Raw genomic sequence first — 57,671 nt, 5'->3', positions numbered from 1 at the left:
AGCGCGACGGCGGCCCGGAACCGGGCGCGTCCGACCGGCTGGTCGCGGATCTGGTCGACCGCCCCGCTCACGATCGCGTACAGCGTCCCGGCGCCGCACGCGACGAGCGCCCCCAGCAGGAACAGCACCATCCCGGTCTCGCCCGAGGCGCCGCGCGTCCCCCCCGCGGCCGCGAGGCCGCTTCCCACCACGAGCGTGCCGTACCCGGCGATGCGCCAGGCGCGCCGTGCCTTGCGGTCGATGTTTTGGTCGCCGTTCACCGCGTGTCTGCCCCGGCACCTGGTGCGTCAGGGCGGGCTTCGGGCGTGGGAGAGAACAGGATCCGTCGCGGCACGTACCCACGCGCCTCGAGGAAGGCGCGTCCCTCGTCGTTGTCGACCGCGACCGAAACCTCCACCACGGGGATGCGGGTGCGTGCGGCCCAGCGCTGGACTTCACGGAGCAGTTGCACACCGATCCCCCGTCGGCGGGCGGCCGGCCGGACGTAGACAGGGCCGATCGTCAGCCCGCCCGGACGGAGCGTCCCACCGGCGTATCCGAGTGGTTCGCCGCCGTCCGCCTCCTCGGCGATCCAGAAGATCCCCCCGGCAGGTTGCGGGGGGTCCGACGGGGCGGTGTTCTGCGACGACTCGTCGCGATACGCCTCGGCCAGCGGACGGATCTCCTCGATCCGGGCCCGCCGCACCTGCACGGACGCCTCCCGGTCGGGCGGTCCGATCACCCTCCCACCTCGACGATGCCGCGGTCGAGTCGGTTCAGCCGCTCCGCCCCGGACTCGGTGACGACCACGATGTCCTCGATGCGCGCCCCGTACCGGCCGGGGACGTAGATCCCCGGCTCCACCGAGAAGGCCATCCCCGACTCGAGCGGCTCGTCGTTCCCGGCGACCAGGTAGGGATCCTCGTGCTCCTCGACGCCGATGCCGTGGCCGGTGCGGTGGGTGAACAGCTCCCCGTACCCGCCCGCCGCGATGATCGAACGGCACGTGTGGTCGATCTCCTCCGCCGCCACGCCCGCTCGGATCGCGTCGACCCCGGCACGTTGGGCCTCCTCCAAGACGCCATGCAGCTCCGCGTACCCGTCGGGGATGCGTCCCAGCACGTAGTCGCGGGTCATGTCCGAGCAGTAGCCGGCGCGGGTTCCGCCGATGTCGACCACGATCGCGTCACCGTCCTGCAGCACCCGGTCTCCGGCCTCGTGGTGGGGGCTCGCGCCGTTGGGCCCCGACGCGACGATCACGAAGTTGACCTGGTCGTGGTCCTCGAGGATCGCTTCGGCGATGTCACGCCCGACCTGCGCCTCGGTTCGGCCGGGACGGACGAAGTGGGGCACACGCGCGTGGACCCGGTCGATCGCGGCCGCTGCGGCGCGGAGTAGGTTCACCTCTGCGGGAGTCTTGCGCAGGCGGAGGTCGCGGCTGACGTCCCTGCCTGTCCGCCACCGTGCCGCGGGGAGCGCGTCCTGCAGCTGTAGCAGGAACATGCTCCACAACCGGTCCTGCACGGCCAGCACCGCGTCGCCGGGGACCTCGGCGCGCACCAGCGACGAGCGGACCTCGCCGACCGGGTCGCCCGACTCGGGCCACGTGACCACGTCGGCGACATCGGGCGCCGGGCTGGCTGCCGCGCGGGGCGCTTCCAGTTCGGGGACGACCAGGGTCGCGTCACCCTCGGCCGGGACCACCAGCATGGTCAGCCGCTCCAGCGCCGGGGCGCGGTAGCCGACCAGCCAGAACAGGTCCGCGGATGGCCCTGCCAGGAAGGCGTCGAGGCCACGGGCGCGCAGGACCGCACGGGCGCGGGCCAGGCGCTCGGCGTGGTCGCTGATCTGATTACCTCCCATGCGTGGGGCCTTCCCCGGGGAACGCTTGCGCCGCTCCTGTGGAGCGTCGCTCACGGGGTCTCTCCGGACTTCGATCCGCCGGCATCGTACGGAAGCGGTGACCCCCGGCTGCTAGGCTCGCGAGCGGGTGCGGCTGCGACCGAGGAGGCACGCCGATGCCCCCCTCAGGCCGCCCCGCCGGCCCTGTTCCCCCGGTCGAGCCGCTGGTCGATCGCGAGGATGCGCTCGACCGCGCGGCCGGCAGTCCCCTGGACGTGCTGATCATCGGGGGCGGCATCACCGGTGCGGGGATCGCGTTGGACGCCGCCTCACGGGGGCTGACCGTGGCGTTGGTGGAGCGCGCCGACCTGGCGTCGGGAACCTCGTCGAAATCCTCGAAGCTGGTCCACGGCGGCTTGCGCTACCTCGAGCAACGCGAGTTCGGCCTGGTGCACGAAGCCGTCCGCGAACGCAACCTCCTGCGCCAGATCGCCCCGCACCTGGTCCGTCCGCTCGGGTTCGCCGTCCCCGTCGCCGACCGCACCGATCGGTGGCTGATGCGCGCGGGCCTGACCATCTACGACGCGATGGCCTTCGGCCGCAACGTCCGCAGCCACCGGGCACTGGACATCGCCGATCTGTTGACGTCCGTCCCCGGCCTTGTCAACGGCATCGGTCTGGGCGGGTTCCGCTACTACGACTGCCAGACCGACGACGCCCGCCTGACCCTGGCGGTCGTCCAGACCGCCCGGCGGCTCGGTGCGCTGGTCGTCAACCACGCCGAGGCGGTCGGGTTCCTGCGTTTCGGTGATCGCGTCGTCGGGGCGACCATCCGCGACCGGCTCACCGGCGACGAGCTCGACGTCACCGCCCGCTGGGTCGTCTCCGCGACCGGCGTGTGGGCCGATCGGGTCCGTGACATGACCCGGGAGGAGGAGCGGCCGCTGCTGACCCCGTCGGTGGGGATCCACGTCACGTTCCCTCGGCAGGTGGTGCGGGTCCGCGACGCGGCACTGATCCCGTCGGGCGCGGACGACGGTCGCCGGATCTTCGTGATCCCGTGGGGCGAGCAGGTCATCGTGGGGACCACCGACGAGCGCTACGACGGCGCCCTCGACGCGCCCACGGTGAGCGCCCCGCACGCCGGGTACCTGCTGCACGCGGTGAACTGGTCGTTCGGGACCAACCTCACGCTCGCGGACACGCTGGGGGCGTGGGCGGGCCTGCGGCCACTGCTCCGCGGCCGGGGCGAGACGGCCGCGTCGGCGGACCTGTCGCGGCGGCACGCGATCTTCGAGGAACCGCCGGGGCTGATCACGGTCACGGGAGGGAAGCTGACCACGTTCCGCAAGATGGCCGAGGACGTCGTCGATCGGATCGTCGCGGCCGAAGGATCCAAGGCTGAATGCGTCACCGACCGGCTCCCCATCGGTCTGCGCGAGCGCGTCGATGACGCCCTCGCGGGCCTGCAGGAGGTGTGCAGGATCCTCGACGTCGACCCCTTCTTGGCGGGATCCTTGCTGCACCGTCACGGCAACGAAGCCGCCGCGGTCGCGGTGTTCTGCGTCGAACACGGCGAGAGCGACCGGCTGCTCCCGCACCTGCCCTACCTGAGGGGCGAGGTGCGCTGGGCGGCGCAGCGCGAGCTCGCGCGCACCCTCGACGACGTCCTGCAGCGCCGACTGCGGGTATCCCTGCGCGATCGCGCCGCTGGCGGTGATGCGGCCCGGTGGGCGGCACAGGCGTTCGGCGAGGAGCGCGGCTGGAACGGCGAGCAGTGCGACGCGGAGCTGCGCTCGTACATCGCAGAGGTCGATCGCGAACGCGGGATCGTCCCGGTCGACAAGGACTGGCTCGATGCGCCCGCGGAGGCGGGTCGGACCGCCTGAGGGGTCGGTCTTCGCGGTCGTCGGCCCCCCCCGACGGCCCCGTCGGCACCCGTTGGACCACCCGACGGTGGCGAGTAGCGTGGAGAGCATCCCCGCGTGAGGAGCCGTCATGCGACGCTTCCTGATCGTCGCCAACCAGACTCTCGGCGGAGACCACATCATCGACGAGATGCAGCGCCGCATCGCCGAGGGGCCCTGTGCGTTCTACGTGGTGGTACCGGCCACGCTCCCCCAAGACCACCTGGTGGCCACCGACGGACAGGCCCGGGCACTCGCACGTGCCCGTCTCGACCGGGCGTTGGAGCGCTTCTCTCGGCTCGACGCCGACGTCACCGGGGAGGTCGGGGACGAGCGACCCCTTGACGCCATCGTCGACGCGCTCCTCGGCGACCACTACGACGGCATCATCCTGTCGACGCTCCCGGCCGGGCTGTCGCGTTGGCTGTGGATGGATCTGCCCTCCCGGGTCGAGCGCCAGTTCGACCTGCCGGTCACCCACATCATCGCCGAACCGGAGCCGGTGACCGCAGCGGCGCGGCGCTGAGGCCGACCGACGCTCAGATCTTCAGCGCCAGCGCCCTCGGGAGCAGATCGAACACGGCGTCGGTCGTGCCCAGGACCTCGCCGTCGGCCTCGACCAGGAGGGGCGTGGCGCTGTGCACCTGCACGCGTGAGGACTGGTACTCCTGGATCTGCGGGTGCGGGAGGTGCTCGCCTTTGCGGATCCGCGGCGTGAGCAGGAACACGTCACGTGGGGTTCCGCGGAACAGCTGGACGTTGAACCGCCCGTCGTCGGGCAGGGCCCGCGGGGCGACCTTGAGGTTCCCGCCGAAGAACTGGCAGTTGGCCACCACCACGTTGGAGTAGCGACCGGTCACCTCCGTGTGGTCGAGCACCACGCGGATGTCCTGGAGGTCGAACCGGCGGATCGCCGCGAAGATCCCCACCAGGTAGCGGCCCCGGCCCAGGAACCGCGGCAGACGGTTGGCCCGGTCAACGACCACGCCGCCGTACCCGGCCTCGGCGATGTTGGCGAAGCACACGGCACGTTCGTGCCCCTGGCGGCTCGCCAGGCGCGCCCGGCCGACGTCGATGGGGTACACCTGGTCACCATCCAGGTGACGGGCGAGACGCTCGGGGCTGCGGTCCAGGCCGAAGGTCCGCACGAAGTCGCTCCCCGACCCGGCCGGGACCACCCCGAACACCACATCGGGGGCTCGCGGGCCGGTCTGGGGGTCGACGAGCCCGTTCACGACCTCGTGCACGGTGCCGTCGCCGCCGACGGCCACCACGAACCGCAGCCCGTCTTCCTCGACCGCCTGACGGGCCAGGGCCGCGGCGTGGCCGGGACCCTCGGTCGTCACCACACGGTGGTCCAGACCCCGTTCCGCCAGCGCTTGCCGCAGGCGTGGCACGACCGCGTCGCGGCCACGTCCCGCGACCGGGTTGGCGATCAGCAGCATCTGCCCGTAGGGACTGCTCACCGCCCCCGCTCCGCATCGACGTGGTCGGCGAGGACGACGAACAGGTCACGGACGGCGAGCCCGGCTGCGGCCAACAGGCGCCGCGCCCGGGCGCAGGCGGTCACCACCGGGCGGTCGTCGCTGAGCTGGGCCGTGCGGCGGCGGGCCACCGCCCCAGCCGCATCCGGGGCGACCAGCTCGAGGGCCAGACCTGCGCCGCTGCACGCGGTGGCCCGGCCGGCACCGGGCGGCTCGATCACGTCGGCCCCGGCAGCGGCCAGGAGCGTGCGCGGCGCCTGGATGACGCCTTCGTCGCGGGCCAGGACGCAGGGGTCGTGGTAGGTCACCGCACCCAGCCCACGCAGCCGTAGGCGGTGGGCATGGTCAGCCAGCTCCGAGGACACGTCGCGCACAGTGCGCTCCCCCGCGACGGCGCGGAGCGCCGGCAGGCAGTGCGGATCGGTGGCCACCACGGTGGGTGGCGCGTCGCGGAGGTGCGCGGCCAGCTGCTCGCCGCACGCGCCGGCGGTGGCGGCGTCGCCGAGATCCGCCGGCGTCGCGCCGCAGCACCCCGACGGACGCACCCAGCTGGCGGCCACACCCGCGGCGGCCAGGAGCTGGTCGATGGCCTGCAGCGTGGCCGGTTCGTCGCGGCAACCGGCGATCACCGCGACGTCCGCGTCGGCCCGGCTGACAGGGAGGGCGGCAGGGGCGTCGCCGTACGGTGACCGTCCCGCACGGACGTGTCGCGCCGCGGCTGCGACGGCCGGCGGGTCGGCTCCGGCGGCGATGGCCACGGCGCGGGCGGCACGCACCTCGGCGGGGACATCGAGGTCGTACAGGCACGCGGCCCGGCAGGCATGGCATCCGGTGCACCCGTACAGGTCGTTGTACGCGGCGGCGTCGGCGGTGCGATCCCCGGTCGCGAGCCCGGCGACGACCGTGTGCAGCGCCCACGGCGCGGCCCGCTCGTCTCCGGTCGCGGTCAGCACCGGGCACGAGAAGTTGCACATCTTCGGGCAGTAGCTGCCGTGGATGGCTTCGTCGGCGACGGCATCGAGCGGTTCGATCACCGCCGCTCCTCGGTCAGCCCCAGCGTGCCCGGGTTCAAGATCCCGATCGGATCCAGCGCACGCTTGACGCGCTGGAGGACGTCCAGTCCGCCGGGACCGAGTTCTTCAGCCAACCACGGAACCCGCAGCCGCCCCACGCCATGATGGTGGGTGATCGTCGCCCCGGTGCGAAGAGCGGCCGTCTGTCCTGCGTCCCAGGCGGCGTCGTAGCGGGCGGCGACCGCCTCCTCGTCGCCCTGGCCTGCGGCACCGAACGTGAAGTAGATCGATGCGCCCTCGGGGTAGATGTGGCTAACGTGGGCCAGGACAAGGTCGGCGTGGACGGATAGTGCGGCCCGGATCTGGTCGTACGCCTCGGCGAGCCGTGACCACAGCGCCGCGACCTCCATCGTGTCGAGCATGACCGCGTCGCCGAACGCACCGCCGGGGCGCATGTACTCGGCGAACCGGTATGAGATGTCGTAGCGGTGAGCGCGCCAGTGTTCGCCGGGGTCCGGCCCCAGGTCGCGGGCTCCCCTTGCCGTCAGCAGCTGCAGGAAGTGCCGCGACGTGAACTCCACGACGTCCGCGTCGCCCTCCACACCCACCACGATCAGGCAACCAGGCGGGACCTCCAACCCTTGAGCCCCGAAGACCATGGCGGTGTCGGTCTCGTCGTAGAGGCGGAACACGGTCGGTCGCAGGCCCGTGCGCAGCAGGGCACGCGCGGCGTCGAGACCGGCCACGACGTCGTTGACGAGGACACCGCGGTAGCGGGCCGTGGCGGGGCGGGGCCAGATCCGCAGCGTGGCCTCGGTGATCACCCCGGTGGTGCCCTCACCGCCGAGAAACAGCCGGGCGAGGTCGGGCCCGGCCGCCGATGACGGCACGGGGCGTGACCGCACGACCGTCCCGTCGGCCAGGACCACCTCCAGACCAACGACCATGTCCTCGAGCTTGCCGTAGAACGACGATGCCTGACCGGCGCTGCGGACCGCGAGGAACCCGCCGATCGTGGAGCAGTGGTTCGACGATGGGTAGTGGCCCAGCGTCCAGCCGCGGTCGGCGAGGTGGTCCTCCAGGGCCTGGCCGATGATCCCCGGCTGGACGGTGACCGTGCCCGAGACCTCATCGACGTCGGTCACGGCGTTCATCCTTTTGAGGTCGAGCGTGATCGCACCCGCGACCGCGGCCGCGCCACCGCAGACGCCGGTGCCCGCCCCGTAGGGGACGACCGCGACCCCCTGCTGGTGGCACCAGCGCAGCACGGCCACGACCTCGTCGCGGGACGCCGGTGAGACCACCGCGGCCGGGAGCGGCAGGTCCTCGCCGCGGCGGCGGGCCATCACCAGCCGGGGCCAGAAGTCCTGGGCGTGCAACCACAGGGTGTGGCGGTCGGTGCTGACCCGTTCGGCGGGGAGCACCGCCGCCAACGCGTCGACGAGCGCAGCTTCCATCGGCGGCCGAGCGTAGCCCCACCGTCGGCAGATGCTTCGTCCGGCCAACGCCGTGGGCTGGGGTGCAGATGGCCACCGGGGCTGCGCGACGCCCCGTGCGACCGCTCGCGACAACCGGCCCTACGCCTCCACCACGCCGCGGCGCAGCACGTCGACGGCTCCTGACGCGGCGCCACGCAGGTCCCCCGAACTCACGTCGCGGACCTGGCCGGCCAGGTCGGCGACCTGCTTGACGTTGCGCACGAAGTCCCCGCCGGTCAGCTGCAGCTGGCCGATCGCCGTATCCAGATCCGCCAGCGTGGCCCACCGGTAGGCCGCACCCACGAACCCGGGGTCCAGGTCGCGGGTCGGTTGCAGGCCGGCGTCCACCTCCCGTTCGGCGATGCGCGCGAACACAGCCTGGGCCGCATCCACGGCGGTGGCGAGCGCGGCGCTGGGCCAGCGTCGGACGACGGTCGGTTCGTCGGTCCGCGACTCGTACACGAACAGTGCGCACATCCCCGCGATCTCAGCGGGGGCGAGTCCGTCGAAGATCCGCTGGCGCAGGCACTCGGCGACCACCAGGTCCGCGTCGGCGTAGATCCCCGCCAACCGCATCCCCTCCGGGGTCGGCGCCGGTGTCTCGTCGACGTAGCCGAGATCGGTCAGGACCCGCAGGATCCGGTGCAGCTGGCGGACCAGCGACCCCGACTCACGTTCCAGACGGCGGTGCAGGCGGTGGTGTTCGTCGGCGAGTTCGTCGTAGCGCAGCTGCCAGCGCTCGTGCTCGGCCCGGTCAGGACAGTGGTGGACGGGGTCGTCACGCAGCCGACGGCCGAGGCGGCGGACGTCGTCGCCGATCGCGCCGCCATCGTCGCTGGGGGCGGCGGAGGAGGTCGGTGGGGCCAGCTCGTCGAGGAGTGCCGCGACCTTGGCGCGGAAGGCCGGCTGGCGGGGGTTGCCGGCGGCTGGCAGTTCGATGGCGGCGACGCGCTCCGGCGGGGCGTCGACGTCTCGTGGGCCCAGGCGCACCAGTTGGCGGTCCTCGGTGACCACGCGTGCCAGGACCGTGCCCCGTCCGGTGATGGAGGCGCCCACGACCGCGGCCAGCCCCCTGCCGGGCGCGGCCGGCCAGTGCACCACGTCGCCGGGGTTGAGCCGGGCGATCCGGGCCTCGACCGCTTCGCGTCGGGCGGCTCGCCGGCGCCGTGCCTCGCGCTTGTCACGCTCGGTCAGCTCCTGCCGCAGGGACCAGTACGTCGCCCAGTCGCCCTGGGAGCAGTGCAGGTGCTGGCGGTACCCGGCCATGCCGTCCTCGAGTTCGGCGACCCGTCGGGCGGTCCCGGCCAGCGAATGGTCCGTCTGGAACTGCGCGAACGATGCGGTCAGCAGCCGCTCGGCACGTTTGAGATCGTGGCGGCGCAGGAGGTTGACCGCCATGTTGTACGACGGGGCGAACGATGACGTCAGCGGGTAGGCCCGGGTCCCCACCAGGCCGGCGACGGTGCGGAAATCGATGTCGCGCTGATGCAGCACGATCGCGTGGCCGACCGGGTCGATGCCGCGGCGCCCGGCGCGGCCGGTCAGCTGGGTGTACTCGCCGGGGGTCAGCAGCACGTGGCGCTCGCCGTTCCACTTCTCCAGTCGCTCGATCACGACGCTCTTGGCCGGCATGTTGATGCCCAGGGCGAGGGTCTCGGTGGCGACGACGACGTCGAGCAGGCCCTGCTGGAAGGCGGTCTCCACCGCTTCCTTGAAGGCGGGCACCAGGCCAGCGTGGTGCGCCGCGACGCCGTGCATCAGAGCGTCGAGCCAGGTCGGGTAGCCCAGGACCTGCAGGTCCTCGTCGGGGATCCCCGCGACCGCTTCCTCGACGATGTCCGCGATCCGTCGACGTGCGTGCGGGGTGGTCAGCGAGATGCCGCTGCGCAGCAGCTCGTCGACCGCCTTCTCGCACCCCGTCCGGCTGAACACGAACACGATGGCGGGGAGCCACCCACGATCGGCCAGCTCCGTGACCACGGTGGCGCGGCTCGGCCAACGCAGCCGGACCGGCGGACCCATGCGGCGTCCGCGGCTTTGGCGTGCCTGCCGTTCGAGCATCAACAGCTTGGGGTTGGGGACCCCGGCCAGCGCCTGGGCGGCACGTTCCCGGGCCTCCTTGCCCTGCTTTCCCTTCCTGGTCGAGACGAACGTCGGGTGGATGCGGTCGTTGACGTAGTAGTGGTGGCGCAGCGGGACGGGACGACGCTCCTCGATCACGACCTCGCAGTCGCCCTCGCGGACCTCGGACAGCCACTCACCGAACTCCTCTGCGTTGCTGACGGTGGCCGACAGCGCCGCCAGCTGCACGGTGGCGGGGACCTGGGTGATGACCTCCTCCCACACCGCCCCGCGCGCACGGTCGGCCAGGTAGTGGACCTCGTCGAGGACGACGTAGCGCAGCGTGCGCAGCGACACGGAATCCTCGTAGATCATGTTGCGCAGCACCTCCGTGGTCATCACGACCACCGGTGCGTCGCCGTTGACGGAACGGTCCCCGGTCAGCAGCCCCACCTGGTCCTCGCCGTGGCGGCCGGCGAGGTCCCGGTACTTCTGGTTGGACAGCGCCTTGATCGGGGTGGTGTAGAAGCATCGCCCGCCGGCGGCCAACGCGTGGAAGCAGGCGAACTCGCCGACGACCGTCTTCCCGGCCCCGGTCGGGGCGGCGACCAGGGCGGAGCGCCCCGCCAGGAGCGCGTCGACGGCACGCTGCTGGAAGGGATCGAGCGGGAAGCCGTACCCCTCGGCGAAACGCTGCGGCATGCTGGCGCGATCGGCGGTGCTCACGAGCTGGCGGTGGTCGGCTCCGGTTCGGCGCCGTCCTCCTCGGTGACCGCCGCGGGGCGGGGCAACTCGGGGGCCGTGGCCGGCGACGGCTCGGACCCGACGTCTTCGCCCTGCAGGCGTTGCAGCACGCGCTCGCCAGCGTCGGCGTAGGTCACCGCCCGCGCACGGATGCGTTCGGCCTCGATCAGGAGGACTTCACGGGCGCCCGCCTCGACCGCGGCTGCCGCCCCGACCGTCTCGGTCGCGTCTCGCGACAGCTCCGCGGCGGCGACGAACAGCTGGCGGGTGCCGTCCGCGGCGGGTGACACCTCGGCGGCCTCCAGCGCCGCGATCACCTGCCCGTAGGCACGCAACCACGTGTCCAGGTGCTCGGTGACGACCGACGGGTCGCCATCGCGGAGCGTCGTGAGACCGCTCTGGACGGACGGTTCGCCGGTCGGCAACCCCGAGTCCCAGATCATCGCTGACTGGTCGACCGCCAACGCCAGCGATCCGAGCTCCTCCGCGGCGGCGGCGAGCGGGTCGGGCGCGGTGACCCGACCGACCGCGATCCCGGCAGCCAGACCAACGAGTGCAGCCACGACACCAACGAACGGGGCCCGGCGGTACCACGGTCCGAGCAGCTCGCGGCGTTCGGCGCGGGCGCGCTTGGCCGCCAGGCGATCCTGGATGTGTGGCGGGATCCTCCCGGTCCGAGGCCCGCGGGTGCCGGTGCTCATCTGGTCGTCCCCTCCGCCACAGCCGTCGCACGCCGTCGCCGGCTGCGTTCGATCAGCCAGGCGGCCAGGATAGAGCCCTCGTACAACGCTGCCATGGGCGCCACCATGAACAGCATCGTGACCGCGTCGGCCGTCGGTGTGACCAGCGCGGCGACGACGGCGTTCAACACCAGGGCGTACGGGCGGAAACGACGCAGTTGTGTGCTCGACACGATCCCGACCGCGGCCAGGAAGACCAGGACCAGCGGGACCTCGAACACGAGGCCGAACGCCACCGCCGTGGTCAGGATGAACGACACGTACTCGGCGACAGACAGCAGGGTGGTGACCTGCTCCCCACCCAGCCCGATCAGGAAGCCCAGACCGCGCGGGATGACCACGTACGCGAAGGCGGCCCCGAGCGTGAACATCAGCTGGCTCAACACCACGAACGGGAGGGTGTACCGCCGTTCCCGTTCGGTCAGACCCGGAACCACGAAGCGCCACACCTGGTGGAACAGCACCGGAGCGGTGAGGAACAGCCCGACGATCAGCGCGATCTTGGCCCGGACCCCGAACGGTTCCAGGACGCGGAGGAAGACCAGCGAGCAGTCGCCTTGGGCGTCGCGGTAGGCGCTGGGCAGGTTGCAGTAGGGCTGCTTGACGAACGCCAGGACGGGCTCGTACACGAACCAGCCGACCACCGCCCCGGCAGCCACAGCGATCACCACGCGTAGCAGCCGCGTCCGCAGCTCGGCCAGGTGCTCGCCGAGCGTCAGCTCGGCCGGGCGAACCTCGTTCGTCGCGGCGGAGTCGGCGGTGGTCACGCGGTGGGCGCGTCGCGCTCCGTGGCGTCCGAGTCCTCGACATCAGGCTCGTTGGAGGCCTTGCGGAACTCCTTGATGCTCTTGCCAACGGAGCCGGCCAGATCTGGGAGCCTCTTCGCGCCGAACAGGAGCAAGATGATCACGAGGACGATGATGAGCTCTGGCGCACCGGGGTTCATGGGCTGATCCTGACGTGGACGCGGGTGCGGGCGGCGGTGCCCGCAACGAGTGTACGTCCTCGGGTCAGCGAAGACGTGTCTCGGGTCAGCGAAGACCTGGAGTACGCGGGTCCGGTCGGGGGCGGCTGGTCGATGCGACGTGTCCGTCGGCCGGCGTTGGCCCGGCGCGCGGCTGTGTCAGCGCCGACTGTGCGGCCCGTGCCTCATGGCCGATCAGGACCATCCCCGGCTCAAGCGCTGATCGCTGCGCCCTCAGCGTGGCCGCGAGACCCTTGACGCGTCGGACCAGCAGCAACGTGGCGGCGGCGAGGACGGCCAGCGCCACGACGACGATCGCGGCGGCAACGACCAGCACGGTGAGCCCATCGGTAGGACCTTCGAGTCTAGGCCCTGCCGGTCGTGGTGGCGCTCAGGAGGTGCTCGAACCAGTCGTCGAGGAGCAGCAGCAGGTGCAGATCCAACACGTCGTCGTGGCCGAACGGCGCGCCGCCGGGCGGATCCTCGGGGTGGGGGGGCAGCACCGGGGCTGCCTGGATCACGTTGACGGTGACGCCACCGGTGGTGAGCAGGCGCGTGACGCGCTCGTCGGCGGGCTTGTTGACCACGGACCGGCAGATCGGGCAGGTGAAGGTGTAGTGGCTATCGGGGCCGACCGGGGAGTCGGCGCCGCGCACGACCGTCAGACGGATGTCGTCTGGAGTGAGGCCGACCTCACCGCATTCGGGGCACGTCGCCCGGATCGTGGTCATCGCCGCTCCCCTTCCGTGTTGGCGTTGGTCAGGTGGTCGGCTTTCGGCGGGGGCGGCTTGAGGCCTCGTCCGGATGCGTGTAGCGCTCGAGCGCGGCGGAAGCGGCTCGGCGCACGGCGTCGCGGAGTTCACGGGGCCGCAGCACCGTCACGCCCGGTCCTGCGCTGAGCACGATCCGCTGCATCCACCGCAGCGCGTCGGTGTGCAACAGGACCCGCCGGCCGCCGTCTGCGAGTTCCTCGACGATGTCGGGACGCACGTTGTCGGCCACCCAGCGCACGTCAGGGGCGAGAACCAGCTCAACCGCGATGTCGCCAGGTCCCGGTTCGTACCGTGGCGGGGCAGGGTCGAGGTCGGCAGGGCGGGGCGTCGCCGGGGTGTCCAGCACGTCGAGGCCGGCGATGCGGTCGAGGCGGAAGCTGCGTCGCTCGCCGGAGCGGTGGTCCAGCCCGTGAGCGTACCAGGAGCCGTCGGAGACCTGCAGGGCCCAGGGGTCGACCTGGCGGGGACTCGGGGCGGTTCCGCCCCGGCTGCGGTAGCGCAGCCGCACGCGTCGGTGGTCGGCGATCGCCGTCCGAAGCGGCGGGAGCCAGTGGGTGCCGTCCTCGGCGAGCTGGACCCGGACGCCTTCCGGGATCCCGGCAGCGGCACGCACCTCGTCCAGCGCGGAGCGGAGCGCCGGCAGGTCCTCGCCGAGAGCGGCTGCGACCGCCTCTCCCGCCAGCACCAGGCGGAGCGCTTCGCGGGCGGTGAGCCGCAGCGGTTCCTCGACCCACGCGACACGCACCACCACCCGGTCGCCGACGACGTCGATATCGAACAGGTCTCCCCCACCGAGGCCGGGCAGGCCGCAGTACCCGATCGTGTCGAGGTCGGCGAGGATGGTCCGCCGGTCCACGCCGAAAGCCTGGGCGGCCTCGTCGATCGTGGCAGCCGGACGTTCCAGGAACCACGGCACCAACGTCAGCATCCGCGCGGCGTCGTCGGCGGCGGTCACCGGTTGGCCTCCCAGACGTCCCGGAGTCGTGTCCGGGCTTCGGCGCGGAGATCCGGCGGCCCGACGACCTCGGCGTCCGCACCGAAGGCGAGGACCCAGGGCAGGAACCGCTGCGGGTCCACCTCGTCGAACCGGGCGACCACCCAGCCGTCCGCACGGGTGCCTTGGCTCACGCCGCGGCGGGCGGCGACCTCCCAGGCGACCCCGGGGGCGAAGGCCACGACCGCGGCGACGGTCTGACCGACCGGTCCCGCCACGTGTGCCGCCAGGTCGAGGTCCGCGGGCGTGGTGAAGGCGTGGGGTTCGCTGGCGACCGCCGGCGCGGTGGTGAGACGGTCGATGCGGAACGCGCGGACGGCGTCGCGGTCGTGGTCGCGTCCGACCAGGTACCAGGCCCCCCGCCGTTGGATGACCCCGTAGGGATCCACGGTCCGGGTCGACGCCTCACCGCTGGCGGTGCGGTACCCGAAGCGGACGCTGCGCCGCTCGACGACGGCGTCGGCGACGCCGTCGAGCGCGTCGGCGCCGACGTCGATCCGTGCCGGCGGGATCGGGACCGCCGCCGGGTCGGGGGCCCGTGTCGCGACCTTGGCCAGGCCGGGGCGGGCGGCCTCCTCGCCGGTGAGCTGCACGGCGATCGACAGGGCCGCGATCTGCTCTGCGGACAGCTCCACCGGCTGCAGCGCGTAGGCGTCAGGCTCGATCAGGTAACCCACGTCCGGGCCGAGGGGATCCACCGGACGGGTCTCGATCGGCACGCCCAGCTGTCGCAGGTCGTTCTTGTCACGTTCGAACATCCGCCGCGCGGACTCCGGATCGTCGTGGCCGTAGCCAGCGACCTCACGGCGGATCTCGGCGAGGGTGAGCGGGCGGCGCGTCTCGAGGAGCGCCACCGTGAGGTTGATGAGCCGCTCGACCTTCGCCGTCATCGCGGCCGCAGGCTAACGGAGTCCTGTTCCTACATCGACGCGATCAGCTTCTCGACGCGCTCGTCCTGCCAGCGGAAGGGGTCCTTGCACAGGACGGTGCGCTGGGCCTGGTCGTTGAGCTTGAGGTGGACCCAGTCCACCGTGTAGTCGCGGCGGCGGGCCTTGGCCTGACGGATGAAGCGGCCGCGGAGCGCCGCCCGCGTGTGGGGCGGCGGCTCGAACTTGGCCTCGTCGATTTCGGTGTCGAACAGCCGCTGCAGCTCCCCGCGACGCTGCAGAACGTGGAACAGGCCCCGGTCACGGGCGACGTTGTGGTACGCGAGGTCGACCATGGCGACCCGGGGGTGGGACAGCGGTAGGCCGTGACGGGTGCGGAAACGCTCGATCAGGCGGTACTTGGCGACCCAATCCAGCTCCCTGTGCAGGCGGAACGGATCCTCGGCGATGGTCTCGACGATGTAGCGCCACTGGTCGAGGGCTTCCTTGGCGTCGGGGTCCATGTCGGTCGCCGCGGCGAACCGCTCGACCCGCTCCAGGTAAGCCTGCTGGATCTCGAGCGCACTCAGCTCGCGCCCCGTGGCCAGCCGGAGTCGCCGCCGTCCGGTCAGGTCGTGGCTGACCTCCCGGATCGACCGGATCGGGTTCTCCAGCGTGAGATCGCGCATGATCGACTGCTCTTCGAGCATGCGCAGCACCAGGTCCGTGGTGGCGACCTTCAGCCAGGCGGCGTACTCGCTCATGTTCGAGTCGCCCACGATCACGTGCAACCGGCGGTAGCGCTCCGCGTCGGCGTGCGGCTCGTCACGGGTGTTGATGATCGGCCGTGACCGGGTGGTCGCCGACGACACCCCCTCCCAGATGTGCTCCGCGCGCTGCGACAGGCTGAAGACCGCCCCCCGGGGGGTGTGCAAGACCTTCCCCGCACCGGTGAAGATCTGGCGGGTCACCAGGAAGGGGATCAGCGCGTCCGCCAGGCGCTGGAACTCGCCGACCCGCGTGACCAGGTAGTTCTCGTGGCAGCCGTACGAGTTCCCCGCCGAATCGGTGTTGTTCTTGAACAACGAGATGTCGCCGGCGATGCCCTCCTCGTGCAGCCGCTGCTCCGCGGCGTGCACGAGGTCCTCCAGGATCCGCTCCCCGGCTTTGTCGTGGATCACCACCTGCCGCGGCGAGTCGCACTCGGGCGTGGCGTATTCCGGGTGGCTGCCCACGTCGAGGTACAGACGTGCGCCGTTCTCCAGGAAGACGTTGCTGGAGCGGCCCCAGGAGACCACGCGGCGGAACAGGTAGCGGGCGACCTCGTCTGGACTCAGACGGCGCTGGCCACGGAACGTGCACGTGACGCCGTACTCGTTCTCGATGCCGAAGATCCTGCGCCGCATCCGGTTCCTCGCGAGCTCGTCGGACGCCATGGTACGGCCCCAGCGCGGTCGCGGCGGCGTGCTTCAGGCGGCGAGCGCAGCGGCCGTGGCGAGGTCGGGACCGATCCCCAGCCGCACCTCCGGCCCCTCGCAGGTCACCACCGCATCCTGGGTGGGGGCCTCGAACTCCATCCGGGCCTGGCTGCCGCGGCCGGGTCCGAACGCCGCCGCGTACCACTCGCCAACCGCGGCGCACAGCCCGGTCTCGCCCTCCAGTGCCATCGCGACCGCGCTGCGGTCGCCGTCGGAGAACAAGACCACCTCACCGCCCCGCCACCGGGTCGCTGCGCCGCGCGGGTCGTCCAGCGCCTGCGTCGGGTCGTCCCCGGGTGCCTCGAACAGGAACAGCAGATCCGCGGCACCGACGGCCAGCGACGTGTGGCGGGTCCACGGCGCGGGCAGGTCCGCGACGTCGCGGGGATCGGCCGCGTCGCCCTCTTGGCCGACGTAGCGCTCGGGGACCAGGATCTGCAACGTGGTGGTGGGCAGGCGACGGTACGCGCCGTTCACGGCCGCGAACCCGTCGATGTCCCACAGGTGCACGACGAACGCGAGCCCCTCCTCGTACGGGAACGACAGCGACCGTTGCACGATGTGGGGAAGGTCGGTCAGGTCGCCGATCTCGGCGGCGAGCCGTGCCTGTTCGGCCAGCAGCTCCACGTGCTGCTCGGGCGTCAGTGCACGCTCGGCGTACCGGATCATGGTCAGGGTGGCGTCGCCCTCCACCAGCGCGCTGGCCGCGAAGGCCGCGTCCTCCTCGCCGGGGCCCGGATCACGGTCGGAGAACGGCAGCCCCAGGACCTGGTCGACCAGGGCGTGCTCGAGCTCGTGGGCCAGGGTGACCTCGTCCAGCGGACCGAGCTGCTCCCCGTGGCCGGCCCGGACGACCAGGTCGCGGGTGCGCTTGTCGTAGAAGCCCGCCACCTGCTCCCCGAGGGCGGTCGCGAGCATCTCACGCAGGTCCGTCCCCGGCGGGATCGCCCTCAAAGCGACCAGGATCCGCCGGTCGGCCTCGGCTTCCTCCTCCGTGTACTCGTCGACCAGCGCCCGTGCGCGCGCCGCGAGCTGGTCGGGTGTGAGGTAGGTCGGTCGCGGGACCTGTTCGAAGTCCAGCCCGCGGACCTCCGACACGATGCGTGCCACCCGCTGCAGCTGCCCGTCGAGGCGATCGAAGGTGCCGGCTGGGGCCGGTGTGGACGGGGCCGTGGCGGGGCGGTCGGGAGCCAGCACCCGAGAACGCTCCACCGCCACGGCTCCCGCGGTGACGCCGATCACGACGGCGGCCACGGCGATCAAGCTGGCGTGCAGCGACCAGCGGTCGGTGACGGTCACGCCCCCTCGCTGTGGATCCTGGCGATGTCCTGGTCGTCGAGCCGGAAGAACTTGCGCCGCTCACGCTCACGCGACAGCCCCGACACCTCCAGGTCGCCGGGCGCGATCTCGCGGTCGGGTCCGAGGACCGACACGGCCAGCCGGACGGCGTCGTCGAGTGACGAGCCGTCCCGGTAGCGGGACTCCAGGGCGCGGGCCAGCTCCTCGGACTCCCCGCCGATCGCCACGTAGCGGTGTTCGTCGACGATCGACCCGTCGTAGAGGATGTGGTACAGCTCCGCCCCGTCCTCGCCGCTGACCTCGGCGATCAGCATCTCCACCTCGAAGGGCTTGCCCTCCCCCATGAAGATCGCACCGAGCGCCTGGCTGTAGGCGTTGGCCAGCGACTTGACGGTGACGTCCTCCCGGCCGTACTGGTACCCCTTGGCGTCGGCGAGGCGGATGCCCGAGACCCGCAGCGCCTCGAACTCGTTGTACTTTCCGACCGCCGCGAACGCGATCCGGTCGTAGATCTCCGAGGTCTTGTACAGCGACCGCGACGGGTTCTCGCTGACGAACACCACGCCGTCGTCGTACTCCATGGCCACCAGTGCCCGCCCCCGGGCGATGCCCTTGCGGGCGTACTCGGCCCGGTCCTTCATCATCTGCTCGGGCGAGACGTAGAAGGGCATCGCCACGGTGGTGTCTCCCGTCAGGCTGCCGGCACGGTCACCGCTGCGGCGGTATGTCCGCGATCGTGCGTTCCTCGCGCGACGCGACCACGTCCTCGACGTGCTGGCCGACCGACTCCTCGCTCATCTCCCGGTACCCGTCACCGTCGATCACGGCCACGATCGGGTAGATGCGCCGGATCAGGTCGGGCCCGCCGGTGGCGCTGTCCTCCTCCGCGGCGTCGAACAGGGCGCTGACCGCCAAGCGGACAGCGTGCTCCTGCGGCGCGTCAGGATCGTGGTCACGTTTCAGGGCCCCACGGGCGTCGCGCCCACCTGATCCCGTGGCGGCGTAGTCGGCCGACAGGTAGCGGCCCCCGACCGGGTCGTACTCGAAGATCCGACCGTGGGTGTCCGCCGCCTCCACTCCGGCGAACAGCGGGACCACCACCAGGCCCTGCATCGCGAACGGGAGATGGGCGCGGACCATGTGCGCCAGCCGGTTGGCCTTGCCTTCCAGCGACAGCGTGTCTCCCTCGACCTTCTCGTAGTGCTCGAGCTCGGTGGCGAAGACCTTGGCGAGCTCCATTGCGAAGCCCGCCGCCCCGCTGATCGCGATGGCGCTCAACCGGTCGGCGGGGAAGACCTTGCGCACGTCCTTCTTGGAGATCAGATGCCCGGCGGTGGCGCGACGGTCGCCGGCCACCACGACGCCGTCGCGGTAGGTCAACGCCAGGACGGTTGTGCCTTCGGCGGTGAGCTCGCCGAGTACGTCGCGTGCGTCCCCGCTGTCGGAACCACGCAGCATCCCGGGCATCGCGTCGGGCGCCCGCCGCCGCATCACCTCGAAGAACGACGACCCGTCGGGGTCGAACGGCGTCGGCAGCCGGAGCTCGCCCCACAGGCCGGCGCGTGGTTGGTCGGGCGTCAACGGCGAACCACCGTGGTCGGATGCGTCGGGACGCTCCTTCGCATCGCCACTCCTACGTCGTCGGGCCGCTGCAGCGCTATGGATAGTAGGACACCGGGTCAGGCGTGCTGCTCTACGATCCGGCCGAACCGGCTCGCGACGGGCCGCCGTGTGATGGACGGACCCTGGCGATGCAGCGGCCGCGTGCAGCCGTCGGCCCGATCCGACGGCGGTCGATCGTCGCCCGGATCGCCGCGGTCGCCGCAGCGGCGACGCTCCTCGTGGCTGCGGGCGCTCCGCGAGCGGAAGCGGTCGCCCGATCGGGGGACGTGCCGTCGTGGTGCGATGCGACCGCTGACGGGTACCGCTGCGTGGCCGGGCCGATCCCGGTGCCGTCTGGCGAACGCGTCGACCTGCTCAGCGGCGTGGCCGCCCCGCCCGAAGCCGGGTACGTCACCTCGGCTCGCGCGACGTTGGTCGACGCCGAGGGTCGAGAAGTGCACCACCACGCGGTGCACCTGCACCACGCGGTCTGGCTCAACTCCCACCGGGGCGACCTCACCTGCGAGACCTACGGAGGGACCGCGCCCAACTACGAACGTTTCTTCGCCACGGGAAGCGAGCGCACCGAGGCTGCCCTCCCCGACGGGTACGGCTACCACTGGGTCAGCCCGGCGCAGCAGGCAGACACCGACGTGCCCGGCTGGGTGCTCGTCGCGATGCTCGACGGCTTGGCCGGTCACCCGGAGGCGTTCATCCAGCTCGACCTCGGCTACGTCGCCGAGGTCGACGCCGCAGACGACATCGTTCCCGTCCGGCCCGTGTGGCTCGACGTGCGCAACTGCAGCGCCCACCCCGTGTTCACCGTCGAGGCTGGCAGCGGCGGGGGCGGGGTGCACGAGGAGGTCTGGACCTACCAGATGCCGATCAGCGGTCGGTTCGTGTTCGCTGGCGGTCACCTGCACGACGGCGGGCTGCAGCTGCGGCTGGACAACGCCACGGCCGCGGCGCAGCTGTTCACGTCCGACGCGATCCACAGCACGCCCGGCCCACCGTGGCAGCTGACGGGCATGACGACGTTCGCGGATCCCGACGGCGTCCCGGTGGAGTCGGGCGATGTGCTCCGCCTGACCGCGGTCTACGACAGCAGCCGCACCTGGCAGGACGTGATGGGGATCATGGTGGCGATGCTGGCCCCGCCGCGCCCGGACGCGGTCGACCCTCCTGGCGACTCACCGGCCGTCCCGGACCAGCCAGCCCGTGACGACGACGCTGTGCAGCCACCAGCCACCACATCGCAGCCGACCGCATCGGCGGGGCGGCCGCTGATCGCGGTCAGCGCCGGGGGGGCGGGCGCAGTCGGCTTGGCGGTGTTGGTGCTCACCCTGCGCCGACGGGACCGGCGCCGGTAAAGCCACCGCGCGCAGGGTGGTCGCGCCACCGTGAACGGTGTGTCGCGCGACGCGGAGTGACTCGGCGAGTTCGCGACCTCAGCAGGCGACCGCTCACGGTTCGCTGCCCTCCTGCGATCGGCCCGCTCGGCGGTGTGGGCCCCGAAGAGGATCGGAACGTCTGGACGGCGGCGAAGCAACCCGACACCTACAGGCTGATGGGTCGCCACGTGCCGTCATGGCTTTGCACCTTGACCGTTGCCTGACAACGTCGAGGTCCCCGCAGCAGCGCCAGGAACCAGCCGTCCTCGCGCACCTCCACCTTTACCTGATCTCGCGCCGACTCGACGTGGACGGCATCGACATCTTCCGCGGCGTCCCGCTGAGCGCCCACCACACCACCTCTGGCGGACTGCCGTCGGCGCGTGTCCGGCCTGAAGCCTTCCAGGTGAGCTCACCGGAGGGTTCATGGGGGACCGTGGTCGGCTGTCTGACCGCAACGCGCCGTCCGATACCGCCAACCAGCTTCGGGAGCGGCCACTGGCCACCTTCCCGTTCGACGATCACGGTGCGCTTGTTGTCGTCGTTCACGAGGACGACCGCGATCGCATCACCGCGGTCAGCGGCGATGACCGGCTCGTGGTCACCGCCGAGTTCGCCGATCGCTGCGGCTATGGCTGGGTGCGAGAAGGGGTTCATATCCACCCGAATCTACTGTGAGGTTGCTCGAGCTTCTCGACGCCGGTCAGGTCCGCGGTTGAGACTCCGGTCAGGTTGCGCCCCGTCGAGCCTGGCGTCGGTCAGGGTCCATAGGAACGCCTTCTGGATGTGGGTGGGCCCGGTGCCCCTCGGCCTGGCCATCCTGTCGATTCGCGGCCAGCTCAAACTCTGACCGCACTCTTTTGCCGGCGCTTCAGTCGGACGACGCGGCCGGCTGCCATTCCGTCGGCCAGGTGTCGCCAGTGACGCTGCCGGTCGTAGGGGCGCAGATGGATCCGGGCGGGTCAAGTCGATGTGTGTACGAGCACGGCCCGGTCCGGGGGGAGCCACCGCAGCTCGTCGACCGTGGCCAGCGGCCGCCACGTTTCGGACTCCGACAGCTGCGAGGCCCGTCCCGAGGTGGACCGTTGCCGGATCTGTTCGTCGCCGAGCAGCCCCGACAGGTACTCGAGCATCCTCCGGTCGCTGATGCCGGACAGCGCGACCTCGGCGTGGCGGCAGCTGTCGGGCAGCGCATCGCGATCGACCTGGGGCAGCAACGTCGTGGACGTCACCGCTGCAGGGGTCTCGTAGGCCCGCAGCGCCACCCGGGCGGTGGCCACGTACGACAGCGCGGTGTCCCGTGGGGTCTTGTCCGTGGCGCCGATCAGCGACTCGGCCGCTTCCGGGTCGTCAGCCAACCATTCACCGGGCGTCTGCCGGTCGGTTCAACCAGCGGCGACCATCTGCGCGGCAATCCAGACGCGCGGCAGGCGCTGAGGATGGCGGCGGACGATGGGGAGCGACTGGCGGCCTCAATCGTCACCAAGGGGAGGTGCTCGCCCGGGACGCGATCGGGCCAAGAACCAGCGACTCGTCGGCTCCTGGAGGTCCTGACTGGATTCCCGTGGATGACACCATCACCGAACAGGCCGGGCAGATGGCGAACCGCTACCTCCCGTCCACCCTGGCGTCGACCCGGTCGACTGCGTCGTCGCGGCCACGGCGGGATCCTGGACGCAGCCCTGTGGACCCGCAACCTCAAGCGTTTCCCGATGTTCCCGGAGCTCACGTCGCCGTCCTGACCGGCGGCGACGACCCTGGCATGCGGTTGGGCGAGCCTCGACGCCGAGGTCGCGGCGTCGCCCGCCGTGCTCGGGGCGTTCAGCACCGGCCTGGCGTCTCCGCGTGGGGGCCCGCTTGCGGCCGGTCCCTACAGTCGGCCGCCGGCGTGCCGATTCCTGAGGCGTACTCGTGACAGGCCTCTTGCCATGCCCACCGCCTCACGCTCGTCGTTCCGGCTGTCCGACGGGCTGCTGCTGCTCCTGCTCGGCTCGATCTGGGGCTGTTCTGCACTGTTCGTGCGCGTCGTCGTCGACCACGTCGCGCCGCTCTGGCTGGTCGCGGGCCGGGCGCTCGGCGGCCTGACGGTGGCCGCCATCGTGGTGGCGCTGCGCCGAGAGCGCCTGCCGCGCGCACCGAGGACCTGGCTGCACCTGGCCGTGGTCGGAGCCGGCGCGATGGCGGTGCCGTGGACGCTGCTCGCAGCCGCCGGCGACGAGATCCCCTCGGGCCTGGCCACCCTGCTCGGCGCGCCCACGCCCGCCATGACCCTCGCGATCGCCGCGGCCGTCGGCTTGGAGCGGGTGACGGCCCGGCGCGCCGGCGGGATGCTGCTCGCGTTCGCCGGCATCGTGCTGGTCGTTTCGGGCTCGGCCACGGCGTCCGGCCGGCTCGGCAGCGTCGCCATGATCCTGGCCAGCGTCGTCCTGTTCTCCGCCGGCGGCGTGTACACCCGTCGCTACCTCCACCGGCTCGACCCCGCTGTGAGCGTGGCCGGCCAACTCACCGCCGCGGCCGTGGTCGCGCTGCCGCTGGCGGTCCGCATCGAGGTGGAGCCGTCGCTGGCGGCGCCGGCGAGCGTGTGGATCGCGTGGTTGCTGCTGGCCTGCGTCAGCACCTCCGGCGGATTCATCCTCTACTACCGGCTCATCCAGCGTGTTGGTGCCAGCAACGCCGCCATGGTGAGCTACCTCTCCCCTGCCGTCGGGTTGGCGTTGGGCTGGTTCGCGCGCGGCGAGCAGGTCGCGATGGAGGCCGTCGTCGGGGTGCTGCTCACCGTCCCCGGCATCTGGCTCGCCCAGCGTGTGGGCGCGGAGGATGCCGCGCCACCGCGGCGTCGCTCGCCTGCGGTCTTTGTCACGGCGCATCGCCGCACCGCTCGGCCAACCGACGTGGCTGCAGGTGCCATTGCTCCGTGACCGCCGGGACGCGGTCACGGCGAGTCGGAGCTACTGGCCGCCCTTCTGGACGTAGTTCTTGACGAACTCCTCGGCGTTCTCCTCGAGGACCTCGTCGATCTCGTCGAGGAGCTCGTCGACGTCCTCGATCACGTCCTCGGAGGTCGACTCGGCCGTCTGGGTCGACTGCTCGTCGTCGGCCTCCCGGGTCCGGGCTCGCCTCTGGGTACGTCCCCCGTCGCTCACGCTGTCCCTCCTGGTCGTCGTGCGGAGGGTACCCACGCTTCAGCCGGTCAGGGACGCCAGCAGGTCCTCGGCCGTCTCAGCTGCGTCCAGGACGTCGCCGACGTGGGCAGCGGTGCCCTTCCCCGGGTCCATCATCGGCACCCGTTGCAGGGCGTCACGGCCCACGTCGAAGATCAGCGCGTCCCAGCCGGCAGCGACGATGTGGTTGCGGAACTTCTCCAGGCAGCGGCCGCGGAAGTACGCGCGGGTGTCGGCCGGCGGGTGCCACACCGCCCGTTCGATCTCGCTCTCGGCGACCAGCCGTTCGACCTTGCCGCGCTCCGCGAGGCGGTGGTAGAGGCCCTTGTCCCGCCGAACATCGTGGTACTGCAGGTCCACCATCTTCATACGGTCGTCGCGCCAATCCAGGCCGTGCCGCTGGCGGTACTGGTCGAGCAGCTGCAGCTTCGTTGCCCAGTCGACCTGACCGGCTAGCCGTCGCGGGTCCTCCTCGGCCGTGGTCAGGACCGACTCCCAGCGTTGCAGCACCTCGGCGTGGACCGGGTCGAGGTCGAGGTCCTTGCAGTACCGCTTGGCCGCCTCCAGGTACCGCCATTGCAGGTCGAGAGCGGTGACCTGCCGCCCGTCCTTGAGCATGACGGTCCCACGGCCGGTCAGGTCATGGCTGATCGCGTGGAAGGCAGCCACCGGCTTCGCCAGCTCCGGTGGGTCGGGTGCCGCACCATCCTCGATCATCGACAGGATGATCGCGGTGGTCCCAAGCTTCAGGAACGTCGCGACCTCACACAGGTTGGCGTCGCCGTTGATGACGTGCAGACGTCGGTAGCGCTCCGGATCGGCGTGAGGCTCGTCGCGGGTGTTGATGATCGGCCGCTTGAGCGTCGTCTCCAGCCCGACCTCGACCTCGAAGAAGTCGGCCCGCTGGGACAGCTGGTAGTCCACGTCCGGGTCGTCGAACTCGTTCCCGATACGCCCCGCCCCCACGTACAGCAGGCGCGACACGAAGACGGGGATCAGCTGTCTGACCAGTGTGGGGAACGGGACGGCCCGGTCGACCAGGTAGTTCTCGTGGGTCCCGTAGGCAGCGCCCTTGCCGTCGGTGTTGTTCTTGTGGATCAGGACTCGGCCGCCGGCGAGCGCGTTCGCTGCGTGCTGCGCGGCGACCTCGAGGATGCGCTCCCCGGCCTTGTCCCAGATCACGAGGTCGCGGGGGTTGCTGCACTCGGGGCTGGAGTACTCTGGGTGGGCGTGATCGACGTAGAAGCGCGCCCCGTTGGTCAGCACGGTGTTCGCCAGCCCCAGGTCCTCGTCGCTGGGTGGCTCCTGCGACGACGGTTCCTCGTAGCCGCGCGCGTCGCGGAGCGGGTGCTCCTCCGAGTGGTCCCACTTGACCTGGTGGCGGGCGGTCGGCTGGTAGGACGACACGACCAGCGACGAGGCGAGCACCGGGTTGACGTCGGGCTGACCCTGCACGGTGATCCCGAACTCGGTCTCCGTGCCGATGTACTTGGGAAGGACCACCGAACACCCTTCGGTCGTGCGTGGCCGTCGTCGCTAAGGGTAGGCCGGGACGCGATCCAAGGCTGCTGACCGAGGTGTCTGGGCCTGACCGGGCGTGAAACCGGAGTGGCCGTCTTGGGCTTGCCAAGACGGGCCACGGAGGCGGTGGGACCCTTACAGGTACTTGCCGCGGGTGGGACCCTTACAGGTACTGGCCCGCGTTGACGTTCTCGATCGCCTTCCCGCTGTCCTCGGCACCACTCACGAGCGTGCGCACGTAGACGATCCGTTCGCCCTTCTTGCCCGAGATGCGCGCCCAGTCGTCCGGGTTGGTGGTGTTGGGCAGGTCCTCGTTCTCGCGCCACTCGTCGCGGATGGCCCGGACCAGGTCGTCGGTGCGCAACCCACGTTCCGTGGACGCGATCAAGCGCTTGATCGCATACTTCTTGGCACGGTCGACCACGTTCTGCACCATCGCTCCGGAGTTGAAGTCCTTGAAGTACAGGATCTCCTTCTCCCCGTTGGCGTAGGTCACCTCCAGGAAGCGGTTGTCCTCGTCCTCGGCGTACATCTTCTCCACGGTGCGGTCGATCATCGCCTCGATCACCGCGGCGCGATCGCCTCCGTGGCCATCGACCTCGGCCTGGTCGAGCGGGAGCCCCGCGTGGAGGTAGATGCGGAAGATCTCGCGGGCGGCGTCCTTGTCTGGCCGTTCGATCTTGATCTTCACGTCGAGGCGGCCGGGGCGCAGAATCGCCGGGTCGATCATGTCCTCACGGTTGGACGCGCCGATCACGACGACGTCCTTCAGCGACTCCACCCCGTCGATCTCCGCAAGCAGCTGCGGGACGATGGTGTTCTCCACGTCCGAGGAGACACCCGACCCGCGGGTGCGGAACAGCGAGTCCATCTCGTCGAAGAACACGATCACCGGGTAGCCCTCAGCGGACTTCTCGCGAGCGCGCTGGAAGATTAGTCGGATCTGCCGCTCGGTCTCACCGACGTACTTGTTGAGCAGCTCGGGGCCCTTGACGTTGAGGAAGTAGCTCCGCGCGTCGGACTTCCCCGTCTTCTCCGCCACCCGCTTGGCGAGAGCGTTGGCGACCGCCTTGGCGATCAGCGTCTTGCCGCATCCGGGCGGGCCGTACAGCAGGATGCCCTTGGGCGGCTTGAGCTCATGTTCGGCGAACAGGTCCGCGTGCAGGTACGGCAGTTCGACGGCGTCGCGGATCTGTTCGACCTGCTCGGCCAGGCCCCCGATCCGGTCGTAGGTGATGTCGGGGACCTCTTCGAGCACCAGCTGCTCGACGTCGGCCTTGGGCACGATCTCCAACGCGTAGTTGGCGCGGGAGTCCACCAGGACCGAGTCGCCAGCCTTGAGCGGCTGATCGAGGAGCGGGTCGGCCAGGCGGACCACGAGCTCCTCGTCGCCACGGCCCATCACCAGCGCACGGCCCTTGCCCAGAAGCTCGGTGACGATCATCACCTCGCCGGCATCCTCGTACCGGCTGGAACCGACGATGTTCAGCGCCTCGTTGAGCAGGACCTCCTGACCGGGGCTGAGCTCGTCAACGTCCACGTCAGGTCCGACGTTGACCCGGAGCTTGCGGCCCTGCGACGAGACGTCGGCCGTCCCGTCGTCGTAGGGCCGGAAGAACGACGCGTAGCTCTGCGGGGCGCTGGAGAGGCGCTCGACCTCCTCGCGGAGAGTGGCCAGCTGCTCCCGTGCGGCGCGGAGGGTCTCGGCGAGCTTGGCGTTCTGGTTGAGGGCGCCCTGCAGCTGGCCCTTGGTCTCCAGGACCCGCTCCTCGAGGAGGCGGATGCGGTTGGGGCTCGCCTCGAGGCGGCGCCGCAGCAGCTCCACCTCTTCGCGCAGGTACTTCAGCTCAGCCTGCAGCTCGTCGTGATCGTCGATGCTGCCGACGAACACCTCTGGCTGGTGCTCGGCGCGGCGGCGGACGTCATCAGGATGGCGGTCGGAGTGACGCTCGGTCACGGGGCCTCCCTTTGGGGCCGGACAGCGCTCGTCGGGGTCGAGTATAGGTGGATACGGTCGGGCTGCCGATGAGTCGAACGGCTGCCATCAGGCGGGTTCGAGCGTCTCGATCCGCCGTGCCGTGGTGAGGAACGCCGTGTGCGCCACCATGCGGTGGTCGGGGCGCACTGCCAGGCCCGACACCGTCCAGGTCCGGTGCAGCGTCTCGGACGACCGCACCAACCCGAAGCCTCCGTCTGCCTGCAGCGTCTCCACCAGCCGCATCACTTGCGTGACGGTGGGGGTGTAGGCGATCAGGATCCCGCCCGGACGGATCGCCCGGGCCGCCCCCGCCACGAGCTCCCATGGTTCGAGCACGTCGAGGACCAGTCGGTGGCAGGACAGTCCGGGGAGCGCGTCGGCGAGATCGCCCGCGTGCAGTTCCCAGTTCGGCGGCGGACCGCCGAGGAAGTTCTCGACGTTGCGGCGGGCGTACGCCAGATGGTCGGCGCGCCGCTCGTAGGAGATCACGCGCCCCTCGCGGCCCACGGCCGCCAGCAGCGCCAGGCTCAACGCGCCCGACCCGGCGCCGGCCTCCACGACCGTGCAGCCCGGGCGGACGTCGCCGAGCGCCACGATCATCGCCTGGTCCTTGCGGTACACCACCTGCGCGCCGCGCGGCATCTTGAGGGTGAAGTCCTCCAGCGTTGGGCGGAACGCCACCACGGCCATGTTCTTGGAGGTACGTGCGGCGCTGCCCTCCGGGCGTCCGATCAGGTCGTCGTGACGCAGCACCCCCGCGTGACTGTGCCACTCGCCGCCGACCTCCAGGACGACCAGGTAACGGCGCTCCTTGCGGTCGCGGAGGATGACCCGCTCCCCGGCCTGGAGTGGGGCGTCGGCGCCCGGCAGCCGGGCGCTCACGCCTGTCGGGCGGGCAACCGCGCCACGATCCGGTCGCGCTGGCGGCAGAAGGCGCACACGGGGACGTGGGCACCGTCACGCGACGAGGTCGGCATGCCGCAGGCGGTGCAGGCGGTGAGCGCGACGCCCGCCTGGTCGTGGAGTTCCGCGGTGTCCCATTTGTCGGCGTGCTTCTCCAGGAAACCGAACAGGAACCGCGCCTTGGTCCCCGGGGCGTGCCGCTCCACCACGTTGAGGGCCTCCTTGAGCTCCATGCCGGTGTTCCCGGCGACTAGGGGGCACTCCTCGACGACGTACTCGATGCCGCGGACGACGCAGTAGGCGGCCATCTCCCGCTCCGACAGGCGGTACAGGGGCTTGCACCTGCGCGGCTGGTTCGCACCCGTCGCGGGCAGGACGGGGCGCTGCCGCGCCAGGAAGCCACCCTGCCAGCGCAGGACGTTCCCCAGCAGGGTCGCCGCCTCGTCGTCGAGGTTGTGGCCGGTGACGACGACGTCGTAGTTGCCCCGCACGGCTTCGCGGTTGAACACGTACCGCTTCGACAACCCGCACACCCCACACGTCGCACGGTCCGCGACCTGGGAGGCGTGCGGGACGGCGTAGCCGTAGGCGTCGGCCAGGTCGACCTCGACCAGGGTGACGTCGCGCGCCGCGGCGAAATCGCGACAGATCCGACCGGAGCGGGTGCTGTACCCACCGATCCCCAGCCCGACGTAGAGCCCGTCCGCGCGGTAGCCCATGGTCACCAGGGCGTCCCACAGCGCCAGGCTGTCCTTCCCGCCGGAGACCGCCACCAGGATGCGGTCCCGGTAGCTGAACATCGCGTTGCGGTCGATGGCTTTGCGGATCTGGTTGTGCACGTGGTCCACGAAGTGAGCGCCGCACCACGCCGAGCGGTGGCGCGGCTCCTCGATCACCGCCGGGACGCGGCAGACCACGCAGCGCGGGTCGCCGGCCCCACCCGACATCACCGGACGGATCTCGATCTCGTCCTCGTCGGCGATCGCCATCCGGTCGGTGACGAGCTCGCCGTCGCGGATGACCAGGACGGTGTGGGGGTCGATGTCCAACTCGGTGAGGACCTGCCGCACGGTGCGCGGGCCCTCCAGCTCGACCTCTCGGTCAGGGTTGCGCAGACGGACGCGCATGGTTGTTCTCCCTGAGCGGCGGCCGTCGGGGACGGTGAACCCGGGCGCCTACGTCTCGGCCGGGACCGTATCGCTGTCCGGTTCCGCATGCAGACGTGCGGCCTGCCGTGCCGCATGCAGCAGGAACCCTCCGACCGCCGCGAGGTACAGGCCGTCGGGCACGCTCACGGCGACCGCCAGGGACACCCCCGCAGCGATCGTCACGACGCCGAGCCCCAGCCCGCAGCGCCGCGCCGCACGCCGGCCTCGTTCGGGATCGCCGGTGCGGGCCCACACCGCCGATCGCACGAGCACGCCGCCGTCGAGGGGATGGCCCGGTAGGAGGTTGAACAACCCCACCGCGGCGTTGAACACCCCGAGGTACGTCAGGATGGTGACGGTCAGCGGGTCGGCCACCGACAGGAGGTCGGGCGCGGCGATCAGCAGGCCACCGACCAGGAGGTTGGCCAGGGGACCTGCGAGCGCGACCGCGAACGCGTGGTCCGCCCTGGACGGGTGATCGCGCAGGTGCGCGATCCCACCGAACACGAACAGGGTGATGCCGACGACCTCCATGCCCAGCCGACGCGCGACCAGCGCGTGGGCGAGCTCGTGCATCACGATGCTGGCGAGGACCGCGCCGGTCACCGCGAACGTGGCCACGGCGGCCGGAGCGGGCTCCAACCATCCGCGGAAGACCACCGCGAACGCCACGAGCAGGACCGACGCGATGGCCAACCACGACCGGTCGGCGGCGACCTCGATGCCGAGGACCTCACCGAGGCGCATCGCGGGTGGTCGGGGACCGTCATCGTGGGACGCGCGGCGACCTCGCCGCGCCGAGCGGAGCCTCCTGCGTCGCACGAGCATGTGCAGGATGGTACGGCTCCGGCCCCTGCCCCGAGCGGATCTCGCGAAACTGCCTGTCACACAGTGCGGGGCTGTTGGCGCGTGACCGCGACGGCGTCCGATCGTTGGTACCGGGTGCACGTTCCGGCGTGTGAGGCGGTCTGGACCCCAGCCGGCCGTGCGGCCGTGAGGAGGCCACCTGTGCTCGACGCGGTCGCCAGCGAGGAGTTCCCCGAGCTGCGACCGTTCATGGAGGCTCGCGGCGTCCGGCCGGGTCAGGCGCTCCGTGGCGTTCCGCCAGGCGCGGAACTCACCGCCATCCGCGAGGCCGCCGTCGATGTCCGCGACGCGATCTTCACCAGCGGACGCCCCGACGCCGTCACCACCTGCGATCTGATCACCTTCCCGTACCCCACACGGTTCGCTCTGTGGCGGGCCGCGGCCAGCCCCGCCCCGTTCGTGTGGATCACGAACCGCATGCTGGTCGTGCAGTGGACCGATCCCCAACAGCGCCGCCGCACGCTGCTGTGGGAGCCCTCCGACCACGAACGTGGCGAGCACACGCCGTACTTGGCCGACCTCAAACAGCGCTCGGTCGTTCCTCACCGGTTCCTGACCCGGGTACACGGCACCGTGCTGGGTCACCTGCGCGTGCTCGGGATCGACCCGGCTGATGTCGACTACGTCGGCTTCGACCACCTCCACGGTCAGGACGTGCGTCGGCTGCTTGGGACAACCCGCCCCGCCCCGGACCTGGGTGCGGCCGACGAGTCGCTGGCTGGGTGGCTGCCCAACGCCCGCATGATCACCCAGGTGCGCGAGTGGGAGACGATCCTCCACCTGCACCCGCTGCAGGTGCCCTGGTACCAGCCGTGGGCCTACGAGGACCTTCCCCCGGAGTCGCTGCTGTTCGTCGACGGCGACGTCCGCCTGGGACCCGGCGTCGCGCTGCTGTACACGCCCGGTCACACGGCCGGGACCCAGACCCTGGCGCTGCACACCGACCGGGGAGTGTGGGTTGCCAGCGGGAACGGTGTGGCCGCGGACTCGTGGACCCCCCGCGCGTCGCGCATCCCCGGCGTCCGGCGCTGGTGCAGCGACTGGGGACAGGAGGTCGTCCTCAACGCCAGCACCCTGGAGTTCACCGCCTGGCAGTACAACTCCATGGTCGCCGAGGCGCTCGTGGCCGATCCCACCTCCGACGGCGACTTCCGCCTGACGTTCCCGTCGAGTGAGCTCACCGCCCACCGGCTGTCACCGCTGACGACGCCGACGCTCACGCACGGCGGGATCCGCCACGGCACCGTGCGGCCAAGCCCGGTCCACGTCGGGCCATGATCCGCGACCGGCCGGGCGGAGGATCAGCGCACCGCGAGGAGAGCGGCGTGTCACGAAGGCGGCACGACAGCGCAGACGGCGGCCGCGCCGCTGGCGTAGGCTCTACCACGCGCTTACCCGCCAGGTTGCTTCAGGGGCCGAGCGAACCGGATCGGAGAGCGTCGACCGTGTGGACGCGCCTGAGACGCTCGGGGCTGCGGCTGGTCAACAGCCCCCGGTGGCGGACTGCGGCGGCCCTGGTTTTCGTGCTGCCGCTGCTGGTGTCCCCTCTCGGGACCGACACCGGGGAACGTGTCGCCGCCCAGACCACCGCGGTGGCACCACCGCAGGCCGAGTTCGCCCCCGTCGGCCCCGGTGGCGTCGAACCTTCCGACCCGGCCGCACAGCAGCAGGGCACGACAGCCGCGGCCCCCGAGCCGGACGCGCCGCAGCCACCGGTCGCGGACACCGTCGAGCCGGTCCAGCCCCAGCTGCTGGTCCGCCCGGCCGAGCCCGTCCAGCCCGACGGGCTGGTGACCGCACTGAACGTCCCCGGCATCCGCCACCTGGCCGGCGCGGTCGAGCTCGACGGCGGCATCCAGGCGCTGGGGAGCGCGCAGCAGGTGAAGATCCTGGTGGTCGACCCGGTGGCTTTCCGACCGCTCACCCCATCGTCCACGGCACAGACCAAAGGGGTCTGGGAGCGCCTCACCGAGGGGGAGCTGGTCGTCCGGCACGACATCGCTCACCACCTGCAGCTCCCACTGGGCGGCGACGCCACGGTGTACGGGCCATCCGGCGAGACGCTCGTGCTGCGCGTCGGTGCGTTCGCGTCCAACGGGGCGCCTCCACTGGCCGACGCGCTGGTGTCTTGGCAGGTCGGTGCGCAGCTGGGCGCGGCCGCCGCCAACCTCCTCGTCATCGCCGTGTCCGATGACACCGCCGCGCAGGCGATCGGCCGGCAGCTGGTGGAGGCGATCGGAGGTGGAGACGTCTCCCCCGTGCAGCCCCCGACCGAGCAACGGGCCCGGCTGGTGGGTGTCGGAGCCAAGCAGTTCCAGCCGTTCAGCTACATCGATCACGGCGACGGGATGATCACGATCGATCCGGCGTGGGTCCGCAAGTGGATCGTCTCCGCCCGCCTGCCGATCTTCGGTGGCGTCGCCCGCTGCCACCGCGTGATGATGCCCCAGCTGATCAACGCGCTGCGCGAGGTCGAGGCCCGCGGACTGGCTCACCTGATCGACCGCGGCGGGTACGGCGGGTGCTGGGTTCCCCGCCACATCCTGTTCGACCCCAACAAGCCCCTGTCGATGCACGCCTGGGGGCTCGCCGTCGACTTCAACGTCGCCACCAACCAGTACGGCGCGAGACCGACCATGGACGGGCGGATCGTCGAGATCTTCCAGCGCTGGGGGTTCGGGTGGGGCGGGCACTGGTCGACCCCGGACGGGATGCACTTCGAGCTGCGGGCGGTCATCCAATGACCGGCCTGCCGAGCCGGCCGGATGGTCCCAGGAGCGCCGGGCACCTGCGGTAGCCTCGCTTGCTGGTCACGCGCGGGGAGCCCAGATGCCGACGCTCGCCCTGGTGCGCCACGGCCAGTCGCTGTGGAACCTCGAGAACCGGTTCACCGGCTGGGTGGACGTCCCGTTGACCCCGCTCGGTGAGGAGGAAGCCAGGCGGGGCGGACTGGTGATGCAACAGCGGGGGCTGACCTTCGACATCACCTACACCTCGGCCCTCAAGCGCGCCACCGAAACGCTCCGCATCCTGATGGACGTGGCCGGTTACGACGACCTGCCGGTCATCGGTGACCCGGCGTTGAACGAGCGCCACTACGGCGATCTCCAGGGGCTGAACAAGGACCAGACGCGTGAGCGGTACGGCGCCGAACAGGTGCACCTGTGGCGGCGCTCCTACGACGTGCCTCCGCCCAACGGTGAGGCGCTGAAGGACACCGCCGCACGGACCCTGCCGTTCTACGAACGGTCCATCCTCGGCGATATCCGTCAGGGCAAGGACGTCCTGGTGGTGGCGCACGGCAACTCCAACCGCTCGATCGTGATGGAGCTCGACCAGCTGAGCGAGGAGCAGGTCCCCGGCCTGGAACTGCCCACCGGGGTGCCGCTGCTCTACGAGCTGAAGGAGGACGGCACCGTCCTCGACAAGAAGGTCTTGGACCTCGACGAGGAACCGGCGGACGCCGAACCGCAGTAGCATGCTGCGACCTCGACCGGGGGTCGACCATCCACTCGAGCCGCCTGATCCGTTGCATCGTGTCCGCCGCAGCCGTCGCCGCGCTGGGGGCGCTCACGCCGGTGGCGCCGGCTCCCGCCGAGGCCGACAGCGCGGCGGGCCTCGTGCAGCGGCTCGACGTGGTCCCCGGCCTGGTCCGCGAGGTCTACCGTCACCACACCGCGCACGGGCCCAGCAACGTGCAGGTGCTGCGTCTGGCGCTGGGACACCCGCGCGTGCGTGTCGTCCCCGAGCTGGGACAGGGGATGATCCCCGGGCGCGAGACGGTGCTGAGCACCACCCGCCGCCTCGGCGAAGACGCGGTCGGCGCCGTGAACGCCAGCTTCTCGAACCCGGCCTGCCCGACGACGGACCCGCCCGGCGAGCCCTGTGGCCTGCTGGTTCGACACGGGATCGTGCTGTCGGAGAACGTCCTCAACGGGGCGTCGTGGCCGGGGGCGTTCGCGTTGTTCGATCCGGCCGAGACCTGGCGACGACCGTACGACGTCGGCCGGCCGAGCTTCGAGGGGTACCTGCGCTTCTACGACGGCACCCGGGTCGACATCACCGCGGTGAACCGCCAGCCCACCGGCAGCGAGGTCGTCGCGTTCAACCGCGCCTACGGCCCGTCGACCACGACGCCCGCAGGCACGGTCGAGTTCGTCTTCCCCGACCTGCAGCTGCGCGCCCTGACCCAGGCTGAGGTGGTGATGCCCGCGGCGTCCGCGTCCGGCGGGGCGCCGATCCCGGCCGGTGGCACGGTCGTGGCCGCGACCGGGACCCACGCCGCGACGCTGCAGGCACATGCCGGCGAACCCGTCGAGGTCAAGGTCTACACGGCGGGAACCGAGTGGGCCGGTGCCCACCAGGCGGTGGCCGCCGGTCCGCTGATCGTCAAGGACGGGGCCATCACCCCAAGCAGCAGCTGGTACGCCGAGGGCTTCTCCCACGAGCACCACAACGAGGTTCTGCACCCGCGCACGGTCGTGGCGTTCACCGCGCCCAACGAGATGCTCCTGCTGACGGTCGACGGCCGTCAACCCGACAGCGTCGGGTTGACCACCCAGCAGACCGCGGAACTGGTCCGAGCGCTGGGCGCGGTCGACGCCGTGATGATGGACGGGGGTGGATCGACCACGATGGTCGCCGACCAGCGCACGGTGAACGTGCCGTGCTCCTCGCCGTCCACCTGCGGTCAGCTGCGTCCGGTCGCCTCGTCGCTGGTCGTGTGGTCACCGACCCCGAACGTCGACCGTCTGGCCGGTCCCGACCGGTTCTCCACGGCCGCTGCGATCGCCGACGCCGGCTGGCCCGGCGGGGCCGCCACGGTGGTGCTCGCCAACGCCGCCAGCTTCGCCGACGCGCTCGCCGGCGGGCCCCTGGCCACGGCGCACGGCGCCCCGCTGCTGCTGGTCGACACCGACCAGGTCCACCCGGCGACCGCCGGCGCGCTCAGCCGCCTGCGACCCCAGCGGGCCCTGGTGCTCGGCGGTCCGGCGGTCGTGTCCGATCGCGTGGTGGCTGAGCTGCGTCGCAGCGTGCCCGAGGTGCGCCGCGTGTTCGGCGCCGACCGGACCGCAACAGCCGCGAGCGTCGCCCGCGAGCTCGGCGCCCCGTCGGGAAGGGCGTTCCTCGCGTCGGCCGCGACGTTCCCGGACGCGTTGAGCGCGACGGTCCCCGCGGCCCGCAGCGCCGCCCCGCTCCTGCTGACCTGGCCCGATCAGCTGGCCTCGGCCACCGCCGACGCCCTGGCCGTGCTCGGCGTCCGTGAGGTGGTCCTGGCCGGGGGCGGCAGAGCCGTGTCCGACGCGGTCGTCACCCAGTTGCAGGCCCGGGGGATGACCGTCACCCGCGTCGCCGGCGCCAACCGCTACGAGACCTCCGCACGGCTGGTCGAGTGGGCGGTCGCCGCCACGGGACTGCCCACGACCGCCGCGGTGCTGGCCTCGGGCGCAGCGTTCCCCGACGCCCTGTCGGGCGGCCCGTTCGCGGGGGGTCGGGGCGCCGGCCTGCTGCTCACCGACCCGGCGGCGGCGTCCGCGTCGCCCGCGACATGGCAGTGGCTGACCGGCCACGACATCGACCACGGGTGGGTGTTGGGCGGCCGTGCCGCCGTGTCCTCACGGACGCTGCACGAGCTGCAAGCTGCGGTCGACGCGCGCTGACCGTCGGTAGGCTGGCGTCGCGCCCGGAGGTGCTCGATGGACCAGCCACAGCGGATCCGCCCCGCCGAGGGCTGGGGGGTCCTGCACCTGTTCGTCCGCGTCGACCGGGCGGTCGCGGCGACCCTGCCCGAGACGGCGGCCAAGGATCTCGCCGGGGTCCTCGAGCGCTTCGACGACGACCCCGAGGCGCAGGTGCACCTGTTCTCCGTGCTGGGCCACAAGGCCGACGCCATGGTCTTCGCCCTGTCGCCTGACCTGTCGGTCCTCCGCCGCCTGCAGACGGCCATCACCACCTGCGAGTTCGGCCCCGCGCTGCAGCTGCCGTGGTCCTACGTCAGCCTCACCGAGACGTCGGAGTACACGCCAACCGCTGAGTCGTACCGGGACGACCTCGCGGCCAAGGGCGTCGCCGGCGACGAGCTCGAGCGGCGCGTCGCCGCCTTCGCCGACCGCCAGGACGAGTACAAGCGGCACAAGCTGTACCCGCAGATGCCGCGCTGGGAGGTCGCCTGCTTCTACCCGATGTCACACCGGCGGATCGGCGACGACAACTGGTACCTGCTGCCGTTCGAGGAACGGATGCGCCTGATGCACGCGCACGGCCGGTCCGGGCGGGCGTACACCGGTCGGGTGCTGCAGCTGGTGACCGGCTCGACGGGCCTGGACGACTGGGAGTGGGGCGTGACCCTGTTCGCCCACGACGTGGCCGATCTCAAGCACATCGTGTACCGCATGCGCTACGACGAGGCGTCCGCCCGCTACGCGGACTTCGGCCCGTTCGTGGTCGGCCTGCGTCGTTCCGCCCAGCAGCTGATCGGCGAGCTGGGCCTCACGATCCCCAACCCATGACGGGGACGCTGCGATCCCGCCGCGCTGGCACGCATCAGGGAGGACGGAAGCGATCACGCATGCTTGCGACCTCCTGCTCGCTTCCCATCACGACCAGGACGTCACCGTCGTGGAGGACCGACTCGGCCGACGGGTGGGTGTCCATCGAGCCGTCTTCGGCGTGCAGGACCGCCAGGACCGTGCAGCCGTACGTCTCGCGGATCGCCGCCTCGCGCAGCGTGTGGTTGTCCAGCGGGCTGCCGGACCTCACCGGGACCTCCTCGAGGGTGTACTCGATGCCGCCGGCGCCGATCCCGTCGAGGAAGTCCGACACGACCGGGCGGGTCAGCAGCTGAGCGATGCGCCGCCCTCCGATGGTCGACGGCGCGATCACCCGGTCGGCGCCGGCGCGGCGCAGCTTGGCTTCATTCTCGTCGGCCTTGATCCGGCCCACCACCGTGCATCCCGGCTGCAGGCCCTTCGCGGTCAGCGCGATCAGGACGTTGTCGGCGTCGGTGTTGACGCAGGCGACGACAGCACGGGCACGCTCCAGCCCGGCGTCCCGCAGCGCGTGCTCGGCGGTGGCGTCGCCCTCGACGTGCAAGAAGCCCGTCTCGGCGACCTCGGCGATCTTGTCCTCGTCGTTGTCGACGACCACGAACGGCATCCCCTCGCGCCTCAGCTCGGCCACCAGGTGACGTCCAACCCGCCCGTACCCGCAGACGATCACGTGACCGTCGATGGCGTTGATCCGGCGTTCCATGCGTCGCCTTTCGATGATCCGCCGCAGGTGACCTTCCACCACGAACTCCGCGGCGCTCACGGCGGCGTACGTGGCGCTCGCCACCCCACCGACGATCAGCAGGACCGTGAAGACCTTGCCCGGTCCGTCGAGGGGGGCGACCTCCGCGAAGCCGACCGTGGTGACCGTGATCACCGTCATGTACAGCGCGTCGAGGAGGTTCATGCCCTCCAGGACCTGGTACCCGACTACCCCCACGACCAGGACGCCGAGGTAGATCGAGAACGCCACCCGCAAGCGGCGAGTGGGCGTCACTCGAAGAGCCTTAGGGTCCCGTCGTCGCGGCCACGGAGCGCGTCGAGGTCGATCTCGACCCAGGCGATCCCGCGCGCGTCGGCGAGGACCCGGGCCTGGGGCTTGACCTGGGTTGCGGCGAGGACCCCACGCACCGGCGCGAGGAGCGGATCGCGTTGCAGCCGGTCGAGGTAACGGGCGAGCTGCTCGACGCCGGCGATCTCGCCGACCCGTTTGACCTCGACCGCCACGGCGCGGCCGTCCGCGTCGCGCAGCAGCAGATCCACCGGACCCAGGTCGGTGGGGAACTCCCGCCGGACCAGCCGTGAGCCCTCCGCGATGTGGTCGGGATGCGTCGCGAGCAGTTCCTGCAGCTGCCGCTCGACGCCGTCCAGGGTGAGTCCACGCTCGGTGTCGAGGTCGACGGTGAGATCCTCGTGGACCTCCTCGAACTCGATCGTCAGGGTCTCGCCGCGCGGGTTCAGCACCCGCCAGACGCCGCCTTCATCGACGATCGTGTTGGGGGCGTTCATCCAGTTGAGCGGCTTGTACGCCCCGACGTCGGCGTGGATCGCGACGCACCCGTCCGCCTTGACCATCACCAGCCGCACGGCCGATGACAGGGTGGACGACAGCCTGCCGTCGTAGTGGGCGCGACACCGCGCGACGATCAGGCGCACGGTCAGGCCGCCCGGACCGGCACGGAGATCCCCATGTGGCGGCACCGTAGCGGAGGGCGCGGCCGGCGCCGCCACGATGCCGGCCTGCCAGGACGTCGCGTCCGCCGGCTGGTAGCGTCTGCGCCTCCCACCAGCCGAGCCGCCCTGACACCGTGGTCGGCTCGCCGGAGGCCGGAGCCGCATGCGGGCGCGGCTCCGAGCGCACAAGGAGCCAAGCGGGTGGAGCAGCGCGAGGCTCGGGAGCTGGTCACCCACAAACCCGGGCTCGGTGAGCTCTTCGAGCGGGGTCGTGGCCGGGGCTACGTCCTGCTGTCCGAGCTCCACGACCACTACGACCCGCTCAACGACGACTCGGAGTGGATCGACCGGGCGATGCGCGCCGTGGAGGACCTCGGGCTCGAGGTCGTCGATGACCAGGCCGACGACGCGGAGCGCCCCGTCGCCGACGTGATCAGCTCGTCGACCGACCCCGTCCGTCACTACCTCAACGCCATCGGCAGGACGGCGCTGCTCACCGCCGAGGAAGAGGTCGACCTGGCCAAGCGCGACCAGGCCGGCCAGGCGGCTCGGCGCTTCCTCGGCAACGGGGCGTCGCTCACCCCTCGTCAGCGTGCGCAGCTTCGTCAGGTCGATCGCGATGGGCGCCGCGCTCAGGACCACATGGTCCGGGCCAACCTCCGGCTGGTCGTCTCCGTCGCGCGCCGCTACCGCGGCCGCGGACTGGATCTCCTCGACCTGATCCAGGAGGGCAACCTCGGTCTGATGCGGGCCGTCGAGAAATTCGATCACACCAAGGGCTACAAGTTCTCCACGTACGCCACCTGGTGGATCCGCCAGGCGCTCACACGAGGCCTGGCGGACAAGTCGCGGGTGTTGAGGTTGCCCGTCCACGTCCACGAGGCCCTGGGCAAGTTGCGGTGGGCCGAGCTGGACCTCGTTCAGCAGCTGGGACGCGACCCCACGGAGGCGGAGCTCGCCGAGGCGATGGACATGCCGATCGAACGGCTCCGCGACATCCGCTCGGCCACTCGGGAACTGCTGTCACTGGACACGCCGGTGGGCGAGGACGGCGACACCACCATGGGCCACCTGGTCGCCGACGAGGAGGCCGTCGACCCCGAGGTCTCGGCCGCTTTCGTCCTCACCCGCGAGCTGCTCCACACCGTGCTGTCGACCCTCAACGAACGGGAGCGTGGTGTCGTGCTGATGCGGTTCGGCCTGCTCGACGGCAACTGCCGCACCCTGGAGGAGGTCGGCGCGGAGTACGGCGTGACCCGTGAACGGATCCGCCAGATCGAATCCAAGACCCTGACCAAGCTGCGCCACCCATCCCGGTCCGACCGGCTCCGTGGCCTGCTGGAGACGGCTCCCGCCGGCCCACCGGTCGGCGACGGCTAACCACGAAGGAGGAGTGGCGCCCCGGCCGGGTCAGGCACCTTGGCTCTCGACCTCGCGGAGCAGGCCCAGGGCGTTGCGCCGGGCCTGCTCCGGAGAGATGTCCATGGCGTCGGCTGCTCGTTCGAAGTCGCGCTCCGTGATGTTGCGCTCGTCGCCGTGATCGCTGGTGGGCTCTCCGCAGCCGCAGGTGTAGCACATCCTGGTTCCTCTCAACTGGCTCCTTCACTGTGACCCGTCCTCGGGCGGCGACGCCGCCCCGTCCTGTCCGACCGTCGGGGTACTGTCCGCGTGCGGCCCGCCGCACGATCGGTGATCCAGGGCCGGACCACCCCGCCCGTACGCTGCCAGCGAACGTCTGATCGCAGACAGAGGTGAGCGTGCATGGGGCTGCAGGTCGGACTGGTTGGTCTGCCGAACGTCGGGAAGTCGACGCTGTTCAACGCGCTGTCGCGTGCGGGGGCGCTCGCGGCGAACTACCCGTTCGCGACGATCGACGCGAACGTGGGGGTCGTCGCGGTTCCCGACGAACGCCTCGACCGCGTCGCGGAGCTGGCCGGCTCGAGCCGGACCGTCCCCACCACGATCGAGTTCGTCGACATCGCGGGGCTCGTGGCCGGGGCGAGCACCGGTGAGGGGTTGGGCAACCAGTTCCTCGCGCACATCCGCGAGGTCGACGCGATCTGTCACGTCGTGCGCTGCTTCGACGACGACGACGTCGTGCACGTGTCCGGCGCGGTCGACCCCGTCGGTGACGTCGACATCGTCGAGGCCGAGCTCATCATCAAGGACCTCGAGACGGTCGAGAAGCGTCTGGAACGCATCACCCGTGTGGCGCGCAGCGGGGACACGGCAGCAGCCGACGAGGCGGGAGTCCTGGGTCGCCTGCGTGACCACCTGGCAGCGGGAGAGCCTGCACGCCGCTTCGAGCACGCCGCTGTCCACGCCGACCTGGTCCGCGATCTGTTCCTGCTCAGCGCCAAAGCGGTGGTCTACGCGGCGAACGTCGGCGAGGACGACTTGCCCGGTGGCGGACCCCTGGTCGAGCCGCTCCGGAAGTTGGCCGCGGAGCAGGAAGCCGAGGTGGTCGTCGTCTGCGCGCAGGTCGAGGCGGAGCTCCCCGAACTACCCGAGCCCGAGCAGCGTGAGTACCTCGGCGCGCTCGGACTGGAGCGCAGCGGTCTGGAGAGACTGGTCCACGCCGCGTACCGGCTACTCAGCCTGGTGACCTTCTTCACCGCAGATGACAAGGAGGCCCGCGCCGTCACCGTCCGCCGCGCGACCCGCGCCCAGCGCGCCGCGCGCGAGATCCACTCCGACATGGAACGGGGGTTCATCCGCGCGGAGGTGATCTCGTACGAGGATTACGTGACCTACGGCTCGGAGTCCGCCGTCCGGGATGCGGGGCGGCTCCGACTCGAAGGCAAGGGCTACCCGGTCGCCGATGGTGACGTCATCCGCTTCCGTTTCGCGGTGTAGGTTCGCACCCGGCGCATCCCGTAGGAGCCCCCATGGCGCGCACGCAGCTGATCACCCGCCTTGAAGTGGCCGCTTGTCCGACCCATCGCACCAACGTCGGTCACTACAAGGATCACGATGTCGGCTGTGACTGCCTAACCGAGGAGCGTCGCTCGGAGCTCGCCAGGCGCCTGGAAGACGCCCGGGCGGAGGGCAACCCGCTCGCTGACCCCGTCGAGTAACAACCGACCGTGCCGCGACGTGAGGGACTGGGCGGGCGGGTCGGCCGGGGCGCGCGCCTGGCGGGAACCGGGGTGCGGTCCGCGGCTGGCCTGGCCGCAGCCAAGGCGCGCCAGCTGACCGGTGGGGACGCTGACCCCGAGGAGTTCCACCGGGTCACCGCTGAGATCCTCGTCGACGTCCTGGGCGAGATGAAGGGCGCAGCGATGAAGCTCGGTCAGCTGCTGTCCTTCGTCGACGTCGACCTCCCACCCGACGTGCGGTCGATCTACCACGACGCGCTCGCCAGCCTGCGCGACAGCGCCCCGCCGATGGATCCCGCGCTGATCGAGCAGGTGGTCGCCGAGGAGTTCGGGGCGCCGGCCAGAGCCATCTTCGCCGAGTGGCACCGTGAGCCCATCGCCGCTGCTTCGATCGGCCAGGTCCACGCGGCCCGGCTCGACGACGGGCGCGAGGTGGTCGTGAAGGTCCAGTACCCGGGCGTGGCCGAGGCGGTCCGCGCTGACCTGCGCAACGCCGAGGCGTTCTCGCCGCTGGCGCGGATCATCTCCCCCCACCTGGAGGTGGAGCCCCTCGTGGAGGAGCTGCGCGAACGGGTCGGCGACGAGCTGAATTACGAGCGTGAGGCCAACTACCAGCGGGCGTTCGCCAACCGCTACGACGGCCATCCGTTCGTCCACGTCCCCGAGGTCGTGGCCGACATGTGCCGTGGACGGGTGCTGGTGACCGAACGGGTGCGCGGTCGATCGTTCAACGACATCGCCGACCGGGGCACCGACGAGGAGCGGCAACGGTTCGGCGAGATCATCTTCCGCTACGCCTTCGGCACCATCGAGCGCTTCCGGCTGTTCAACGGCGATCCGCACCCAGGCAACTACCTGTACGAGGACGACGGACGGGTGGCCTTCCTCGACTACGGCTCGGTGAAGATGTTCAGCCGGGAGCGGTTCCAACACATGCAGCGCATGAACCGGACGGTGAAGCAAGGCGACCCCGACGAGGTCGTGCGACGACTGCGCGAAGCCGGGTTCCTCCCCCCCGGCGTCGAGGTCGACGCCGAGCTGATGTACGAGTGGTGGCAGCTGTACATGCGACCGGTCCTGGCCGAACAGCCGTTCACGTTCACCCCCGAGTTCGCAACCGAGGTCATCCGCTCCACGACGGACCCGCGGAGCAAGTACCTCAAGGTGCTGCGCCCGTTGAACCTCCCGCCCGACTACCTGCTGCTCAACCGCATCCACTTCGGGATCAACAGCGTCCTGGGACGTCTGCGGGCGGCCAACGACTGGCGCCAGATCCGCGCCGAGTACGTCGAGGACGCCCCTCCGGCTACCCCACTCGGGGAGCAGGACCGCAAGTGGTGGGACACGCGCGAGCCGGTGTACGACCCGCCGGCTTGAGCGGTCTACTCCTCGGGGTAGATGTCGTCGATCACATGGCCGTACTTGTCGGCGACGACTCGGCGCTTGACCTTCAGCGTCGGGGTCAGCTCACCACCGTCGATGGTGAAGTCCTCGGGGAGGATCCGGAACTCGCGGATCGACTCGGCGCGCGACACCGCCTGGTTGGCGTGGTCAACCGCACTCTTGATCTCGGCGCGCAACTCGCGGTCGTCGGTGAGGTCAGCCACCGTCTTCCCCGTCTTGCCGTGCTGCTCCGCCCAACGGGGGAACTCCTCGGGGTCGATCGTGATCAGCGCCGCGATGAACGGCCGCCCGTCGCCCACCACCATCGACTGGCTGACCAGCCGGTGTGAACGCAGCCGATCCTCGAGGACCGCCGGGGCGACGTTCTTCCCGCCCGCAGTCACGATCAGTTCCTTCTTCCGGCCGGTGACCCGCAGGAACCCGTCGTCGTCGAGCTCACCGAGGTCGCCGGTGCGGAAGAAACCCTGGTCGGTGATGGCCTCTTGCGTCGCCTCGTCGTTGTTCCAGTACCCGGCGAAGACGTTGCCACCTTTGATCAGGACCTCACCGTCATCGTCGACCCGGACGGTGCAGCCGGGGAACGGCTGCCCGACCGTGCCGATCTTGAGGGCGTCCGGGCGGTTCGTTGTCGCCCCCGCAGTGGTCTCCGTGAGGCCGTAGCCCTCGAGGATGGTGAGCCCGATTCCGTTGTAGAAGTGGCCGAGTCGCTCACCGAGCGCCGCGCCACCGGAGATCGCATAGCGCAGCTTGCCGCCCATCCGGTCCCGGAGCTTGCCGTACGCGAGCCGGTCGAAAACGGTGTGCTGGATCCTGGTCGCGAGGCTCACACCGCCGCCCTGGCCCTGCCGCGAGTAGTCGATCGCGACCTGCACCGCTCTCTCGAAGATCTTGCCCTTGCCCTCCTCGTTGGCCCGGGAGACCGCCGCGTTGTAGACCTTCTCGAAGATACGGGGCACCGCCAGCAGGAACGTCGGCTGGAACATCGGCAGCTCCTCGGCGAGCTGCTGCGGGTCGGTGGCGTAGGCCATCTGCACGCCGACCTCCACGTTGCCGGCCTGGATCAGCTGCGCGAAGGAGTGCGCCAGCGGCAGGAACAGCAGCGTCCGGTCGTCGGGGCCGAACAGCTCCTCGAGCGCGGTCGTCGCCTGCACGGCGTCCCAGCGCAGGTTGCGGTGCAGCGTGACGCAGCCCTTCGGTTTCCCCGTGGTGCCCGACGTGTAGATGATCGTGGCGATCGACTCGGGACCGATCCGCTCCGCTCGCCGGTCGAGCTCATCTGCGTCGACGTCCGTGCCGGACTCCTCGATCCGGTCCAGGCCCTCCTCGTCGATCACGAAGACGTGGTTGAGCGGGGCCGTGGCCGAGACCTGCTCCCACTCCCGGCGGTCATCGGGGGTACCGAACACCGCGATGCGTGCACCGCTGTCGGTCAGGATCCACTCGATCTGGTCGGCGGAGTCGGTCTCGTATATCGGGACGACCGTGCCGCCGGCGGCCATCACCGCGTATTGCAGGTAGGTCCACTCGATCCGGGTCTTGGACATGATGGCCACACGGTCATCGATCTCCAGACCGAGCCCGATCAGGCCTCTCGCCAGCCGCTGCACCGTGTCAGCGAACTCGGCGGCGGTGACGTCGACGAACCGGTTGCCGTCGCGGTAGGCCAGCAGACGTCGATCGGGGTTCTCGTCGGCGTGGTACCACAGCGGGTGCAGCAGGGTTGCGTTGTCCGGGAGGGCGACCTCGCCCGGCGTTGTGTATTCGCGCATGAGTCCTCCACGACGTCAGGACGTCCATGGGAGGCTAGCACCGGGGCGTCAGCGCCATCGGTTGACGTGGTTGCCTCGTGCGGTGGAATCTCAGCGGCTCGCCGCCGAGTACAGCTCCTCGATCGTGGCTGCGTGCCGCTCGGTGACGACGTCTCGCCGCACCTTCAGGGTCGGCGTGAGCTCACCACCGTCGATGGTGAAGTCCTCGGGGAGGATCCGGAACGCGCGGATCGATTCCGCCCGCGACATCGCCCGGTTGGCCTGGTCGACCGCAGTCTGGACCTCTGCGCGCAGATCAGGGTCGGCGATCACTTCGGCCGGTGTCCGACCCGGCTTGCCGTGCTGCTCCGCCCAGCGCCCGACCTCCTCGGGATCCAGCGTGATCAAGGCAGCGATGAACGGGCGACCGTCGCCCACCACCATCGCCTGCGACACCAGCCGGTGCGCGCGGATCCGGTCCTCGAGGAGCGCCGGGGCGACGTTCTTCCCGCCCGCGGTGACGATGATCTCCTTCTTGCGTCCGGTGATCCGCAGGAACCCGTCGGCGTCGAGCTGACCGATGTCGCCCGAGTGCAGGAAACCCTCGTCGTCGAGCGCTTCGCGGGTCGCCTCGTCGTCGTTCCAGTACCCCGAGAAGACGTTCCCTCCCTTGATCAGGACCTCGCCGTCGTCGGCGATGCGGACGGTGCAGCCGGGCAGCGGCCGCCCAACCGTGCCGATGCGCAGATGCGGGGGCGTGTTCAGCGTGGCGCCCGCCGACGTCTCTGTGAGGCCGTAGCCCTCCAGGACCGTGATACCTGCCCCGTTGAAGAAGTGCCCGAGCCGCTCGCCGAGCGCCGCACCGCCGGAGACGGAGTACTCCACGCGCCCCCCGACGGCCAACCGCAGCTTGCCGTACACCAGCTTGTCGAAGACGGCGCGCAGCGCTCGGGTCTTGAGGGGGACTCGGCCGACCTGCGTGCCACGCGAGTGGTCGATGGCGACGCGAGACGCCACATCGAAGATCCGGCCCTTGCCGTCGGCGTACGCCTTGGCCTGCGCGCCGTTGTACAGCTTCTCGAAGACACGTGGCACCGACAGCAGGAACGTCGGCTGGAACAGCGGCAGTTCCTCGGTGAGCTTGGTGGGGTCGGTGGCGTACCCGATCTTGACCCGTTCTGCGACGCAGACACACTGGATGATCCGCCCGAAGATGTGCGCCAGCGGAAGGAACAGCAGGGTGGAGCGGCCGTCTCTGAACAGCTCGGGGGCGCCGGCCCCGACCTGGGTGAGATCCCACACCAGGTTGCCGTGGGTGAGCACACAGCCCTTCGGCCTCCCCGTGGTCCCCGATGTGTACACGATCGTGGCGGGATGCTCGATGGTGACCGTCCGGGCCCGGCCCAGGACCTGCTCGTCGTCGATCTCGGCACCGTGCGCAGACAGCTCATCGAGCCCGCCGTCGTCGATCACGAACACGTGCTTGCATGCGGGCAACCGGGTTGCGGACTCGTCGTAGCGGGAGCGCAACTCCACGCTCTCGAAGATCGCCGCGACCGCCTCGCTGTCGCCCAGGATCCACTCCATCTGTTCGGCGGCCGACGTCTCGTAGATCGGGACGGTGACGGCCCCCGCGCTCCAGATCGCGTAGTCCAGCAGCGTCCACTCGATCCGCGTTCGCGACATCACCGCCACGCGCTGCCCCGGCTCGATCCCCAGACCGATCAGACCGGCCGCGAGGCGACGGACCCGTTCGGCGAACTGCTGGACGCGGACGTCGACGAACTGGCCCCCCACGCGGTGCGCCAGCGCCGCCCGGTGCGGTTGGGCACGTTCGTGCTCCCACAGGATCTCGGTCAGGTTGGTGTCGGGCCCGATCGTGGCAGCGCCGGGACCAGTGAACTCTCGCATGGCGACCTCCGCGACGAGCGCTGGGGCAGGCTCGGAAGGCGGCAAGCTAGCACGGGTCGCTCGCCCGCCGGCTCGCGGCCGGCCCCCGTGCACGCCCGCGCCGCCGGTTCCCAACGGCCCCGCTGTGGCCGCGCACGTTCGACCTCGGAACGCGCCGAGGGCCGCGACGGGGCGCCGTATGCTCGGCGGACCGGGAGCGGGAGAGGGATGCGCGGTCCTGGCTACGTCCTGGTCGTCAACCCCCATGCCGGCCAGGCGGCACGGGAACAGAGCGAGGCAGCCCGTCACGTCCTCGACGAAGCCTGCCCCACCCAGTTGCTCACCACGACCGACCCGGCGGAGGTGGACGAGGCGATCGCCGCGCTCGACGGTCGAACCCTGGTTGTGGCCGGCGGCGACGGGACTCTGCACGTCGCGGTCAACCGCCTCGCGGCTGCCGGGATCCTGGCCTCGACCACGATCGGGATCGTGCCGACGGGGACCGGAAACGACTTCGCGCGTTCACTTGGGATCCCGCAGGATCCGGCCGCGGCCGCACGCGACCTCTTGGCGTATCAGCCCCGCAGCGTCGACCTGCTCGAAGCCGACGACGGCCAGCTGGCCGTGAACGCCGTCCATGCCGGGCTGGGTGCGGAGGCGTCGCAGCGCTCGGTCCCGTTGAAGGACGACCTCGGCGCTCTGGCGTACCCGGTCGGGGCCCTGGTGGCCGGCGTTCGCGAGACGGGATGGACGCTCGAGGTCGAGGTCGACGGGGCGCCTGTGTCACAGGTCGCCCGTCCGGTGCTGATGGTAGGGATCGCCAACGCCGGTTGCATCGGTGGGGGGACCCCGCTGTGCGCCCCCGCCGAGCCCGACGACGGACGACTCGATGTCGTGGTGGTCGCCGCGGTCGGCCCGGCAGCGCGGGCGGCGTTCGGGGCGGCCCTGCAGCGCGGGCGGCACCTGACCCGAGACGACGTCGAGCACGTCCGCGGCCAGGACGTGCGCATCTTGGGTGACCCGGTGCGGTACAACGCCGACGGAGAGCTGTCGCGCCCCCTCCGCCAGCGGCGGTACCGCATCCGCCCAGCGGCGTGGCGTGTCCTGGCCCCGCCACGGTAGGCGCCGTGCCGTACGATAGCGTCTCCGGTCCGGTCGGCCGCTGGTCTCGCGCCCTGCGCGGGGTACGGTCGTTTGCGGTCCGTCGTCGGAAGGCCTCCGAACGGTGGAGCGACTCGTCAGGCGGTACCGCGCGTACCGACTCCTCATCGCTGCGGTGGTGCTGATCGGCATCCCCGCCGCCCTCAGCCTCCCTGCGTTCCTGGACGAATCCCCGATCCGGGCCGGGGAGGCGTCGCCGCGGACGGTCGTCGCCCCCAACCTCATCCGCATCGTCGACGAGGAAGCGACAGAGCGGGCACGTCGCCAGGCGGCCGAGGCGGTCGAGCCGATCATGCAGCGTGACGACCAGGCGCGTATCGCCACGGTCGAGGACATCCGCAACCAGTTCGACGTGGTGCAAGAGATCCGGCAGGCACCCACCGCCGAAGGCGCCGAGCCGCCATCCACCGAAGAGCGGGTCGACGCGCTCCGCGATCGGCTCGCGATGCTCGACGACACCGGGCTGCGTCTGCTGGTCACCATCGACGCACCCACCTTCGACTCCCTACGGAGCGAGACGATCAGCATCGTGCAGCAACTGACCCGCCAATCGATCCGGGCGGGGCAGGTCGACGATGTCCTCGATGAGCAGCTGCGGGTCGAGGCGACCGTGCGCGACGTCCCTACGAACCTCACCGATGCGGTCGTGGAGCCGCTGATCCGCAGCGCGATGCGTCCGACTGTCGTGGTCGACCACGAGGCCACCGATGAGGCGCGGCGGCGCGCGGCCGCCAACGTCGACGAGGCGATGCGGACCTTCCCCACCGGGTCGGTGATCGTCTCCGCCGCGGAGGAGGTCACGCCCGTTCAGCTGGCCGCCCTGGAACGGGTCGGGCTGGCGGGGTCCGATCCACGCTGGGAGGTCGCCCGCGCGCTCGCCATCACCGCAATCGCCGCCGCCGTCTCGGCGCTGTACCTACGCACCCATCGACGTTCCGTGTGGCGCTCGAACCGCAAGCTGCTGTTGCTGGCGACGCTGATGTTCGGCTACGCCGCGATCCTCGCCGGGGCGACACTGGTGATCGAGCGCACCGAGGTGTGGTTGTACGCGGTGCCGTCCGGGGCGCTGGGGATGCTCGCCACGATCCTGCTGGGCGCCCCGGTCGGGGTGCTGCTCGCCGTGCCGGTCACCCTGCTCACCGCCTACGTCGCCCCCGGAACGACAGGCGTGGTCGCGTACGCGGCGGCCGCGACGCTGCTGAGCGTCCCGCTGGTCACCCGCCTGTCGGTCCGCGGCGACCTGCGCCGAGCGGCTCTGTTCGCCACGGGTGGCTACATCGTGCTGGCGGTGACGTTCGCGGTCACCTTCGAGGGCACCGACAGCTTGCTCCGTCCCGCTCTAGCGGGAGCGATCCACGGCGTGAGCGGCGGGATCCTGGTGGTGGGCGGCCTGCCGTTCATCGAGTCGGCGTTCGGTTTGGTCACCGCCACCGGCCTGATCGACCTCGCCGACCGGAACCATCCGCTGCTACGGGAGCTGGAACAGAAGGCACTCGGGTCGTACAACCACTCGATCGTCGTCGCGACGCTGGTCGAGCGTGGTTGCCGGGCTGTGAACGCCGACCCGCTGCTTGGGTCCGTTATGGCGCTGTACCACGACATCGGCAAGGTACGCAGACCGTATTTCTTCATCGAGAACCAGTTCGGGATCTCCAACCCGCACGACGGCCTGGGACCGGACATCTCAGCCACGATCATCCAGGAACACGTCACCGACGGGATCAAGATGGCCCGGTCCTACCGTCTCCCGCCGGAGGTGGTGCAGGGCATCGCGACGCACCACGGCACGACGGTCGTCACGTACTTCTACCTCAAGGCCGTACGTGAAGCCGCGCCGGGACAGCACGTGGACGAGGGGGTGTACCGCTACAAGGGTCGCAAACCGACCACCAAAGAGACCGCGGTGCTGATGCTCGCCGACTGCTGCGAGGCGGCCAGCCGCGCCGCCGCCCAAAATGACCGCAACCTGTCGCGCGACCAGTTGTCCGAGCTGGTGGACAGCCTATTCGCCGCCCGCATCGAAGACGGTCAGCTCGACGAGAGCCCCCTGACGTTCCAGGACGTCGCTGCGGTCAGGGCGTCGTTCCTCGAGACACTCTGCGGCGTGTACCACCCGCGTATCACCTACCCGCAACCCCAGCAGGCCGAGATAGCAACGGAGGAGGCTCCCGCCTCCACGTGACGGCGCCTCCGTCGGTCCCCGCGCCGGGTCGCCCGCCTCACCGGCCGACGTCGGGTCGGGCGCGGGCGCGCTCGCCGATCCCCGTGGCGATCTCGCGTTGCCGCAGCTTCCCGCCCGACTTTGGATGCAGCGGGGGCGTGTCCATCCCGGCGCCTTCGCGCAGGCCCTCCATCATTTCGCGGATGGCTTCCTGGGAGGTGCGAGACGGCTCCCAGCCCAGCTCGGTGCGGGCGCGGGTGGTGTCCATGACCGGGAGGCTGAGCGCGAGGTCGAACAGCATGGGACTGGCCGGGATCAGGTGCAGGCGCCACGCCGCCGACATCGCCGCCCTCAGCGCGCCGACGGGCATCTTGACCGGACGAGCGTCGAAGAGTTCTGCGAGCGCCGGAGGGTCGAGCACGGGTTCGGCGGCGATGTTGAACGGGCCACGCACGTCGCGGACGATCGCGAGACGGTAGGCCTCTGCAGCGTCGCGGGTATGCAGCGCCTGGAGCCGCAGGCCGGGCAGATCAGGCACGATCGGGATCAGGTCGGGGCGGGCGAGGCGGTTGGGCAGCAGCGGTCCCACGAACAGGCGGCGCTGTTCGGCCGCCGACTCGCGCTTGAAGATGAACCCGGGGCGGAGGCGGACCACACGGGTCTCCGGGTGGTCGCGTTCGAAGGTGTCCAGCAGTCGTTCGACGTACGACTTCTCGCGCCCGTAGGCGGCGGTCGGCAGGGCGTGGGTCGGCCAGGACTCGTCCACGCGGTCGTGTTGCGGGCCCGGCGAGTAGGAACCGACCGACGATGCGTAGACGAGCGCGGGGACCGTCGCCTCGGACACCGCCTCAAAGACCCGGATGCTGCCCAGGACGTTGGTCCGCCAGGTCGCCAGCGGATCGCGGGTGGGCTGGAAGATCCACGAGAGGTGAACCACCACGTCGGCGGCGTCGAAGTAGGTGGACAGATCGTCCTTGGTGACGTCGGCGCGGCCCCACCTCGTCTTGGCCGGCTGCCATGCCGGCGGGCGTCGGGCCAGCCCGACGATCGACGTGACCTGGTCCTCGTGGCCGAGGACGTCGATCAAGCTCGTGCCGACGTTGCCCGTCGCCCCGGTGATCACCACGCGCATGGTGAGGCCTCCTCGTTGCCTGACGGCACGGTACCGACCGTGTCACACCCTCTTCCCGTCGGCGGGAACGACTCTGCACAGATGGCCGCCGATTCAGCCGTCGGCTTGGACCTCCAACGCCAGCGAGTTGATGCAGTACCGCAGACCCGTGGGTGGCGGGCCGTCGGGGAACACGTGACCGAGGTGGGAGTCACAGGCGGTGCACAGCACCTCCGTGCGGGTCATCCCGTGGCTGTGGTCGTCCTCGAGGCGGACCGCAGAGTCGTCGAGCGGCTCCCAGAAGCTGGGCCATCCGGTCCCGGAGTCGTACTTGGCGTCCGAGTCGAACAAGGGCTGACCGCACGCCGCACAGCCGTAGGTCCCCGCCACCTTGCTGCCGTGGTACTCGCCGGAGAAGGGCGGTTCGGTCCCCTTCTCGCGCAACACGTGGTAGCGCTCGGCGCTCAAGCGCTCGCGCCACTCAGCCTCGGTGAGCTCGACACGCTCGGTCACGTCGTTCCCCCCTTCAGCGTTCGTAGGTGCCGACCAGTCGCGCCTGCTCGATCACGTGCCCCTCGATGCGGTCCAGCAGCTGCTCGCGCGTGAGGCCAGGGCCCGCGTCGAGACCAGTGTCGAGCGCGTACAGCCAGAAGTAGTAGTGGTGCGGGCCGTGGCCCTCGGGCGGTGCTGGGCCGTTGTAGCCAGCGTTGCCGAAGTCGTTCTGGCCTTCAGTGAACTGGCCGCCGCCCCCCTCCCCGATCCCGCTTGCCGACGCGGGGATGCCGTGCACGACCCAGTGCGTGAAGCCGCGGACGAGGGGCGCATCCGGGTCGTGGCACACGAGCACCAACTCGCTCGTCCCGTCGGGGACGTTGCTCCACTCCACGGTTGGGGAGACGTCCTCGCCTTCGCTGGTGTGCCGCCGGGGGATCGGGCCGCCGTTGTCGAACGCCGGGCTCGACAGTGACAGGTCCCCGAGGTTCAGTCCCATTCGGTCCTCCATCCGATCGCTGTCGACGCCGACCCTAACGGGCCGCCGCAGCGCCGTTCCCACCGCGTGCCTCTTCCTGTGAACCCGTTCTGGGCGGCGTCTTCGTCGGCTTGCGGCGATCCTTCGATCCCCTTGCGCGGGTGACGATGCGTCACGAACGCCCGGTCACTGGTTGAGGCCTGCTTCTGGCGCGAATGACTGTTCGGGATCGACGACGAACCAGAAAAGGAACGCTGCAGGCTGTTCGCTCCGGGTTGCGCATCTGGACCGGTGTGTCCGCCGGGGGAATGTGGCCGTCTCCTTCTTCGGTGCGCTGCTCGGCGGTCGAGCCGCTCTCGTCGATGAAGACGCCTTGCGAGACGTCGGTGAACTCTGACGCGGAACACATCTGCCGGAGTGGCTGGGTGTTTCCGCAGGCAGGGCACGGCCAGTGGCTGTAGGCGATTTGCGCAGGGGGTCGAATGCTGGCCTGATGGTGACGTCGGTGAGGATCAGGTCACCCACGCGACCAACCACACAGCCAGCCAGATCGTCAGGACCGCGACCGCGAGACCGCCGCTGATCACCGCGGCACCCAACACTGGTCGCTGTTCGCCTGCCCGGTTTGCCGGCTCGTCGCCGTGCGCGCGCGCCACCTGGATCCCGCGCACCGCGGAAGCGACGAGCCATCCAGCGGTGATGGCCGTGAGGACTCGCCACGGGATCGTAAGGACCGGTCCGGGAGCGGCGGCACCGAGGACGCTCAGCGTCGCCGCGAAACCCACGACGAGCGCGACGAGCACCGACGGGCGTTGTAGCAGCTGCCGCCCCGCCCAGCCGATCTCCCCGGCGATGAGCCGCCACATCGGTAGCTTGCTGCCACTGGCCGGCAGTCCCTGGTGGCGGCGCATCATGCGACGCATCGCAGCCATGATCTGCACTTGGAGCACCCTTGGAGTCTACGGTTCACCAGGAGTGACGACCGGGGTGGTCTGACCTTCGGATCCTGACCGTGCGGTCGCCGGCCGGGTCAGGACAACGCCGAGATGACCCCGGCAGGCACCACCCGCTGAGCGCGATCGCCGCGGCCGCCACGACCACCATGCGATGCCCCGGATGGCCTGCCAGCGCCCGGGCCGGGGTGGCAGGCGAAGCGAGCGTCATCAGACCCGCAGCCACGAGTGCGGGGATCACGCGCTGTTCTGGCCGATCACAGCCTTGCCGGTTGGCCAGCGCTGCGAGTGATGACCGGACCGGTGATGGCGAGCAGTAGAACGTAGGCTGTGGCGAGCGGGCCGAGGCGGGGCTCGATGCCGGCGGCCACGCCGATCTCGGCGATGACGATGGAGAATTCGCCGCGCGCGACGAGGACGGAGGCGGCGCGTCGGCGTCCTCTGGGGCCGATGCCCGCGCGTGCTGCTCCCCACCAGATCCCCGCCATCTTGGTCGCTGCGGTGACCAGAGCGAGAGCGGCGGCGGCGGCGAGGACCGGTGGGATGTTGCGGGGGTCGACCGATAGTCCGAACAGCACGAAGAAGCTGGCGGCGAACAGGTCCCGCACGGGTTGGAGTAGGCCGTGGACACGCTCTTGCACCGGGCCCGACAGGGCGATCCCGACGAGGAACGCACCCACCGCTGCGGAGATGTGCAGTTGCTCTGCGAGTCCTGCCACGACCAGCGTGAGCCCCATCACGCTGAGGAGCAGCGCTTCACCCGAGGGCGAGGCCAGGGACTGGCTGATGGTGTGCCCGTAGCGGAACGCGACCAACAGGGCCAGCCCGGCCACGGCCAGCGCGACGGTCACGGATCCGCCCACGGCCAGGACGCTCCCACCTGCGAGGACGCCTCCCAGCAGCGGGAGGTAGACGGCCATCACCAGGTCCTCGGCGACCAAGACCGACAGCACGAGCGGGGTCTCACGGTTGGCCAGCCATTGCTGGTCGTCGATGAGTTTGGCGGCGATCCCGGATGAGGAGATGTAGGTCACACCGCCGAGCACGAGGGAGGCCGGGGCGCCCCAGCCGAGCATGGTCCCGGCGAGCAGCCCCGGGGTGAAGTTGGCGAGCAGGTCGACGATCGACAGCCGCCAGCCGGTCCGCAGACCAGCGGTTAGCTCCTGAGGGCTGTACTCCAGTCCGAGCAGCAACAGCAGCAGGATGACGCCGATCTCGGCGGCGGGTGTGATGAAGCTCTCGGCAGTCAGGACCGGGTACAGACCACCTTCGCCCAGTGCGAGCCCGGTCAGTAGGTACAGCGGGATCGGCGACAGGCCGAACCGAAGGGCGATCCGTGCAGCCACGGCTAGCACGAGCAGCACCGCCCCGAGCTCGAGTAGCAGAGTCGCCGTGTCCATCGTCAGCCGCGCAGCAGCGCATCAGCCCGCCGGATGGCATCAGGGCGGCCCATCACGACCAGCGTGTCACCCGACTCGATGAGGAAGTCAGGGCCTGGTACCGGGAGCGCTTCGCCTCCACGCAGGGCAGCGACCACCGTGACGCCCGTGGACGAACGGATCTCCAGGTCGCCGATCGTGCGACCCGCCGCTCGGGTGTCGGGAGGGATCCGCAGCCATTCGATCGACAGGCCAGCAACCGACTGCTGGAGCCGATCGATCTCTCGCACGACCCGCGAGGCACCCAGCAGCTCCGCGAGGACGCGGCTGTCATCGTCATCGAGTTCGACCGCCAACCGGAATGCGTCCGGATCGCCAGGGTCACCCACGAACACCTGATGTCGGCCGGAGCGGTGGTGCAGGACCGACACCCGGGCGCCGCTCGATGCGACGAAGCTGTAGCGCATTCCCACACCTGGAAGCGGTGTCTCCTCCACCTCGCTGGCCATCGCCGTACCTCCATGTTCCCGAGGGAAGACCCGAGTCTGCCTGACCGGCCGGGGGCTCGGCGGTCACCGTAGACGCATGGATGGTGAGCCAACTTCGATCCGGACGTGTGCTCGCATACGGCCCCACCAGAGCTGCGCCAAGGCGAGTACCTGGGGTTTGGGCTCGAGGTCGGGCAGCACGACGCCAAGCGCCACGACAGCAGTGCACCAACGCCTTCGCGCCCGCGCCGTGGCCGCGCTGAACACCGAAGGCGCCACAGGCGCGACCCCATCCCCTCAACCGGCTCCCGCGCTCATCCGTTGCGCACCGTGTCAAGATGGTGTTACGGAAACCGAAAACGCCACTGAGAGAGTTCGCGAGCGTCCTGGCGATTTGTGCGATATCTGCGGCGCTAGAGGGGGTCTAGCGGCGAAGTGCGAGAGGGGGGACTTGAACCCCCACCCCCTTACGGGGACACGGCCCTCAACCGTGCACAGCCGGTGGCAGCTGGGGTCGCCTCATCCCCTAGTGTGCCGCTGACCTGCGGAAACACATCGGTGTAATGCCGGATGGTCACCCACTGTGTCGTGGTGTTCCCGATCTCATGGTGTCACGATGGTGTCACGGGGTCGGTTGCGCGTGGTTGGTGGGACACGATGGCGCGTCCGTCACGCCGGACAGGTTCCTACCCACATCACCCAAACGTGTGTGGGGTTCTGTTTGGGAAAATCGGCGTCGTACGCCGCGCCGTCCGTTTGGCGCTTGGCCCCAGGCTCAGCCGGTCGAGTCAGCGCGCGCCGGTCGGTGGCGGGATCCCTAGGTGGCTGGTGTGGAACGAGCAGTGTGAAGTGACCGCCTCATTGGTGTGTCCGTGGTGGGACGGCCCGGTGGGCGGCCGGGAGCGAACCCGACTTGGGGGGCACGGCTTCGAGGGCGCGGGGTTGAGCCGTGGAATGCCCTGGCCGGGACGTCTGCGGCTGTCTGCTCGTTTTCATGCGGCTGCTGCATGCCATCCGATGGCGGTTTTGCGTACGCCGAGGACGGCGAGACGTGCCAGGTTGTGAGCGGCGGCGTTGAGGTCCCAGTCTTGGGCGACGCGTTGTCGGCCGCGCACCCGGGCGCGGCGCCCGCCGTGCCAGCGGCGCAGCAGGTACGCGAGCCGGCGTTCGACTTTGGGTCGGTTGGCGCCGTAGTCGGCCTGCCATTGGGGGTCTTGTTGACGGGCGCGCGCGGCGGCCAGCAGCGCCTCGTAGGGGCCGACGTTGACGTTGCGACCGCGCGCCGATGCGGTGCACTGCTGGCGCAGCGGGCACTCCACGCACCGCTTACCGAACGCGGCGACGCCGTGCCCGTTGGCCGCGAACCGCAACGGCGCGCTTTGCCCGGCGGGGCAGGTGACCGTGGCGGCGTCCAGGTCAATGTCGAACCGGTCCTTGGGCAACCGCCCGCCCGGCGCGGTCGCCGCGGCGACCTTGGTCATCGCGTCCGCACCCAGCTTGTCGAGCAGCGCCAGGTTCTGCCCGCTGCCGTAGGCGGCGTCGCCGTACACCCTCGGCCCGTCGTCGTTGCCATCGTCGGCGTGGTTGTTGCGCGAACCGGCGACGGCTTCGCCGTTGTGTGTCGTGTCGGGGCCATCCGGCCGGTCAGCGTCGTCGCCGTCGGCCGCAGCGTCCTGGGCGCAGGCGACGGTGAACTCGGTGAGCAGCACCTCGGTCGCTTCGGCGTCACCGACGTTGGCCGCGGTGACCGCGGTCTGGGTGATGATCTCGCTGTCGGGATCCACCGCGACGTGGCCCTTGTAGCCGTCGAACTTGCGCGCCGTGGACTTGTGGCCGTGACGGGCCTGGGGATCCACCGTGGAGATCACCCGATCTTTGGCGACCTTCCGCGCGATGCGGAACACCCCGTCGCCGCCCCGCTCGACGTCTTGGCCCACCACCGTGGCCAGCAGTTCCACCGCTTCGATCACCCCTGCCGGCAGCTCCCGGTCTTCGAGCACCCCCAGCGCGGCCAGCCCGTCGCGGATGAGCGCGTCGACCAGTTGCTCGCGCGCCTCGGCGTCATCCCAATCACACGGCGGCTTGCCGGCCGCGACATAGTCGTCGTCACGTTCCAGCACCGCGCGGACCTCGGCGGCCAGCTGCGACGGGCAGGCGCGCAGCAGCCCCCGGATCGCCGACCGCACCAACGTCACCGTGTCCATCGTGGCGACCGCGTCGAACAACGGCGCGGAGTCCAACGCCCGCTTCAACCCCAACAGCCCCGCGTCCGCAGCCACCTCGGTCGTGGCCCGCTTGATCCGGTCCGGATCGTCCGACGCGCGCAGCCGGGCGCGCATGTCCACCAACACCGTGTGCGCGAAACCGGTCGGACCCCGATCCCAGCCGCCCACCCCCGCCGCGTACCGCCAGCGAGCGTCGTAGGTGAACCGCTCCACCGCCTCGCGATCGGACAGGCCCCCCAGCTTCTGCAGCACGATCACCGTCGCCACGATCGACGGGGGCACCGACCGGCGCCCCCTCGAAGTGAACAGATCAGCGAAGAACTCGTCAGGAAACAGGTTGTCCCGCTCGCGATGCAACAGCCAGAACACCGAGTCCTCGGCCACCGCCCCGTCGCAGAACCGTGTCACCTCGTCCAGCAGATCGCCCTGCCGCTCCGCCAACCCCAACGTCACACCACGACCTTCCGCGAGAACGACACCGATGTCATTCTCCCAGACCAGCCCGCCCAGTCGCGCTACCCGCGCGAAAAACACCAACCACCTAGTGTGCCGTCCGCTAAATACGGTAAATAATGGCTGGGCGGGTGTAGATTCCCTGTGACGGGCTGATGGTGGCGACCAGGAGCTGGCATGGGGCGTGCGGGGCGACCGACGGTGGCGATCGAGCT

Annotated in this window: 54 protein-coding genes (1 of these 54 running past the window's edge); 16 read left to right on the top strand and 38 right to left on the bottom strand. The window is 70.8% G+C overall.

The features are described from left to right. The 3 genes in view from KY462_10235 to KY462_10225 are tightly spaced (at most 26 nt apart) and all read right to left on the bottom strand, a layout consistent with a single transcriptional unit that may run on beyond the window. Window positions 1-260 carry the 5' portion of a hypothetical protein gene (locus tag KY462_10235; protein ID MBW3578096.1) on the bottom strand. 52 nt of this gene lie to the left of the window's left edge, so 260 of the gene's 312 nt are visible here — the first part of the coding sequence; its start codon is at window positions 258-260; the stop codon falls past the left edge of the window. Then, window positions 257-691: a GNAT family N-acetyltransferase gene (locus KY462_10230; protein MBW3578095.1), complete on the bottom strand. Its 435-nt coding sequence runs from the start codon at window positions 689-691 to the stop codon at window positions 257-259. Before KY462_10230 ends, KY462_10235 begins: the two co-directional genes overlap by 4 nt. Before the next feature lie 26 nt (window positions 692-717). After that, on the bottom strand, window positions 718-1,842 hold the full coding sequence (locus KY462_10225; protein MBW3578094.1) for a Xaa-Pro peptidase family protein: 1,125 nt from the start codon (window positions 1,840-1,842) through the stop codon (window positions 718-720). Window positions 1,843-1,997: 155 nt separating this feature from the next. Between KY462_10225 and KY462_10220 the strand changes: the two genes are divergently transcribed. Further along, entirely contained in the window at window positions 1,998-3,710 is a 1,713-nt protein-coding gene (locus KY462_10220; protein ID MBW3578093.1) for a glycerol-3-phosphate dehydrogenase/oxidase, read from the top strand. A gap of 109 nt (window positions 3,711-3,819) precedes the next feature. After that, window positions 3,820-4,254 carry a hypothetical protein gene (locus KY462_10215; GenBank protein MBW3578092.1) on the top strand — a complete coding sequence of 145 codons (435 nt, stop codon included), beginning with the start codon at window positions 3,820-3,822 and terminating at the stop codon, window positions 4,252-4,254. Between the two features lie 13 nt (window positions 4,255-4,267). Here KY462_10215 and KY462_10210 read toward each other — a convergent pair whose 3' ends face one another. The 15 genes from KY462_10210 to prcB form a co-directional block, all read right to left on the bottom strand. Next, window positions 4,268-5,194: a diacylglycerol kinase family lipid kinase gene (locus KY462_10210; GenBank protein ID MBW3578091.1), complete on the bottom strand. Its 927-nt coding sequence runs from the start codon at window positions 5,192-5,194 to the stop codon at window positions 4,268-4,270. After that, entirely contained in the window at window positions 5,191-6,246 is a 1,056-nt protein-coding gene (locus tag KY462_10205) for a (Fe-S)-binding protein (GenBank protein ID MBW3578090.1), read from the bottom strand. Before KY462_10205 ends, KY462_10210 begins: the two co-directional genes overlap by 4 nt. Beyond that, window positions 6,243-7,682, bottom strand: a complete 1,440-nt coding sequence (locus tag KY462_10200; protein ID MBW3578089.1) for an FAD-binding oxidoreductase — start codon at window positions 7,680-7,682, stop codon at window positions 6,243-6,245. Before KY462_10200 ends, KY462_10205 begins: the two co-directional genes overlap by 4 nt. A 120-nt stretch (window positions 7,683-7,802) precedes the next feature. After that, window positions 7,803-10,466 carry a DEAD/DEAH box helicase gene (locus KY462_10195; protein ID MBW3578088.1) on the bottom strand — a complete coding sequence of 888 codons (2,664 nt, stop codon included), beginning with the start codon at window positions 10,464-10,466 and terminating at the stop codon, window positions 7,803-7,805. Window positions 10,467-10,486: 20 nt separating this feature from the next. Then, on the bottom strand, window positions 10,487-11,209 hold the full coding sequence (locus KY462_10190; GenBank protein MBW3578087.1) for a hypothetical protein: 723 nt from the start codon (window positions 11,207-11,209) through the stop codon (window positions 10,487-10,489). Beyond that, window positions 11,206-12,015: a twin-arginine translocase subunit TatC gene (gene tatC, locus KY462_10185; GenBank protein ID MBW3578086.1), complete on the bottom strand. Its 810-nt coding sequence runs from the start codon at window positions 12,013-12,015 to the stop codon at window positions 11,206-11,208. The genes KY462_10190 and tatC overlap by 4 nt, the downstream gene beginning before the upstream one ends. Further along, window positions 12,012-12,194 carry a twin-arginine translocase TatA/TatE family subunit gene (locus tag KY462_10180; protein MBW3578085.1) on the bottom strand — a complete coding sequence of 61 codons (183 nt, stop codon included), beginning with the start codon at window positions 12,192-12,194 and terminating at the stop codon, window positions 12,012-12,014. Before KY462_10180 ends, tatC begins: the two co-directional genes overlap by 4 nt. A gap of 85 nt (window positions 12,195-12,279) precedes the next feature. Continuing rightward, a complete protein-coding gene (locus tag KY462_10175; GenBank protein ID MBW3578084.1) occupies window positions 12,280-12,549 on the bottom strand; it encodes a hypothetical protein in 270 nt (89 codons plus the stop codon). A gap of 28 nt (window positions 12,550-12,577) precedes the next feature. Then, window positions 12,578-12,943: a hypothetical protein gene (locus tag KY462_10170; GenBank protein ID MBW3578083.1), complete on the bottom strand. Its 366-nt coding sequence runs from the start codon at window positions 12,941-12,943 to the stop codon at window positions 12,578-12,580. A gap of 28 nt (window positions 12,944-12,971) precedes the next feature. Further along, window positions 12,972-13,940, bottom strand: coding sequence for a WYL domain-containing protein (locus KY462_10165; GenBank protein MBW3578082.1), 969 nt, complete (start codon window positions 13,938-13,940; stop codon window positions 12,972-12,974). Next, window positions 13,937-14,869: a WYL domain-containing protein gene (locus KY462_10160; GenBank protein MBW3578081.1), complete on the bottom strand. Its 933-nt coding sequence runs from the start codon at window positions 14,867-14,869 to the stop codon at window positions 13,937-13,939. Before KY462_10160 ends, KY462_10165 begins: the two co-directional genes overlap by 4 nt. A gap of 29 nt (window positions 14,870-14,898) precedes the next feature. Then, window positions 14,899-16,251 carry a Pup--protein ligase gene (gene pafA / locus KY462_10155; GenBank protein MBW3578080.1) on the bottom strand — a complete coding sequence of 451 codons (1,353 nt, stop codon included), beginning with the start codon at window positions 16,249-16,251 and terminating at the stop codon, window positions 14,899-14,901. A gap of 63 nt (window positions 16,252-16,314) precedes the next feature. Next, window positions 16,315-17,622 carry a hypothetical protein gene (locus KY462_10150; GenBank protein ID MBW3578079.1) on the bottom strand — a complete coding sequence of 436 codons (1,308 nt, stop codon included), beginning with the start codon at window positions 17,620-17,622 and terminating at the stop codon, window positions 16,315-16,317. Next, window positions 17,619-18,299 carry a proteasome subunit alpha gene (gene prcA / locus KY462_10145; protein MBW3578078.1) on the bottom strand — a complete coding sequence of 227 codons (681 nt, stop codon included), beginning with the start codon at window positions 18,297-18,299 and terminating at the stop codon, window positions 17,619-17,621. Before prcA ends, KY462_10150 begins: the two co-directional genes overlap by 4 nt. Window positions 18,300-18,330: 31 nt before the next feature. Next, on the bottom strand, window positions 18,331-19,113 hold the full coding sequence (prcB, locus tag KY462_10140) for a proteasome subunit beta (GenBank protein MBW3578077.1): 783 nt from the start codon (window positions 19,111-19,113) through the stop codon (window positions 18,331-18,333). A gap of 260 nt (window positions 19,114-19,373) precedes the next feature. Between prcB and KY462_10135 the strand changes: the two genes are divergently transcribed. Then, window positions 19,374-20,594, top strand: coding sequence for a hypothetical protein (locus KY462_10135; protein MBW3578076.1), 1,221 nt, complete (start codon window positions 19,374-19,376; stop codon window positions 20,592-20,594). Between the two features lie 187 nt (window positions 20,595-20,781). On the opposite strand, the gene KY462_10130 is transcribed toward KY462_10135, so the two are convergent. Beyond that, complete coding sequence (locus KY462_10130) at window positions 20,782-20,967, bottom strand: hypothetical protein (GenBank protein MBW3578075.1); 186 nt, start codon at window positions 20,965-20,967, stop codon at window positions 20,782-20,784. A gap of 74 nt (window positions 20,968-21,041) precedes the next feature. On the opposite strand from KY462_10130, the gene KY462_10125 reads away from it, so the two are divergent. Further along, complete coding sequence (locus KY462_10125; GenBank protein MBW3578074.1) at window positions 21,042-21,293, top strand: hypothetical protein; 252 nt, start codon at window positions 21,042-21,044, stop codon at window positions 21,291-21,293. A 284-nt stretch (window positions 21,294-21,577) separates the two neighbouring features. On the opposite strand, the gene KY462_10120 is transcribed toward KY462_10125, so the two are convergent. Beyond that, on the bottom strand, window positions 21,578-21,973 hold the full coding sequence (locus KY462_10120) for a TraM recognition domain-containing protein (protein ID MBW3578073.1): 396 nt from the start codon (window positions 21,971-21,973) through the stop codon (window positions 21,578-21,580). Between the two features lie 570 nt (window positions 21,974-22,543). Here KY462_10120 and KY462_10115 point away from each other — a divergent pair. After that, entirely contained in the window at window positions 22,544-23,533 is a 990-nt protein-coding gene (locus KY462_10115; GenBank protein MBW3578072.1) for a DMT family transporter, read from the top strand. Window positions 23,534-23,563: 30 nt separating this feature from the next. Here the strand turns inward: KY462_10115 and KY462_10110 are convergent, their stop codons facing one another. The 6 genes from KY462_10110 to KY462_10085 form a co-directional block, all read right to left on the bottom strand. Then, window positions 23,564-23,758: a ubiquitin-like protein Pup gene (locus KY462_10110; GenBank protein ID MBW3578071.1), complete on the bottom strand. Its 195-nt coding sequence runs from the start codon at window positions 23,756-23,758 to the stop codon at window positions 23,564-23,566. A gap of 39 nt (window positions 23,759-23,797) precedes the next feature. After that, the gene (locus KY462_10105; GenBank protein ID MBW3578070.1) at window positions 23,798-25,261 is read right to left on the bottom strand and encodes a proteasome accessory factor PafA2; all 1,464 of its coding nucleotides are present in this window, start codon (window positions 25,259-25,261) and stop codon (window positions 23,798-23,800) included. 199 nt (window positions 25,262-25,460) lie between these two features. Next, on the bottom strand, window positions 25,461-27,254 hold the full coding sequence (gene arc / locus KY462_10100) for a proteasome ATPase (GenBank protein ID MBW3578069.1): 1,794 nt from the start codon (window positions 27,252-27,254) through the stop codon (window positions 25,461-25,463). An 87-nt stretch (window positions 27,255-27,341) separates the two neighbouring features. Then, on the bottom strand, window positions 27,342-28,145 hold the full coding sequence (locus tag KY462_10095; protein ID MBW3578068.1) for an SAM-dependent methyltransferase: 804 nt from the start codon (window positions 28,143-28,145) through the stop codon (window positions 27,342-27,344). An 8-nt stretch (window positions 28,146-28,153) separates the two neighbouring features. Continuing rightward, the gene (locus tag KY462_10090) at window positions 28,154-29,305 is read right to left on the bottom strand and encodes a MoaD/ThiS family protein (protein MBW3578067.1); all 1,152 of its coding nucleotides are present in this window, start codon (window positions 29,303-29,305) and stop codon (window positions 28,154-28,156) included. Between the two features lie 48 nt (window positions 29,306-29,353). Then, window positions 29,354-30,073 carry a site-2 protease family protein gene (locus tag KY462_10085; protein ID MBW3578066.1) on the bottom strand — a complete coding sequence of 240 codons (720 nt, stop codon included), beginning with the start codon at window positions 30,071-30,073 and terminating at the stop codon, window positions 29,354-29,356. 261 nt (window positions 30,074-30,334) lie between these two features. On the opposite strand from KY462_10085, the gene KY462_10080 reads away from it, so the two are divergent. The 5 genes from KY462_10080 (at window position 30,335) to KY462_10060 (ending at window position 36,702) form a co-directional block, all read left to right on the top strand. After that, complete coding sequence (locus KY462_10080; GenBank protein MBW3578065.1) at window positions 30,335-31,471, top strand: hypothetical protein; 1,137 nt, start codon at window positions 30,335-30,337, stop codon at window positions 31,469-31,471. Window positions 31,472-31,638: 167 nt separating this feature from the next. Then, window positions 31,639-32,937: a M15 family metallopeptidase gene (locus KY462_10075; protein MBW3578064.1), complete on the top strand. Its 1,299-nt coding sequence runs from the start codon at window positions 31,639-31,641 to the stop codon at window positions 32,935-32,937. A gap of 85 nt (window positions 32,938-33,022) precedes the next feature. Next, the gene (locus KY462_10070) at window positions 33,023-33,670 is read left to right on the top strand and encodes a 2,3-bisphosphoglycerate-dependent phosphoglycerate mutase (protein MBW3578063.1); all 648 of its coding nucleotides are present in this window, start codon (window positions 33,023-33,025) and stop codon (window positions 33,668-33,670) included. A gap of 59 nt (window positions 33,671-33,729) precedes the next feature. Then, entirely contained in the window at window positions 33,730-35,853 is a 2,124-nt protein-coding gene (locus KY462_10065; protein ID MBW3578062.1) for a cell wall-binding repeat-containing protein, read from the top strand. Between the two features lie 36 nt (window positions 35,854-35,889). Further along, the gene (locus KY462_10060; GenBank protein ID MBW3578061.1) at window positions 35,890-36,702 is read left to right on the top strand and encodes a chlorite dismutase family protein; all 813 of its coding nucleotides are present in this window, start codon (window positions 35,890-35,892) and stop codon (window positions 36,700-36,702) included. Window positions 36,703-36,736: 34 nt separating this feature from the next. On the opposite strand, the gene KY462_10055 is transcribed toward KY462_10060, so the two are convergent. Together KY462_10055 and nucS are read right to left on the bottom strand one after the other, a co-directional pair. Further along, entirely contained in the window at window positions 36,737-37,738 is a 1,002-nt protein-coding gene (locus KY462_10055; protein ID MBW3578060.1) for a potassium channel protein, read from the bottom strand. Further along, window positions 37,735-38,397 carry an endonuclease NucS gene (gene nucS, locus KY462_10050; protein MBW3578059.1) on the bottom strand — a complete coding sequence of 221 codons (663 nt, stop codon included), beginning with the start codon at window positions 38,395-38,397 and terminating at the stop codon, window positions 37,735-37,737. The genes KY462_10055 and nucS overlap by 4 nt, the downstream gene beginning before the upstream one ends. Before the next feature lie 219 nt (window positions 38,398-38,616). Here nucS and KY462_10045 point away from each other — a divergent pair, with 219 nt between their 5' ends. Beyond that, the gene (locus tag KY462_10045; protein ID MBW3578058.1) at window positions 38,617-39,795 is read left to right on the top strand and encodes an RNA polymerase sigma factor; all 1,179 of its coding nucleotides are present in this window, start codon (window positions 38,617-38,619) and stop codon (window positions 39,793-39,795) included. 30 nt (window positions 39,796-39,825) lie between these two features. On the opposite strand, the gene KY462_10040 is transcribed toward KY462_10045, so the two are convergent. Then, the gene (locus KY462_10040; protein MBW3578057.1) at window positions 39,826-40,008 is read right to left on the bottom strand and encodes a hypothetical protein; all 183 of its coding nucleotides are present in this window, start codon (window positions 40,006-40,008) and stop codon (window positions 39,826-39,828) included. A 168-nt stretch (window positions 40,009-40,176) separates the two neighbouring features. On the opposite strand from KY462_10040, the gene ychF reads away from it, so the two are divergent. From ychF to KY462_10025, 3 genes are read left to right on the top strand one after another with little or no spacing between them, the layout of a single operon-like run. Next, the gene (gene ychF / locus KY462_10035) at window positions 40,177-41,271 is read left to right on the top strand and encodes a redox-regulated ATPase YchF (protein MBW3578056.1); all 1,095 of its coding nucleotides are present in this window, start codon (window positions 40,177-40,179) and stop codon (window positions 41,269-41,271) included. Between the two features lie 32 nt (window positions 41,272-41,303). Then, a complete protein-coding gene (locus KY462_10030) occupies window positions 41,304-41,492 on the top strand; it encodes a hypothetical protein (GenBank protein ID MBW3578055.1) in 189 nt (62 codons plus the stop codon). Between the two features lie 9 nt (window positions 41,493-41,501). Next, window positions 41,502-42,890, top strand: coding sequence for an AarF/ABC1/UbiB kinase family protein (locus KY462_10025; GenBank protein ID MBW3578054.1), 1,389 nt, complete (start codon window positions 41,502-41,504; stop codon window positions 42,888-42,890). A 5-nt stretch (window positions 42,891-42,895) separates the two neighbouring features. Here KY462_10025 and KY462_10020 read toward each other — a convergent pair whose 3' ends face one another. Then, complete coding sequence (locus KY462_10020; GenBank protein ID MBW3578053.1) at window positions 42,896-44,686, bottom strand: long-chain fatty acid--CoA ligase; 1,791 nt, start codon at window positions 44,684-44,686, stop codon at window positions 42,896-42,898. Window positions 44,687-44,776: 90 nt separating this feature from the next. After that, window positions 44,777-46,576: a long-chain fatty acid--CoA ligase gene (locus KY462_10015; GenBank protein MBW3578052.1), complete on the bottom strand. Its 1,800-nt coding sequence runs from the start codon at window positions 46,574-46,576 to the stop codon at window positions 44,777-44,779. 207 nt (window positions 46,577-46,783) lie between these two features. Between KY462_10015 and KY462_10010 the strand changes: the two genes are divergently transcribed. Further along, window positions 46,784-47,677 (top strand): hypothetical protein, encoded by an 894-nt coding sequence (locus KY462_10010; GenBank protein ID MBW3578051.1) that lies wholly within the window; start codon window positions 46,784-46,786, stop codon window positions 47,675-47,677. A gap of 103 nt (window positions 47,678-47,780) precedes the next feature. Continuing rightward, the gene (locus tag KY462_10005) at window positions 47,781-49,898 is read left to right on the top strand and encodes an HDIG domain-containing protein (GenBank protein MBW3578050.1); all 2,118 of its coding nucleotides are present in this window, start codon (window positions 47,781-47,783) and stop codon (window positions 49,896-49,898) included. A 37-nt stretch (window positions 49,899-49,935) separates the two neighbouring features. Here the strand turns inward: KY462_10005 and KY462_10000 are convergent, their stop codons facing one another. From KY462_10000 to KY462_09970, 7 genes are all read right to left on the bottom strand, one after another. Next, window positions 49,936-51,009 (bottom strand): NAD-dependent epimerase/dehydratase family protein, encoded by a 1,074-nt coding sequence (locus KY462_10000; protein MBW3578049.1) that lies wholly within the window; start codon window positions 51,007-51,009, stop codon window positions 49,936-49,938. Between the two features lie 93 nt (window positions 51,010-51,102). Continuing rightward, window positions 51,103-51,501 (bottom strand): peptide-methionine (R)-S-oxide reductase MsrB, encoded by a 399-nt coding sequence (msrB, locus tag KY462_09995; GenBank protein MBW3578048.1) that lies wholly within the window; start codon window positions 51,499-51,501, stop codon window positions 51,103-51,105. Window positions 51,502-51,514: 13 nt separating this feature from the next. After that, on the bottom strand, window positions 51,515-51,979 hold the full coding sequence (locus KY462_09990; GenBank protein MBW3578047.1) for a YbhB/YbcL family Raf kinase inhibitor-like protein: 465 nt from the start codon (window positions 51,977-51,979) through the stop codon (window positions 51,515-51,517). Between the two features lie 491 nt (window positions 51,980-52,470). Beyond that, window positions 52,471-52,899, bottom strand: a complete 429-nt coding sequence (locus KY462_09985) for a hypothetical protein (protein MBW3578046.1) — start codon at window positions 52,897-52,899, stop codon at window positions 52,471-52,473. Between the two features lie 269 nt (window positions 52,900-53,168). After that, on the bottom strand, window positions 53,169-54,311 hold the full coding sequence (locus KY462_09980) for a cation:proton antiporter (protein ID MBW3578045.1): 1,143 nt from the start codon (window positions 54,309-54,311) through the stop codon (window positions 53,169-53,171). Between the two features lie 2 nt (window positions 54,312-54,313). Then, entirely contained in the window at window positions 54,314-54,799 is a 486-nt protein-coding gene (locus KY462_09975) for a cation:proton antiporter regulatory subunit (GenBank protein MBW3578044.1), read from the bottom strand. 971 nt (window positions 54,800-55,770) lie between these two features. Next, window positions 55,771-57,285: a transposase gene (locus tag KY462_09970; GenBank protein MBW3578043.1), complete on the bottom strand. Its 1,515-nt coding sequence runs from the start codon at window positions 57,283-57,285 to the stop codon at window positions 55,771-55,773. Window positions 57,286-57,671: the final 386 nt, after the last annotated feature.

This window comes from Actinomycetota bacterium (genome assembly GCA_019347675.1).
Classification (GTDB): Bacteria; Actinomycetota; Nitriliruptoria; order Nitriliruptorales; family JAHWKO01; genus JAHWKW01.
This window is presented reverse-complemented; position numbering and strand designations above follow the sequence as displayed.

Bases quoted from the DNA above. Each gene is read 5' to 3' on its own strand.
- KY462_10000 (MBW3578049.1), bottom strand. From the start codon at position 51,009: ATGCGCGTGGTGATCACCGGGGCGACGGGCAACGTCGGCACGAGCTTG.
- prcB (MBW3578077.1), bottom strand. From the start codon at position 19,113: ATGCGGCGGCGGGCGCCCGACGCGATGCCCGGGATGCTGCGTGGTTCC.
- KY462_10125 (MBW3578074.1), top strand. From the start codon at position 21,042: ATGGGGGACCGTGGTCGGCTGTCTGACCGCAACGCGCCGTCCGATACC.
- KY462_09975 (MBW3578044.1), bottom strand. From the start codon at position 54,799: ATGGCCAGCGAGGTGGAGGAGACACCGCTTCCAGGTGTGGGAATGCGC.
- KY462_10220 (MBW3578093.1), top strand. From the start codon at position 1,998: ATGCCCCCCTCAGGCCGCCCCGCCGGCCCTGTTCCCCCGGTCGAGCCG.
- KY462_09990 (MBW3578047.1), bottom strand. From the start codon at position 51,979: ATGGGACTGAACCTCGGGGACCTGTCACTGTCGAGCCCGGCGTTCGAC.
- KY462_10225 (MBW3578094.1), bottom strand. From the start codon at position 1,842: ATGGGAGGTAATCAGATCAGCGACCACGCCGAGCGCCTGGCCCGCGCC.
- KY462_10020 (MBW3578053.1), bottom strand. From the start codon at position 44,686: ATGCGCGAATACACAACGCCGGGCGAGGTCGCCCTCCCGGACAACGCA.
- KY462_10060 (MBW3578061.1), top strand. From the start codon at position 35,890: ATGGACCAGCCACAGCGGATCCGCCCCGCCGAGGGCTGGGGGGTCCTG.
- KY462_10115 (MBW3578072.1), top strand. From the start codon at position 22,544: ATGCCCACCGCCTCACGCTCGTCGTTCCGGCTGTCCGACGGGCTGCTG.
- KY462_10170 (MBW3578083.1), bottom strand. From the start codon at position 12,943: ATGACCACGATCCGGGCGACGTGCCCCGAATGCGGTGAGGTCGGCCTC.
- KY462_09980 (MBW3578045.1), bottom strand. From the start codon at position 54,311: ATGGACACGGCGACTCTGCTACTCGAGCTCGGGGCGGTGCTGCTCGTG.
- KY462_10190 (MBW3578087.1), bottom strand. From the start codon at position 11,209: ATGAGCACCGGCACCCGCGGGCCTCGGACCGGGAGGATCCCGCCACAC.
- KY462_10015 (MBW3578052.1), bottom strand. From the start codon at position 46,576: ATGCGAGAGTTCACTGGTCCCGGCGCTGCCACGATCGGGCCCGACACC.
- KY462_10215 (MBW3578092.1), top strand. From the start codon at position 3,820: ATGCGACGCTTCCTGATCGTCGCCAACCAGACTCTCGGCGGAGACCAC.
- pafA (MBW3578080.1), bottom strand. From the start codon at position 16,251: ATGCGGCGCAGGATCTTCGGCATCGAGAACGAGTACGGCGTCACGTGC.
- KY462_10070 (MBW3578063.1), top strand. From the start codon at position 33,023: ATGCCGACGCTCGCCCTGGTGCGCCACGGCCAGTCGCTGTGGAACCTC.
- KY462_10195 (MBW3578088.1), bottom strand. From the start codon at position 10,466: ATGCCGCAGCGTTTCGCCGAGGGGTACGGCTTCCCGCTCGATCCCTTC.
- KY462_10085 (MBW3578066.1), bottom strand. From the start codon at position 30,073: ATGCGCCTCGGTGAGGTCCTCGGCATCGAGGTCGCCGCCGACCGGTCG.
- KY462_10160 (MBW3578081.1), bottom strand. From the start codon at position 14,869: ATGACGGCGAAGGTCGAGCGGCTCATCAACCTCACGGTGGCGCTCCTC.
- KY462_10090 (MBW3578067.1), bottom strand. From the start codon at position 29,305: ATGCGCGTCCGTCTGCGCAACCCTGACCGAGAGGTCGAGCTGGAGGGC.
- KY462_10200 (MBW3578089.1), bottom strand. From the start codon at position 7,682: ATGGAAGCTGCGCTCGTCGACGCGTTGGCGGCGGTGCTCCCCGCCGAA.
- KY462_10030 (MBW3578055.1), top strand. From the start codon at position 41,304: ATGGCGCGCACGCAGCTGATCACCCGCCTTGAAGTGGCCGCTTGTCCG.
- KY462_10180 (MBW3578085.1), bottom strand. From the start codon at position 12,194: ATGAACCCCGGTGCGCCAGAGCTCATCATCGTCCTCGTGATCATCTTG.
- ychF (MBW3578056.1), top strand. From the start codon at position 40,177: ATGGGGCTGCAGGTCGGACTGGTTGGTCTGCCGAACGTCGGGAAGTCG.
- KY462_10010 (MBW3578051.1), top strand. From the start codon at position 46,784: ATGCGCGGTCCTGGCTACGTCCTGGTCGTCAACCCCCATGCCGGCCAG.
- KY462_10135 (MBW3578076.1), top strand. From the start codon at position 19,374: ATGCAGCGGCCGCGTGCAGCCGTCGGCCCGATCCGACGGCGGTCGATC.